Here is a 57,671-nt window from a genome sequence, read left to right on the forward strand (position 1 = left end):
GAAAAAGAGCCATCGCCGGGTGGGGGGGGGGGGGGGGTTGGGAGGGTGTTGCCGGGTGACCCCGCACCCCCGCGGTTCCACGGGGGACCGGCTCTCGTCCCCCCCCCAGTAGTGCCGGTGCCGGAACGCGGTCTTCGGCACCGGCACGAGCGGCCCGGGCGGGATGACGGCGTTCCACTCGACGTCGGCGCCGCGGGTGAACAGCTCGCCCAGCGCGGTGAGCGCGGTGCGCACTTCCGGCCGGTTCCGCCGTGTCAACGCCACGCCGGGGACGCCGAGGGGGCCCAGCAGCCCGGTCAGCACCCCGCCGGGGCCGAGTTCGAGGACCGTGCCGGCGTCCAGCGCGGCGACGGCGTCGGCGAACCGGACGGGCTCGCGCACCTGGTCCACCCAGTACCGCACGGTCTCCGGCAGCGGGCCCCCGGTCATCCCGGAGACCACCGGGAACCGGGCGGGGTGGTAGGTCAGCCCGGCGGTGACCGCGGCGAACTCGGCCAGCATCGGCTCCATCAGCGCGGAATGGAACGCGTGGCTCACTTCGAGGTACTTGGCTTCCGCGCCGAGCAGGCGCACGGCGTCGGCCACGGCGTCCCGTGTTCCGGAGAGCACAATGGACTCCGGGCCGTTCACCGCGGCCACCGACACGTCGGCGAACCCGCGGACCGCTTCTTCGCCCACCGGCACGGAAGCCATGACGCCCTCGCCCGCGGGCAGGGCCTGCATCAGCCGGGCGCGCGCGGCGACCAGGACCGCCGCGTCGGGCAGCGTGAGGACGCCCGCGGCGCACGCGGCGGCGACCTCGCCGATAGAGTGGCCTACCACCGCTCGCGGCCGCAGGCCCCAGGACGTGACCAGCTCGAACATCGCGAGCTCAACGGCGAACAGGGCGGGTTGCGCGCGAACGGTAGCGTCGAGGTCTTCGCCGCCGAGCACGATTTCGCGCACCGAAAAGTCCAGGTGGCGGTCCAGTTCGGCGCACGCCGCGTCGAACGCGTCCCGGAACACCGGGAACGCCTCATGGAGCTCGCGGCCCATCCCCGGCCGCTGCGAGCCCTGCCCGGCGAAGGCGAACGCCACGGACCCGTCGGCGACCTTCCGGGCGCGGGCACCGGCCAGCGCGGCAACGGCCTCGCCAGGGCGCTCGGCGACAACGGCCAAGCGGTGTTCCCACACCGATCGCGTGGCAGCCAAGGACCGCGCGATGGCAACCAACGGCGCACCCGCGAGATGATCGGAGAGCCGAGAAACCTGTTCTGCCAATGCTTCCTCGCTGCGCGCCGAGAGCACGAGCGGAACCAACGCGTCAGGCTCGGTCTGCGGCTCGGCGATATCGGCGGCTTCGAGGATCACGTGCGCGTTGGTGCCGGAGACGCCGAACGAGGACACCCCCGCCCGCCGAGTGGGGCCTGTCCACGGCGCCGGTTCGGTCAGCAGCTCGACAGCGCCGGCGGCCCAGTCCACCTTGCCGCTCGGGTGTTCGGCGTGCAGGGTGCGGGGCAACACGCCGTGCCGCATCGCGAGGAGCACCTTGATCACCCCGGCGACCCCGGCCGCGGCCTGGGTGTGCCCGAGGTTGGACTTCACCGAGCCCAGCAGCAGCGGTCGTTCGCGGTCCTGGCCGTAGGCCGCCAGCAGCGCTGTCGCCTCGATCGGGTCCCCGAGCACGGTTCCGGTGCCGTGCGCCTCCACAGCGTCCACTTCGGACGGTTCCAGCCCGGCGTTCGCCAGCGCCTGCCGGATCACGCGCTGCTGCGCCACGCCGTTGGGCGCGGTGAGGCCGTTGGAGGCACCGTCCTGGTTGACCGCCGAGCCGCGCACGATCGCCAGCACTTCACGGCCCGCGCGCACGGCCTCGGATCGGCGCTGCACGACGAGCACGCCGACGCCCTCGGCCCAGCCGGTCCCGTCGGCCTCGTCGGCGAACGACCGGCACCGGCCGTCCGGGGAAAGCCCGCGCTGCCGGGAAAACTCCACGAAGACGTCCGGGGTGGTCAGCACGGCCGCCCCCGCGACCAGTGCCGTCGCGCACTCCCCCGCCCGCAGGGCCTGCACCGCCAGGTGCAGGGCCACCAGCGAGGACGAGCAGGCCGTGTCGACGGTGACGGCCGGGCCCTGGGCACCGAGCACATAGGACAGCCGCCCGGACAGCACGCTGGAGGCGGTGCCCGTCAGCAGATAACCCTCGGCCTCGGCCGCCCCGGCCCCGTACCGCTGGGCCGAAGCCCCGACGAACACACCCAGGTCGCTGCCGCGCGTCGACACCGGGTCGATTCCGGCGTCTTCCAGGGCTTCCCACGAGGTTTCCAGCAGAAGCCGCTGTTGGGGGTCCATCGCCAGCGCCTCGCGCGGGCTGATGCCGAAGAACTCCGCGTCGAATGCCCCGGCCTCGGCCAGGAACCCGCCGTGCCGCGTGGCGGAGGTGCCCGCCGCACCGGGGGCGAACAGGGCTTCCAGGTCCCAGCCGCGGTCGTCCGGGAACTCCGTGATCGCTTCACGGCCATCGGCCAGCAGCTCCCAGTACCGCTCGGCGCTGGTGATGCCGCCCGGCAGGCGCACGCCGAGCCCGACGATGACGATCGGGTCGTCGTCGGACGCCGCCGCCCGCGCCTCCTCCGGCGGGGTTTCCGCCGAGGTCAGCCGGGTGCGCAGCGCTTCGGCGAGCGCGGCGGCGTCGGGGTGGTCGAAGGCGATGGTGACCGGCAGCGTGACGCCGGTCGTGGCGGCGATCCGGTTGCGCAGTTCGACCGAGGTCAGCGAGTCGAACCCGGCGTCGCGGAACGCGCGGCGCGGGGCGATGTCTTCGGGCGAGTCCAGGCCGAGCACGGCCGCGGCTTCCCGGCGCACCAGCTCGACCAGCAGTTCGCGCTGCCGCACGGCGTCCAGCCCGGTCAGCGTGCGCTCGAGGCCGGTGGCCGGTGCCCCCTCCACCGGCGCGACGGCCAGCCGGTTCAGCAGCGGGCTCGGCCGGGCGGCGGCGAACATCTCCGTGAAACGCGGCCAGTCCATGTTCGTCACGACGGCGGTGGCGCGTCCGCTGCGCAGCACGGCGTCCAGTTCGGCGAGCGCCCGCTCCGGCGCCATGGGCAGGATCGCTCGCCGCCGCAGCTGCTCCGCGGCTTCACCCGCGGTCGCCATGCCGCCGTCGGCCCAGGCGCCCCAGGCGATCGACGTCGCGGTGAGCCCGCGTGAGCGCCGGTTCTCGGCGAGCGCGTCGAGCTGGGCGTTGGCGGCCGAGTAGGCGGCCTGCCGGGCCGATCCCCAGATCCCGGCGATGGAGGAGAAGAGCACGAACGCGTCCAGTGGCCGGTCGCCCAGCACCTCGTCCAGCACGGCCGCGCCGACGGCCTTGCCCGCCAGCACCTCGGCGAACGACTCCCGGTCCTGGTCCAGGAACGGGACCAGGTCTCCGGCCACACCCGCGGCGTGCACGACGGCGTCCGGCGGGTACTGCTCGACCACCGCGGCGACCGCGGCCCGGTCGGCGACGTCGCAGGCCACCGGGAGCAGCCGCGGGTCGTCGCTGGTCCCACCGCTGCGGCTCAACAGCACCGCGCGGTCGGCGCCGCGGTCCACGACCCAGCGCGCCACCCGCAGGCCGAGCGCGCCGGTGCCGCCGGTGACCAGCACGGTGCCGCGCGGGGTCCACCCCGGGCCGTCGTCGACGGCGGTCGAGGGAACCAGGCGCCGGCCGAAGGAACCGGCGGCACGGACCGCCACCTGGTCCTCGTCGCCGCCGAGCACACCGAGCACCGCGTCCACCGGCGTTGCGGGCGGCAGGTCGACCAGGCCGCCCCAGCGGTCCGGGTGCTCCAGTGCGACCACGCGCCCGAGCCCCCACCCGGCCGCCGCGGCCGGTTCGGTGACCGCATCGGACGGGCCGATGGCCACGGCACCCCGGGTCACCACCCAGATCGGACCAGTGCCCGAGCGCAGCGCGTTCTGCACCGCGGTCAGCACGAAGAACGGGTCGTTCGAGACGACCAGCACACCGTCGGCCGGCCCCTCGGTGACGGCGTCGAGTCCGGCGGCGGCCAGGGCGTCGGCGGCCCCGGGTTCGCCCACGACGAGCCAGCGGCCGCCCGCCCGCGGGCCGGGAACCAGGCCCTCCCAGGTGATCTCGTACCGCCACGGGCTCGTCTCCCGCCCGGCGGCGCGCCCGGGTGGCAACCAGTACCGCCGGTGTTCGAACGCCGTGGTCGGCACCGGCACGGTGGCCGTTTCCGGGATCAGGACGGTCCAGTCGACCCGGCCGCCGTGCTCGAAGACCTGCGTGAGCGACCGCCGGAACCGCCGCGGGCCCCCGTCGTCCCGGCGGAGCGAACCGAGCACGGCCGCGTCGGGGTGCCCGGCGTCGTCAAGGGTTTCGCTGATCGCCGAGGCCAGCACGGGGTGCGTGCCGCATTCGAGGAACAGGGCGAACCCGTCGTCGGCGAGCGTGCGGACCGCATCGGCGAAGCGGACGCGCGAGCGCAGGTTCCGTGCCCAGTAACCGGGATCCAGTTCGCGCACCCACTGATTGTCCACTGTGGAGAACCACGGGATCTTCGGGCGGCGGGCGGTGACTCCGTCCAGGGCGGCGGAAATCTCCTCGGCCACGGCGTCGACCTGACTGGTGTGCGAGGCATAGTCCACCGCCACCCGGCGCGCCCGGACACCCTCGGCCGTGTACCGCGCTTCCAGGGCGTCGAGCGCGGCCGGGGCCCCGGCGAGGACGACCGACCGCGGTCCGTTGACCGCCGCGATCTCCACGCCCTCGGGCAGCTCGCCGGGGGCCGCCGAGACCGACAGCATCCCGCCGCGCCCGGCCAGCCCGGTGGCGATCACCTTGCTGCGCAGCGCGACCACCTTCGCCGCGTCCGTCAGCGACAGCACACCCGCGACGCAGGCCGCGGCGATCTCGCCCTGCGAATGCCCGGTCACCGCGTCAGCGTGGAGCCCGTACGACTCCCACAGCGCTGCCAGCGACACCATCACCGCCCACGACACCGGCTGCACCACGTCGACCCGGTCCAGATCGCCACCGAACACGACGTCGCGCAACGACCAGTCCACAACGGACGCAAGCGCTTGCGCGCACTCGTCCATCCGTGCCGCGAACACCGGCTCGGACTCCCACAGCTCCCGGCCCATGCCCACCCACTGGGCACCCTGACCGGGGAAGACCAGCACAGTCTTCCCGTCCCCGGCGCGGGCTCCTTCGACCGTCCGCAGCTCGGCGACAGCGTCCGAAGTGGACTGCGCGAAGACGACGGCCCGGTGCTCCCACAGCGTTCGCGTGGACAGCAGCGAGTGCGCGACGCCGGTCAGGCCGGGCTGTTCGTCGTCGAGGAAGTCGGCCAGGCGCGCGGCCTGCGCGGCCAGGCCTCCGGCGGTGCGCGCGGACACGACGAGCGGCACCGGTCCGGCCGGAGTGGGCGGTTCCGGGCGCTCGGGCGCCGGGGCCTGTTCGAGGATCACGTGCGCGTTGGTGCCGGACACCCCGAAGGAGGACACCCCGGCCCGGCGGACCGCCGCTTTCCACGGCGTCGCCGAGGTGAGCAACTCGATCGCGCCGCTCGTCCAGTCGACCCGGTCGCTGGGCCGGTCGACGTGCAGGGTGCGCGGCAGCACGCCGTGCCGCATCGCCAGGATCATCTTGATCACGCCGACGACCCCCGCCGCGGCCTGGGTGTGGCCGAGGTTGGACTTCACCGAGCCGAGCCGCAACGGCCGTTCACGCTCTTGGCCGTAGGCGGCGAGCAGCGCCGTGGCCTCGATCGGGTCGCCCAGGACGGTTCCGGTGCCGTGCGCCTCGACCGCGTCCACTTCGGACGGTTCGAGCCCGGCGTTGCGCAGCGCCCGGCGGATGACGCGCTCCTGCGCGGGCCCGTTCGGCGCGGTCAGCCCGTTCGACGCGCCGTCCTGGTTCACCGCGCTCCCGCGCAGCACGGCCAGGATCTCCCGGCCCTCGCGCCGGGCGTCGGACAGCCGTTGCAAAACCAGCACTCCCACGCCCTCCGACCAGCCGGTGCCGTCGGCGGCCTGCGCGAACGACTTGCACCGGCCGTCCGCGGAAAGCCCTTGCTGGCGGGAGAACTCCACGAACACGTCCGGGGTGGCGAGCACGGTCGCGCCGCCGGCCAGCACGAGCGAGCACTCCCCCGACCGCAGGGCCTGCGCGCCGAGGTGGAGCGCCACCAGCGACGAGGAGCAGGCCGTGTCGAGGGTGACGGCCGGGCCGTGCAGGCCCAGCAGGTAGGACACACGCCCGCTGGCGACGCTGCCCGCGCTGCCGGTGCCGAGGAAGCCTTCGAGCTCGGCGGGCTGCGGGCCCCCGGCGTAGTCGTGGTACATCAGCCCGGTGAAGACCCCGGCGTCCCGCCCTCGCACCGACGCGGGGTCGATGCCCGCCCGTTCCAGCGCCTCCCACGACGTTTCCAGCAGCAGCCGCTGCTGCGGGTCCATCGCGAGCGCCTCACGCGGGCTGATCCCGAAGAAGCCCGCGTCGAAGTCGCCCGCGTCGTGGAGGAAGCTGCCGCGCCGGGTCAGCGACGTGCCGGTGCCGTCGCCGAACAAGCGGTCCAGGTCCCAGCCGCGGTCGACCGGGAAGTCCGACACCGTCTCCCGTCCTGCGGCCAGCAGGTTCCAGAACGCCTCCGGTGTCGACACCCCGCCGGGCAGGCGCAGGCCCATGCCGACGATCGCGATCGGCTCGCCGGCGCCGTCGGCCGCCTTCTTCAGCCGTTCGTTCTCCTGCAACGAGGCGCGCAGGGCCGCCACGAGCCGTTCGTTCTGCGCCGCGGCATCCATCACAGTTCTCCCAACGCGCGGCGGATCAGGTCTTCCGCGTCCATGTCGGCGAGCGTCGCCGCTTCGTCCACGACCGGCTCTTCGGTCACCGGCTTCCCGAACAGCTCGGCGTGCAGCCGGTCGCCGAGCGCGGCCGCGTTCGGGTGGTCGAACACCGCCGTCACCGGCAGCCGGGCCCCGGTCGCGGCGCCGAGCCGGTTGCGCAGCTCGACCGAGGTCAGGGAGTCGAACCCGAGCTCCCGGAACGCGGTGCCCGGCTCGATCGGACGCGCCCGGCCCAGTACCACCGCGGCCTCGCGCCGGACCAGGTCGGTCACCGCCGCCCGCTGCCGCGGTTCATCCAGTTCGGACAGCCGGTCGAGCAGATCCGCTTCCGGAGAGACGGTTTTGTGCTGCTCGGCCACGAGACCACGCCACAGTGGAGGGAGCGCACCGGATCGCAACGCCACCCGGTCCGGGAGCACCGGGACCACGACCGCGGCGTCCAGCCGCAGTGCGGCGTCGAACATCCGCATGCCGAGTGCGTTCCCGATCGGCGCGACCCCGGCCCGCACCAGGCGTTCCCGCTGGGCGCCGCTGAGGTGCCCGGTCATCGCGCTGGCCTGCTCCCACAGGCCCCAGGCCAGCGACATCCCGGCCCCGCCCGCGGCCCGCCGCCGGGTGATGGCCGCGTCGAGGAACGCGTTCGCGGCGGCGTAGTTCGCCTGCCCGGCGTTGCCGAGCACCCCGGCGGCCGAGGAGAAGACGATCAACGCCGTGTCCGACTCCCGGGTCAGCTCGTCGAGATGCGCGAAGGCGTCGACCTTCGGCTCGAACACCCGGTCCAGCGCGGCCGGGTCCAGCGCGGCGACGAGCCCGTCGGCGAGCACCCCGGCCGCGTGGACGACGACGTCCGGCGTGGTTTCGGCGAGCAACGCGCGGACCTGGTCGCGGTCGGAGACGTCGCAGGTGCGGGTCTCGAAGCGGTCGCTCGTGCCACTGCGGGAGGCCAGCACGATGTCGCGCACGCCGTGTTCGGCGGCGAGGTGCTCGGCGACGAGCGTGCCGAGGGTTCCGGTACCGCCGGTGATCAGCACCTTCGCGCTCGCGCCGATCGGGCTGCGCCCGGCCGCTCCGGCCGGGGCCAGCCGGGGTGCGAAGAACTGCCCGTCCCGGACGCTGATCTGGTTCTCCCCCTGGGCGTGCGCGGCCGCGGCGACGGCAGCGGGGTCCGTGCCCTCGCCGTCCAGCAGGACCAGCCGTCCCGGGTGCTCGACCTGGGCGGCGCGGATGAGCCCCCACACCGCGGCTTCGGAAGGGTCGGTCCGCGCCTGGCGGGTGACGACCACCAGCCGGGCGTCGTCGAGCAGCTCTTGCACGGCTTGGAGCGCACCGGTCACCGCGCGCCGCGCCCGGACGGAGTCGGCCCCCGGTCCGGGATCGACGCGGAAGACCCGCCAGTCACCGGCTTCGCCCGGCGACAGCGCAAGCGGTACCCAGTCGAGCCGGAACAGCTCCACCGGCCGCAGGTTCCCGACGTCGACCGGGCGGCTGGTCAGCTCGGCCAGGGTGAACACCTGACGTCCGTCGAGGTCGACGGCCGTGACCTCGCCCCGGCGGAGCCGCACGCGCAGCTCTCGACCGGCGCCGTGCAGGCTGAGCCCCTGCCAGGCGAAGGGCAGCTCGATCCGGCCGTCCTCCCGGGCGGCGCCCAGCGCGGCCGGGTGCAGGGTGGCGTCGAGCAGCGCGGGGTGGATCGCAAAGCCGGTCGCGTCGATTTCGATGGGCAACGCGACCTCGGCGAACAGCTCGTCTTCGCGGCGCCAGAGCGAACGCACCCCCTGGAACGCCGGTCCGTACTCGTAGCCGAGGCCGGCGAGCGTCGCGTAGAGATCGTCCACCGGTTCGGCGTCCGGCGGCGGCCACGCGAACGTCTCGCCGGTGGCGCCGGACGCGGCGAGCCTGCCGGCGGCATGCCGGGTCCAGCGGCCGTCCGCGTGCTTGGCGTGCACGCTCACCGGACGTCGGCCGTCCTCCTCCGCGCCGACCACGACCTGCACCGGTACCGCGGCCGCGTCCAGCACGAGCGGTGACTCGACCACCAGTTCCTCGAGCACCGGGCATCCGGTGACCCGGCCGCCTTGCAGGGCCAGCTCCGCCCACGCCGCGCCGGGCACCACGACCGCCCCGCCGATCGCGTGGTCGACCAGCCACGACTGCGCTTCGAGGGACAGCCGCCCGGTCAGCGCGCCGCCGCCGGTCTCGGGGTGTTCGGCGAACGCGCCCAGCACGGGGTGCGGCACCGGTTCGAGCCCGGCGCCCGTCACATCTGTCGCGGCCTTGGCCGCGGTGCGCCAGTAGCGTTCCCGCTCGAACGCCGTCACCGGGACGTCGACCAGCGGCGCTTCGGGCACCACGCGGCGCCAGTCGACGGTGCCGCCGTGCACGAACACCTCGGCCAGGGACCGGACGAACCGGCCGGCACCGCCGTCCTCGCGGCGCAGCGATCCGACGGCGACCGCGTCCGGCACGGTCTCCAGCACGGCGGCGGTCAGCACGGGGTGCGAGCTCGCTTCGACGAACAGGTCGAACCCCTGGGCGCCCAGTTCGGCGACGGCCGCTGAGAACCGGACCGGTTCCCGCAGGTTCCGCACCCAGTAGGCGGTATCGACCTCTCCGGCCCACTGGACATCCACAGTGGACATCCACGGGATCTCGGGGACCGCAGCCTTCACCTCGCCGAGCCGGGCCAGAATCTCGTCCGCCACCGTGTCCACCTGCGCGGTGTGCGAGGCGTAGTCGACGTTGATCCGCCGCACTCGGACACCGTCCTCGCGGTACCGCCGCTCGACTTCGTCGAGCACCGCGGAGGCGCCCGCCAGCACCACGGACCGCGGCCCGTTGACGGCCGCGATCTCCACATCTTCGGGCGCTTCGTCCGGCGCGACCGCCACCGACAGCATGCCCCCGCGCCCGGCCAGGCCGGCGGCGATCACCTGGCTGCGCACCGCCACCACCCGCGCCGCGTCCTCAAGCGACAGCGCACCGGCCACGCACGCCGCCGCGATCTCCCCTTGCGAATGCCCGAGCACCGCGTCCGGCGTGATCCCGCACGAACGCCACAACGCGGCCAGCGACACCATCACCGCCCACGACACCGGCTGCACCACGTCGACCCGGTCGAGCGCACCACCGAACACGACGTCCCGCAGCGACCAGTCCACCACGGACGAAAGGGCCTGCTCGCACTCGGCCATCCGCGCGGCGAACACCGGCTCGGACTCCCACAGCTCCCGGCCCATGCCCGCCCACTGCGCGCCCTGGCCCGGGAAGACCAGCACCGGCCGGCGAGGTGCCGCGACGCCGGTGAGCACGTCGGCGGTCGCGCGCCCCGCCACGAAGTCGTGCAGTGCTTCCTCGGACAGCGCGACAGCCCGGTGCGGCCACGACGGCCGTCCGGCGGCCAGGCTGAACGCGGCCGCCTCGGGGTCGTCCAGACCGGCGATCCCGGCCGCCTGGTCGCGCAGTGCGACCGCACTGCGCGCCGAAACGACCAGGGCCGGGGCTTGGGCGGGCGCTGGCCGCTCGCGCGCCGGCGGCTCCTCGATGATGACGTGCGCGTTGGTGCCGGACACCCCGAAGGACGACACCCCGGCCCGCCGGTGCTCGCCGGTCCAGGGCACCGCCGAGGTGAGCAGTTCCACCGAGCCGTCCGTCCAGTCGACCTTCCCGCTGGGCCGGTCGACGTGCAGGGTGCGGGGCAGCACGCCGTGCCGCAGGGATAGGACCATCTTGATCACCCCGGCCACACCCGCGGCCGCCTGGGTGTGCCCGACGTTCGACTTCACCGAACCGAGCCACAGCGGGCGGTCCCGCTCGCGGCCGTAGGTGTTCAGCAGCGCTTGGGCCTCGATCGGGTCGCCCAGCGCAGTGCCGGTGCCGTGCGCCTCGACGACGTCCACTTCGGACGGTGCCAGCCCGGCGTTGGCCAGTGCCTGCCGGATCACCTTTTCCTGCGCCGGGCCGTTCGGCGCGGTCAGCCCGTTCGACGCGCCGTCCTGGTTCACCGCGCTCCCCCGCACCACCGCCAGGATCTCCCGACCTTCGCGTCGGGCGTCGGAAAGCCTCTGCAGGACCAGCACTCCCACGCCCTCGGCCCACGCGGTGCCGTCGGCCGAGTCGGCGAACGCCTTGCACCGGCCGTCCGGGGACAGCCCGCGCTGACGGGAGAACTCCACGAAGACGTCCGGCGCCGCCATCACCGTGACGCCACCGGCCACGGCCATCGAGCATTCGCCCGACCGCAGCGACTGCGCCGCCAGGTGCAGCGCCACCAGCGACGACGAACACGCCGTGTCGACGGTGACCGCCGGGCCCTGGGTGCCCAGCACGTACGACAATCGTCCGGAAAGGACACTCGACGCGGTGCCGAGCAGCTGGTAGCCGTCGGACTCCGCATTGGTCCCGTAGGCCTGTGTCGCGGCGCCGAGGAACACGCCGACGTCCTTCGTGCGCAGGCTCGTCGGGTCCACTCCGGACCGTTCCAGCGCCTCCCACGAGGTTTCCAGCACCAGCCGCTGCTGCGGGTCCATCGACACCGCCTCGCGGGGCGAGATGCCGAACAGCTCGGCGTCGAACCACGCCGCTTCGTGCAGGAAACCGCCGTGTCGCGGGGTGCACCCGTCCGCGCCGAACAGCCGGTCCAGGTCCCAGCCGCGATCGGCCGGGAACTCCGACACTGCGTCGACGCCATCGGCCAGCAGCGTCCAGTAGTCCTCCGGTGTCGCGACCCCGCCCGGCAGCCGGACCGCCAAGCCGACGATCACCACCGGGTCGTCGTCCACTGTGGATGTCCGCACCGCGGCGACCTCGGCCGCGCCGGTGAGCCTCGTGTGCAGGAATTCGGCCAGCAGCACCGGGTTCGGGTAGTCGAACACCAGGGTCGCGGGCAACGTCAGCCCGGTCCGGGCGGCGAGTCGGTTGCGCAGTTCAAGGGCGGTCAACGAGTCGAACCCGGCGTCGCGGAACGCCCGGGTCTCGTCGACGGCCGGGGTCGAAAGGACCGCGGCCGCCGCTTCGCACACCGCGCGCCGCAGGGAAGGCAGGTCACGCGGGCCGTCGGCACGCTCCTCCTCCGGCGCGCCCAGCGCGGGCAGGCCGTTCCCTGCCGGTTTCACGGCGACCAGGGCAGCGTGCTCCGAGGTCACCGCGAGATCGAGCAGCCGCAGCCCTTCCTCGGCCGACAGCTTGCCCACGCCCGCGCGTTCCAGCCGCCCGGTGTCGGCGGCGTCGAGGCGTCCGGTCATGGCGCTCTCCGGGGCCCACTGCCCCCAGGCCAGCGACACGGCGTGGCGGCCCGTCGCCCGGCGGCGCGCGGCGAGTGCGTCGAGGTAGGCGTTCGCGGCGGCGTAGTTGGCCTGCCCGGCCGAACCGAGCACACCGGCCGCGGACGAGAACAACACGAACGCGTCGAGATCGCCGGCCAGCTCGTCGAGGTGCGCGGCCGCGTCGGCCTTGGGCCGGAGCACGGTGTCGAAGGCGTCGTCGTCCAGGGCGGTGATCGTGCCGTCGTCGGTGACGCCGGCGGCGTGCACGACGGCGGTGACGGGCACCTTCGCGAGCAGCGCCCGCACCTGCTCGCGGTCGGCGACGTCGCAGGACACCATCGTCACCGTCGCCCCGGCCGCCTCCAGCTCGGTGCGCAGCGCGCCGTCCTCACCACGCCGGGACGCCAGGACGACGTGCCCGACGCCGTGGGTGGTGACCAGGTGGCGGGCGACCAGCGAGCCGAGGGTGCCGGTGCCCCCGGTGATCAGCACGGTGCTGTCGCGCCGCCACGGCGTGCCGCCGGTCGCGGCGACCTCCCGCAGGTGGGGCACCAGCACCTCGCCGTCGCGGATCCGGAGCTGCTCGGCGCCCCCGCCCAGCGCCCGCCGGAGGACGTCGGGATCGGTGCCGGGTTCCAGGTCGGCGAGCACGAACCGGCCTGGGTGCTCGGTCTGCGCGCTGCGGACCAGGCCCCACACGGCCGCGGCGACCGGGTCGACGTCGGCGTGCTCGGTCACGACGACCAGCCGTGCGGCGTGCGCGTCGGAGAGAACCCCGCGGACGGCGCCCAGCACCTCGGCCAGCACCGCACGGAGGTCACCGGAGGGCGCGTGCCAGGTCACCCCTTCCGAAACGGCGGGCCCCGGGCGGCCGGGTTCCCATCGCACGGCGTGCAGCGGCGGTTCCGGCCGGGCGCGGCCGTCGGTCAGCCAGTAGTGCTGCCGGTCGAACACCGTCTTCGGCACCGGGACGAGCGTGCGCGGCAGGACGGCGGTCCAGTCGACGTGGTGCCCGCGCGCGAACGCGGTCGCGGCGGCGGTCAGCGCGCTCGCCACCTCGGGCCGCCCGCGGCGAGTCAGCGGCACGGCGACGACGTTGGCCAGCACCCCGGACAGGGCGCCGCCGGGCCCGAGTTCCAGCACCGTCGTCACCGGGCTCGCGGGGTCGCAGGTCATGGTCGCCATCGCGTCGGCGAAGCGCACGGTGCGCCGCACCTGCTCGACCCAGTAGTCCGGGGCGCACGCCTGCTCGTCGGTCAACCGCTCGCCGGTCACTGTGGACACTACGGCGACGCCGGGAGCGCGGTAGGTGAGCGACGCGGCGACCTCGCGGAACCCGGCGAGCATCGGTTCCATCAGCTCGGAGTGGAAGGCGTGGCTGACCCGCAGCCGTCGCCCGTCGACGCCGAGCTGCTCCACGGCTCGGACCACGGCCGCCTCCGGACCGGACAACACCACGGAAGCGGCGTCGTTGACCGCGGCGACGGACACCCCGGCCAGGTCGGGAACGGCGCTTTCGGGCACCGGCACGGAAACCATCGCGCCCCCGGCGGGCAACGCCTGCATCAGCGCACCGCGCGCGGCGACCAGCCGGGCCGCGTCGGGCAGCGACCACACCCCGGCCACGAACGCCGCGGTGAGCTCCCCCAGCGAGTGCCCGGCCAGCGCCCGCGGCCGGATGCCCCAGGAGGCCACCAGCGCGGCCATCGCCACCTCGACGGCGAAGAGCCCGGCCTGCGCACCCAACGTCCCGTCGAGCCGGTCGCCGTCGAAGACGGCTTCGCGCACGGAGAAGCCCACGTGCCGGTCCAGCTCGGCGCAGACCTCGTCGAACGCCTCGGCGTACACCGGGAACCGGTCGTAGAGCTCCCGGCCCATCCCGGCCCGCTGGGTGCCCTGGCCGGGGAAGACGAACCCGATGCCGCCGTCACCGGCCCGGCCGGTGACCACGTTCGCGCGCTCGAAGTCGCGCAATCCCGCGATCGCGTCGGGTACGTCCGCGGCGAGCACCACCGCGCGGTGCTCCCAGCGGCTCCGCGTGGTGACGAGCGCGCCCGCGGTCGCGGTCAGGTCACCCCGATCGGCCAGGTGACCGGCGACTGCGGCGGCCTGCGCCCGCACCGCGCGTTCGGACCGGCCGGTGACCACGACCGGCACCAGGTCCAGTTCCGGCACGGTGGGTGCGGTCCACCGAGGCGGCTGTTCGAGGAGGACGTGGGCGTTCGTCCCGGAGACGCCGAACGACGACACGCCCGCCCGGCGGGTCTCCGCCGCCCAGGGCACCGCCGAGGTCAGCAGCTCGACCGAACCGCCCGTCCAGTCGACCACCTCGCTCGGCCGCTCGGCGTGCAGCGTGCGCGGCAGCACGCCGTGCCGCATCGCCAGGACCATCTTGATCACGCCGACGACCCCGGCCGCGGCCTGGGTGTGCCCGACGTTCGACTTGGCCGAGCCGAGGAACAGCGGCCGGTCCCGCTCGCGGCCGTAGGTCGCCAGCAGCGCCTGGGCCTCGATCGGGTCCCCCAGCACGGTTCCGGTGCCGTGCGCCTCGACGACGTCCACTTCGGACGGTTCCAGCCTCGCGTCGGCGAGGGCCTGTCGGATCACCTTCTCCTGCGCCGGGCCGTTCGGCGCGGTCAGCCCGTTCGACGCGCCGTCCTGGTTCACCGCGCTCCCCCGCACCACCGCCAGGATCTCCCGGCCGTCGCGCTCCGCGTCGGAAAGCCGTTGCAGCACCAGCACTCCGGCGCCTTCGGACCACCCCGTGCCGTCGGCGTCCGCGCTGAACGACTTGCACCGGCCGTCGGGCGCGAGGCCGCGTTGCCGCGAGAACTCGACGAAGACCTCGGGCCCGGCCATGACCGTCACCCCGCCGACGACGGCCAGCGACGTCTCCCCGGAACGCAGCGACTGAGCTGCCAAGTGCACCGCCACCAGCGAAGACGAGCACGCCGTGTCGACGGTGAGCGCGGGGCCCTGCGTACCCAGCACGTAGGCGAGACGGCCCGAGATCACCGCGGGCAGTCCGCCGGTCAGCAGGTAGCCTTCGGCGTCGCCCGGCGTCATCGCGCTGGGTCCGTAGGGCTGCGGTGTCGCGCCGACGAACACGCCGGTGTCGCTGTCGCGCAGCGAAGCCGGGTCGAACCCCGCGTCCTCCAGCGCTTCCCACGCCGTCTCCAGCACCAGCCGCTGCTGCGGGTCCATCGCCAGCGCCTCGCGCGGGCTGATGCCGAAGAACCCGGCGTCGAACGCGCCGGCGTCGGTCAGGAACCCGCCGCGCCGGGTGTAGGTGGTGCCGGTCGTGTCGGGGTCGGCGTCGTAGAGCGCGGCCAGGTCCCAGCCGCGGTCGGCCGGGAAGTCCGACACCGCGTCGCCGCCGTCGGCCAGCAGCCGCCAGAAGTCCTCCGGTGAGGTGATCCCGCCGGGCAGGCGGACGCCCATGCCGACCACGACGATCGGGTCGTCGTCGCGCCTGGCCCGCGCGGTCGCGGTGGCCCGTTCTCCGCCGGACAGCCGATCGCCCAGGTGCTCGGCCAGCCGCCGAGGGGTCGGGAAGTCGAAGGCGACGGCCGGTGGCAGGGCCAGGCCGGTCGCGGCACTCAGCCGGGCGCGCAGGTCGACCGAGGTGAGCGAGTCGAACCCGAGATCCCGGAACGCCCGGTCCGCGCCGATGCCGTCCGGCTCGCCCAGCACCGCGGCGGCGTGGGCACGGACCAGCTCCAGCAGCTGGTCGGCGTCGTCGAACCCGGCGAACTCGGCGAGCCGGGCCAGCGGCGCCGAGCCGAGCGGCACGCCGTCCGGGCCGAGCCAGTAGCGGCGGCGCTCGAACACCGAGGTGGGCAGCGGCACCGGCGGCGCGGCCGGGACGACGGTCGTCCAGTCGACCCGGCCGCCGCGGACGAAGTGCTCGGCGAGCGAGGTGCGGAACCGGCGGCTCCCGCCGTCGCCGCGGCGCAGGGTTCCGCACACGGCCGCGCTGACAACGTTGTCGGCCACGGCGTCGGTGAGCACCGGGTGCGAACTGACTTCCACGAACAGGCCGAACCCTTGCTCGGCCAGCGCGGTCACGGCGTCGGCGAACCGCACCCGGGCCCGAAGGTTGCGATACCAGTAGTCCGCCGCCACCGGCTCTTCGACCCACGCCGCGTCCACAGTGGACATCCACGGCACGGCGGGCGTCCTGGCCGTCACTCCGGTGGCGGCGAGCACGTCCGCCCGGGCACTGTCCACTTCGGAACTGTGCGAGGCGTAGTCCACGGAGACACGCCGGACCCGCACGCCGCGTTCGCGGTAGTCCCGCTCCCAGCCGTCCAACTGCGCGGGCGTTCCGGCCAGGACGAGCGCGCGTGGCCCGTTGACAGCGGCGATCTCCGCGCCCTCGGGCACCTCGTCCGGCGCGACCGCGACCGACAGCAGCCCGCCACGACCGGCCAGCCCGGCGGCGATCACCTGACTGCGCCGGGCCACCACCCGGGCCGCGTCCGCCAACGACACCGCACCGGCCACGCACGCCGCGGCGATCTCCCCTTGCGAATGCCCGACCACGGCGTCCGGCCGCACGCCGTGGGCGTCCCACAACGCCGCCAGCGACACCATCACCGCCCACGACACCGGCTGCACCACGTCGACCCGGTCCAGGTCACCACCGAAGACGACGTCCCGCAGCGACCAGTCCACGAAAGGCGCCAGCGCCCGTTCGCAGTCGGCCATCCGGGCCGCGAACACCGGCTCCGCGTCCCACAGCTCTCGGCCCATGCCCACCCACTGGGCGCCTTGGCCGGGGAAGACGAACACGGTCTTCGCCCCCGTCAGCGCTTCTCCGCTGAGCGCGGCCGGATCGCGCAACGCCGTGGCCGCCTCGGCGGTGTCCCCGGCGAGCACCACGGTGCGGTGCCGGTGCAGCGTCCGGGTGGTCAGCAAGGACCAGGCCACCGGCGCGAGGTCACCGTCCAGCTCCGGCGCGAGCCGCAGCGCCTGCGCCCGGACGGCGGTGCGGGTGCGCCCGGACACGACCAGCGGCAGCACGCCGTGCTCGGCCGGGGCGGGCGGAGGCTCCGGCGCGGCCGACTCGATGATCACGTGGGCGTTGGTGCCCGAGATGCCGAACGACGAGATCCCGGCCCGCAGCGGCCGGTCGTCCGATTCCCAGGGCTCGGCGGCGGTGAGGAGCCGGACCCGCCCGGACGTCCAGGCGACGCGGTCCGAAGCGGTTTCCGCGTGCAGGGTGGCCGGCAGGGTCCGGTGCCGCATGGCCAGGATCATCTTGATCAGCCCGGCGACACCCGCTGCCGCCTGCGCGTGCCCGAGGTTCGACTTGACCGAGCCGAGCCGCAGCGGTGTCTCGCGTTGCTGCCCGTACGTGGCCAGCAAGGCCTCGGCCTCGATCGGGTCACCCAGCACGGTCCCCGTGCCGTGCGCCTCGACTGCGTCCACTTCGGACGGTTCCAGACCGGCGTCGCGCAACGCGCGGCGGATCACCCGCTCCTGCGCCAGGCCATTCGGCGCGGACAGCCCGTTGGACGCCCCGTCCTGGTTGACCGCGCTGCCGCGCAGCACCGCCAGCACCGGGCGGCCGGCTTCCCGCGCGGCCGAAAGCCGTTGCAGCACCACGACTCCGGCGCCTTCGGACCAGCCCGTGCCGTCCGCGTCCGCGGCGAAGGAGCGGCAGCGCCCGTCACCGGAGAGACCGCCCTGGCGCGCGAACTCGACGAACACGCCGGGGCCGGCCATCACCGTGGCACCTCCGGCGAGCGCCAGCGTGCACTCCCCGGACCGCAGCGACTGCGCGGCCAGGTGCAGCGCGACCAGCGACGAGGAGCACGCGGTGTCGACCGTGACCGCGGGTCCCTCGGTGCCCAGCACGTAGGCGACCCGCCCGGAGGCCACGCTCGGCGCGACCCCGGTCAGCACGTGGCCTCCGGTCTCCTCGCCGCTTTCGTGCATGCGGCTGCCGTACTCCGGCGGCATCAGGCCGAAGAAGACGCCCGTTTCGGAGCCGTGCAGGGAGGCCGGATCGAGGCCCGCTCGTTCGAGTGCCTCCCACGACGTCTCCAGCAGCAGCCGCTGCTGCGGGTCCATGGCCAGCGCCTCGCGCGGGCTGATGCCGAAGAACCCCGCGTCGAACGCCCCCGCGTCGGCCAGGAACCCGCCGCGGAACCCGGTGTCCGGCCAGCCCCGGTCCGCCGGTGCGCCGGTCACGAGGTCGGCGCCGCCGGCCAGCGCGGCCCAGAACGACTCCGGCGAGTCGATCCCGCCCGGGAACCGGCACCCCAGGCCGACGATCACCACCGGGTCATCGTCCGTGGGAACCGGTTCGGCCGTGATTTCCGCCGGTGCGTCCGCGCCGAGGAACTCGATCAGCCGCGCGGGCGTGGGGTGGTTGTACAAGGTGGTGCTGGTCAGCCGCCGGTCCAGGGTGGTGTCGAGCCGCGCGGCCAGCTCCACCAGCATTGACGAGTCGAACCCGAGCTCCCGGAACGGCGCGTCGAGCTCGAGCCGCGCGGGATCGCGCACCCCCAGCACCGCGGCGATCTCGCGCCGGGCCGTCTCCGCCGGATCGGTGGTCACCGGGGTTTCCGCGACGGTTTTGTCGTCGAGCCAGTGCCGTTCCCGTTGGAACGCATAGTGCGGCAGGGCGATCCGGCGTCCACTGTGGACCGGCCAGCGTACCGGAACGCCGTTCGCGTGCAGCTCGCCGAGTGAGAGCAGCAGCCGGTCCGGACCGCCTTCGCCGCGTCGCAGCGTCGGCACGGTCACGGCGGTGCCGCCCTGTTCCAGCGCGCAGTCCCGGATCCCGGCCAGCAGCATCGGGTGCGGGCTGACTTCGACGAACACGTCGCGGTCGGCACCGAGCAACGTCCCGACCGCGGCGCGCAGGTCCACCGGCTGCCGCAGGTTCTGGTACCAGTAGTCGGCGTCGAGCAGGCCGATCGGTTCGTCACCGGTCACCGTCGAGTAGAACGGGACCGCCGGGGACACCGGGCGCAGCCCGGCCAGTGCGGTCTTCAGCTCGTGCTCGATCGGCTCGACCGCGGCCGAGTGCGAGGCGTAGTCCGCCATGATGCGGCGGGCCCGCGCTTCCGGTTCGCTGGCCGCGACGAGTTCGTCCAGCGCGTCGAGGTCCCCGGCGACCACGACGGACGCCGGTCCGGAGATCACCGCGACCGACAGCCGCCCGCCCCAGCGCTCGAGGCGCGTGCGGACGTCGTCGACCGGGAGCCCGAGCCAGGCCATTCCGCCGCGGCCGGTCAGCGCCCGCGCGGTGATCCGGGAGCGGGCCTCGATCAGCCGCGCGCCGTCTTCGAGCGTCAGCGCTCCGGCGACGCAGGCCGCCGCGACCTCACCCTGGGACTGCCCGACCACCGCGGCGGGCTCGATCCCCCGCGAGCGCCAGAGCGCGGCGAGCGCCACCATCACCGCCCACATCACGGGCTGGTTGACCTCGGTCAGCTCCATCGACGGCGCGCCCTCGACGTCGCGAAGCACGTCGAGCAGCGACCACCCGGCCAAAGGGCGCAGGGCGTCGTCGCAGCGGCGCAGCTCGTCGGCGAACACAGGCGAGGTGTCGAGCAGCTCCGTCGCCATGCCCGGCCACTGGGGGCCCTGACCAGGGAAGACGAAGACGATCCCGCCGGTGCGCTCGCGCGCGGTGCCGCGGACGATCGCCGGCGAGGAAAGCCCCGCGGCCAAATCTTCGAGCGCGGTTACCAGGTCGTCCCGGTCGTCGCCGACGACGACGGCTCGCCGCGGCAGCATGGCCCGGGAGGCCAGCGAGCCCGCGATCTCGTGGCGACCGGTTCCGGGGTGCTCTCGCAGGTGCCCGGCCAGGCGGGCGGCCTGGTCGAGCAGCGCGCGTTCGGTGTGCGCGGACAGCACCCACGCCGCCGGGCCGTCCGGTTCGGGCTCCGGGCCGGGGGCAGCCGGCCCGGGCGCGACGACGACGTGCGCGTTCGTGCCGCCGATCCCGAACGAGGAGACGCCGGCGTACCCGGGCGACGGCCACGGCGTGGTCTCCGTGACCACCCGGAGCCGCCAGTCGCCGAACCCGATCGCCGGGTTCGGGTGCGCGAAGTTCAGGCTCGCGGGCAGGCTGCGGTGGTGCAGGGCGAGCAGCGTCTTGAGCAGGCCCGCGATCCCGGCCGCGCCCTCCAGGTGCCCGATGTTCGTCTTCACCGAGCCGACGAGCAGTGCGGTGCTGCGGTGCGCGGCGTGCGCGGCCCCGAGCGCGGCGGCCTCCACCGGATCGCCCGCGGCGGTGCCCGTGCCGTGCAGCTCGACGTACTCGATCTCGGCGGGCGCCACCTCCGCCCGCTGGTAGGCGGCCCGCAGCACACGTTCTTGCGCGGCGGGGCTCGGCGCGGTCAGGCCGGGCGCCGGTCCGTCGTTGTTGACCGCGGTGCCGCGCAGCACACCGTAGATCCGGTCCCCGTCGGCCTCGGCCTGGGCGAGTGGCTTGAGCAGGACGAGGCCACCGCCCTCGCCGCGGGCGAAGCCGTTGGCGCGGGCGTCGAAGGTGTGGCACCGGCCGTCCGGCGACAGCGCGCCGAGGCGGGTGAGCGCTTCGGTGGACTCGTCGGCCAGATTCAGGTGCACCCCGCCCGCAACCGCCAGGGTGGACTCACCGCTGCGCAGGCTTTCGGCGGCCAGGTGCACGGCGACCAGCGCGGACGACTGGCCGGTGTCCACGGCCAGGCTCGGCCCGGCGAGGCCGAAGAAGTGCGACAGCCGGTTGGCCAGCAGGGCACGGCTCGTGCCGGTCAGCCGGTGGTGCCCGACCTCGGCGCCGAGCCGGGCGGCGAGCAGCGCGTAGTCGTCGGCGGTGGCGCCGACGAACACGCCCGTGCCGCTCCCCCGCACCGCGTCCGGCGCGATCCCGGCGTCTTCGAACACCTCCCAGCCCAGCTCCAGCAGCAGGCGCTGCTGCGGGTCGAGCTCGCGGGCCTCCCGCGGGGAGACGCCGAACAGGGCCGCGTCGAAGCCGGCGACGTCGTCGAGGTAACCGGCGCGCGACGCGGTGGCCGGACGCCCGTGCGGCGCCGCGCCGAGCACGTCGATCCCGCCGGCCAGCACCCGCCAGAACGCCGCCGGGTCCGCGGCGCCGGGGAACCGGCAGGACAGGCCGACCACCGCGATGGGGAACACGGCAACTCCTCACGATCGGGACCGGGGCGCGGCGGGACTAGTCCTGGGCGTCGAGCCCCGCAGCCTCCAGCGGGGCCGCATAGGGCGCGATCACCCGCATCAGCTCCGCCTCCCACGCGGTCGGGTGGATCGCCGTGGTGGCCCGGGCCGGCGTTCGCCGGGCCTTCTCGATACCGGTGAGCAGGGCTTCGGTGGTCGCCTTGCCGTTGTAGCGGTCCACCAGCCATTGGCGGCCTTCGGCGCGGATCCGGTCCGTGTCCGGCCGGTGCACCAGCTCGAGAGCGGTGTCGGCCAGCTCCACGGTGCGCAGGCTCGGCACCGGCCACGCGGACGGCGCTTCGAACAGCTCGTCACCGCCGCCGAGGCCGTACCCGGTGACGAGGCAGCCGCTGGCCAGCGCCTCGGCGACCGGCAGGCCGAACCCCTCGCCCTCGGGGGCGCCGAGCGCGACGAACACCGACGTGTCGGCGAGCACCCGGGCGACCTCCTCGTGCGAAAGGCCCCGGATGTCCCGCAGCTCGACCCCGGCGCTGCGCGGGTCGTTGCGCAGGATCTGCTTGAGCAGGGCGCTTTCCGACGGCCGCTTGCGCGACATCCACGCGATGCTGGGCTTCTTCTCCACCGGCCGGAACAGCTGCGCGTCGATCGGGTTCGGCACCAGCACGGGCGGCGGCAGGTCGGGCACCGCGCGGCTGATCACCTCGACGCCGTCGCGGGAGATCGTCCACAGCGTGGGCGGCACGCTCCAGCCCGGGTACGGGTTCAGCTCGGGGCAGGTCAGGAACATCATGAAGTGGCCCTGGACGAAGATGACCGTGCGGCCGCCGGGGGCCGGGTCGTGGCCGGGCAGGATGGTCAGCTCCGGCACCACGAGCAGGTCGTCGGCCGCCAGCTCCAGCTCCTTGCCGGACAGCGTCGGCACGGTGTCGTCGAACCAGTTGTACCGGAAGCCGGGGGTCGGCGACCAGCGGTAGGCGTCCACGCCCGCCGCCGCCAGCAACGCCACGTGCTCGGTCAGCAAGCGGTTTCCGCCGACGGGGTACTGGACCTCGAACCCGGCGTAGACGACGCGACCAGCCAACTCCTGCTCCGTTTCCGGGCCCCGGAGCGCATCCGGCCACGGCCCAGCTCGTGACGAGGGCACGCCGAAAACGCCGGCGACACTGCCGGCTGCGAAACGGCGGCCGACCGGGCTCCCGCACACCGCGGCGGGCGGCTCCCGATCATCCGGACACTAACCCGCGACGCCGAGCGAAAGCAATGGTCTAGTCCAGACAGGCATCCGGCCCGGCTTCGAATCCCGTCGCCACCTGCCCGGCACCGCAGCGCGCGAAAGCTCTACCACACAACGAATCACGACCAGCCGAACACCGGGACGAATCATGATCACCCGATCAGCGGCTTGGCGGGACCGAGTCGAGAATGACGATGTTGCACAGAGTTGCCCGAGGAGTCGGAGATTGGACCAACAGCTCCGCATTGTCGCCCGGATCGCCGCAAGTCTCACCTCGAGCGTCACTGAGAGTGCAGCAGCCTGGTCAATCGACAGGAAATCGGACAACCCGCAGCCGGGTACCCGCCGACGCCACGATGCGACACCGGTTCCAGTCGACAATACGTCCACATTGGACACTCAGACGATGTCGGCCCGTAAATCCACCGGCACCGGCTCCCGAGCCTTCGGTGGCTGTCCGCGGCGCGCGCCGTCCGCTCTTCTCCCTTACTGCGATCTTCCGGTGACGCCGTTGATTTCCCTTGCGCGGAAAAGAGACGGTGACGCCATGACGCTGCTCGAACTCGACGAACCCGCCGCCCGGCTCCGCTCCGCACGCTCGGTGCTGCGCGTCCAGCTCACCCTCGCCGCGGCGGTCTGGGCCGGCTGGCTCGCACTTGGCGGGACCCAGGCGTTCGACGCGCTGCGACGGCAGTGGGCCGTCGCCGTCACGATGGTGTTCGGCTCGCTCGTCGGCGGCGGCACCAGCGAAGGCGGCGGCGCCGTCGCGTTCCCGGTGTTCACCAAGATCCTGCACATCCCCGCCACCGACGCCCGGATCTTCACCTACGCCGTCCAGAGCGTCGGCATGACCGCCGCCAGCCTCGTGATCCTGTGGATGCGCGTCCCCGTCGAACGCCGGGTGTTGCGCCTCGGTGTCCCCGCGGGCGTCACCGGCGTCGTGCTCGCGAGCACCGTGCTCGCACCGCTGCTGTCCTTGCCCCAGATCCGCACCTACTTCACCGTCCTGCTCACCAGCCTCGCGCTGGCCCTGCTCGTGATGCAACGACGCGGGGGCCACGCCCGCAACCCGTTCATCCCCGTCACCGGCCGGCTCGAAACGAGCGTGGTCGTGGCGGCCGGGTTCACCGGCGGGATCGTGAGCGGCCTCGTCGGGGTCGGTGAGAACACCGTCATGTTCATCGTGCTCGTGCTGCTGTTCCGGGTGTCGGAGAAGGTCGCCACCCCGACGACGGTGATCCTGATGACCACGGTCTCGCTGGCCGCGTTCGGCTCCCACGTGGTCCTCGTCGGTGACTTCACCGGCCCGGTCGTCGACTACTGGCTCGCCGCGACGCCGATCGTGGTCATCGGGGCGCCGGTCGGCGCGGTGATCTGCGCCCGGCTGACCCGCACGACCATCCGGCGGATCCTGCTCGCCCTCATCGCCGTCGAGTTCGTCAGCACGCTGCTGCTGGTCCCGATGACCACGGCGACCAGGCTCACGGCCGCCGCGGTGCTGGTGCTCGTCACGATCGCCTGCTGCCTGCTCACGAGCGTGCGGCGCTATTCGCCGCCACGGCAGAGCCAGCCGGCGGGTTCACCGGGCTGAGCGATCGGCCGGGGCCGCGCCTCCGGCTAGCATCATCGGCATGGCTGCCTTCGACATCGGCGACACCGTCCGGATCACCGGTAAGACGATGACCGGGAACGTCGGCACGGTCGTCCACTTCGACACCAAGCAGGAGAAGTACCTGGTACGCGTCGGCGGGACCGCACAGGACTTCTTCTCCGCCGAGGAACTGGAAGAGTTTTCCGGCTGACCGGGCGCGACGATCTCGTCAGCGTGCCGACATCGTCGGGGCCCAGGGCACCAAGCCAAGCAAGGCCGCGCCGGTGGCCGGGTCGAACGGGTAGGGCGCCGATCCGAGGCGGGCCGGTGCCTTGAGCTCCCGCATCGGCGGGGCGGCGAGCACCTCCGGCCCTCTTCGGTGATCCGCACCGGCCCGCGGCTCCGGCAGCAAACGGGGCGTCGCCGTAGCGGGAGGTCAGCGGTGCACCTGCCACTGGTCGTTGGCGTGCACCACGGTGCGGGACAGGCTCGGGCACAGGAAGTTCGCCGTCGACGAGTTGGACATCACCGAGGTGTTGCCGGCGCCCGCGGCCTGCCAGGAGCCGTTCAGCTTGATCTTGTAGCTGCTGCTTTCGATGGTCCGGCTGCCGAGCGCGGTGCAGTAGGCCGCGGTGGTGCTGCCGCTGGCGTAGACCTCGAAGATGTTCCAGCTGCGGTTGTCCCGCGACTGGTCGGTGCCCCTCTGGGAGTAGAGGGTGTCCCACCGGTTGGCGCGGTAGTTGAACAGCGACGCGGTCCACGTGTTCGTGCCCGCGTCGGTCTGCTCCACCTTGCCGCGGTAGGAGTCGTGCCCGTTGACCGAGGTCACGTAGGTGGTGCGGAAAGTGGTGTCGATGTCGACCGACTTGGCGACGTTCACGCCGACGCACCAGTCCCAGGCCCAGACCTGCCTGGCCCCGTTGTTGTAGGCGGTCACCAGTTCCACGCACGACTTCGGGGCTTTCATCGTCGGAGCGTAAAGGGTGTCGCCGGAGACGGTCAGGTCGTTGTAGGCCGACTGGATCGCGTCCTGCCCGGTGACCGCGCTGCCCCCGGTGTAGACACCCCAGTCGTCGTGGATGCTGGCGGCCGGGGCGCGGCGGGCGGCCTGGCCGGTCCGGATCTCCCGGAACCGGTCGGCGGCGGCGACCTGGGTGGTGCCATCGACCGCGCCGACCACGGAGGTGCCTTCCGCTGCTGGGGAGACGGACGCGGCCACCGACGTGGCCGACGCGCCGAACAGCACTGCGGTGGCGAGCACGATAAAGGTCTTTCGCATCGGAACTCCTTGCCTCGAAACGCATCGAATGGCACCGGATCCGGTCCCGGGACCGGCTCGGAACGCAGGAAAAGAGGGCGCACAGGACCACCCGGATCAAAGGGGCCGGCTTCAGCGGATCTTTTTCGACCGGCTGGGCGCGGAAGTCCGCACCGTGGAGTTTCGGCTACTTCTCGCGGGAGAACGCGGAGATCATCGCGTCCGCGCCGGGCGGGTTGAACGGCTTTCCCAGGGTGCGCATGATCGAGTTTTCGCTGGGCCGGTACATTCCGGACGCGCAGTACCTGGCTCCCGCGTAAGCCCCGACCACGCCGCCGTCGGGCGACGGTTTCCCCAGCCACGCGTACCACTTCACCGCCTGCGCCTTCATCTGCGCCGCGGTGTACGTGGAAGCGTTCGGTTCGCGCGGTTCCCGGGGATCACAGGTGCCGTAGTCGTATTCGTCGGCCAGACCACCGATGGAGTGACCGAGTTCGTGGGCCACGATCTGGTTCGACTGGGCGTTACCGCCGGAAGCCGTCGCCACCTCGCCCCCCGCACCGCCGTACTTCGTGGTGTTGGCCAGCACGACGACCTGGTCCGCATCGGGAGCCGCGGCGGCGTACTGCTCGGCCTTGGTTTCGTTGACGCACAGGAGCCGTTCGACGTTTCCGCACCAGAAGTACGCTCCCAAAGCGGTGTTGCGACGCACACCCTTCGGATCGTTGGTGACCCCGCTCTCCGGTGAGACGACGTCCACTCGCCAGATGTTGAACCGGCCACGGTAGGACTTGTAAGGCTCGATGGCGAACAACGCGGCAACGCTGGTCCGGACGTGCTGCGCATAGGTCGTCAGCTGGTTCGCGGTGTAGCCGTCACCGACGAAAACGAGATCCAGCGTGCTCGCGCTGGGACCGTGGGTCTCGACCGGCGTCACGGCACTGCCGTCGACGCCGAAGGGGGCGGCCGCACGATCCGACGAAGGTCTCGTGACCGGCACGCGGTGAATGCCACCGCCGGGATCGAACACTTCCATCGAGGTCGTGAAGTTCGCCGGCGTGGTCGCGCCGGCCACGCCGGGCAGGAGGGCGGAAAGGAGGACGGCGGCTGCCGCCGGCCGCGGAACCCGGTGTCGCATGCGTGCTCCCTGGGGACGGGGGAAGTACGTCCGACGGTGCCGACTTTCGTCGCTGCCGGGACCTCCCAGTTGTCCATAACGTCCAGGTGATGGAGATCGAGCTGCGGCACCTGCGCGCGCTGTGTGCGGTGGCCGATGCCGGCAGCATCACCCGCGCGGCGGCGGTGACCGGCACCAGCCAGCCCGCGCTCACCGCGACGGTCCAGCGGATCGAACGCGCCTTCGGCGGTGTCCTGTTCCTGCGAGGCCGAAACGGCGTGACACCGACCGCACTCGGCGACCGCGTGCTGGAGCACGCGCGGGCGATCACCGCGTCCGCCGGCACGATGATGACCGACGTCGGGCAGTGGGTGGCGCGTGGTTCGGCCCGGCGCGCGGCCGTAGGCGGCTTCGCCGGGTCGATGGTGATCGACTTGGCGGAACGTCTCGGCCGGGGCGAGGAGGAAGTCTCGGTGATGACGGAGTTCTCCCCCCGCCGGCTGCTGGACCTGCTGGCGGCCGGGCAGCTCGATGTGGTGGTGGTGGCCGACTACCCGGGGTACCACCTCGCCGCGCCACCGGGGGTGTTCCTGCGCAAGCTCGCCCTGGAGCCGGTGTTCATCGCGCTGGCCGCCGACCACCCGCTGGCCACCAGCGCGCGGCTGACGTTGCCGGACCTGGCGGCCGAGCGGTGGGTCCTCGGCCCGTCCGACGGTGCAGGCTGGCCGGAGTCGTTCGAAAAAGCCTGCCGACGAGCCGGGTTCCGGCCGAACGTGGCGCATCGCAGCGCGGACGTCACGCCGCTTCGGCGCCTGATCGTGACCAACCGGGTGTTGTCCCCGTGCCTGCCGACCTTCCCGGAGTCCGCCGAGATCACGGTCAGGTGGCTCGAGCGGGATCCGCTCTGGATCCGGTACCTGATCGGCTGGCGAGACGACGGGATCTTCGGTGAGCGACCGGACGAGCTGTTCGCCGAAGCCGTCGCCGCGCACCGGGCCGGGATCGGCGGCAGTGCGGTGTACCGGCGGTGGTCGGCATGCCGTGGCCGATGAGAATGGAGGGAGGTGCCGAGCAATCCGGCGCGCCTACGCGCTTTTTACGGTGAGCTCCCGACCGTGTGCGTCGACGCGGCAGCCCGCCCTCCCCCGAGATCTCCGGACCGAGCAGCTTCGGCGACCCGCGACCGTACTCCTCGATGTGGTGCCCACGACCATGTCCGAGGCGACCGGGATGTTGCCGGCGCACATTGCTCCGGCTCGCCCCATGGCCGATAGTTGCGGAGTTCCCCCGGTGTCGTGAGGAGCCCGTCGTGCGCCTGCTCAGCCTGGTGGCCGCTGCCGCCATCGTCTTCGGTGTGGAGATCGCCGTACCGGCACCTCCGGCCGCCGCGGCCGCTCCCGCCTACCTGACCGGCGAGGCGACGTTCAGCACCGTCGCCAACGGGTGGGCCAAGGTCGAGCGCTACCGCGACACCACACCGGGATTCGCCGACGAGCAGTACCCGCCGGACGGGCGGGGCAACCAGGACGGGCAGCGGCTGACCTTCTTCGGCGGGGTGGCGCAGCCGTCCTCGTCGCGGTTCCTGCTCTACTCCGCACCCGGCTGGTCGACCGGCGCGAAGGCCACGCCGGTGCTGCTGGTCCACGGGGCCAACGACAACCCCGACCGGGCCTGGGCCAATCCGAACGAGTCCGGCGGCTTCGGGTGCGGCTCGGCGACCTGCCCGTCGACCGGGCTGATGCAGTACCTCAGCTCGCGCGGGTACCGGGTGTTCGCCATCGGCTTCGCGCACAAGCAGGGCGAGAACCGCCAGCAGGCGCAGCAGGTCGGCGACGCGATCGCGCTGATCAAGTCACGGCTGGGCGTCAGCCAGGTCGACCTGGTCGGCTGGAGCAAGGGCGAGCTGTCCACCCGGATGTACGTCTCCTCGGTGAAGCCCCCGTGGGGACGGGCCTACGCCGGCGACGTGCGCAAGCTGATCACCCTCGGCGGACCGAACGGTGGCTACGACTACCCGTTCGCGCACGGCTACGCGCACGACCTGTCGATCTGGCCGGAATGCGGTGTCAACATCAACGCGCCGAGCCCGCACACCAGGATGACGTGTTACGGCAGGTACACCTACCACCCGGAACTGTCGATCACCCCCACCGCCGGCTGGGACACCTACCCCGGGCAGCGGCAGATGCTGGCCCGCTTCGACAGCGCGTTCGGCGTGGACGGCTCGCAACAGGACTGGTACACGACCTACTACGGCGGCCAGGGTTTCTACACCGACGGGACGGGCATCCAGGCCGCGATCGACGCCGGGTCGATGATCTCCACCATCCAGTCCGCCGGCACCCCGGCCAGTGTCTCGGTGTACCTGCTGGCCGGTGGCTCGCCCACCATCGTCGGCGTGTTCAACGAGAACCGCGGCCCGAGCGACGGCATCGTGTTCGTAGCCAGCGCGTTGGACAGCACCGGCATCGGCCACCTCGCCGCGACGGCGCTGGTCGGTTCGGTGAACCACTTGCAGCTGGGCTGGGCGTCGGCGTCGATGTCCCAGGTGACGAGCTGGCTGGCGTGAAAGGGACGATAGTGACCACACTTCTCGACGGAATCACCTCGGCGAAGGTGCCGACCGACCGGCTGACCGCGCACGTGCTGGAGGTGGCGGGCCGCGAGCACGGCGAGCCGGTCGTGTTCGTCCACGGCAACATCTCGTCTTCCGCCTTCTGGCAGGAGGCGATGCTCGACCTGCCGGGGCGGTACCGGCCGATCGCGGTGGACCTGCGCGGCTTCGGCGGAACCGACCCGTTGCCGGTGGACGCGACGCGGGGGGTGCGCGACTACGCCGACGACGTGGCCGCCACGCTGGCCGCGCTGGGCATCGACGCCGTGCACCTGGTCGGCTGGAGCCTGGGCGGCGGCGTGGTGCTGCAGCTGCTGCGCGAGCACCACGGGCTCGCGCGGACCGTGACACTGGTCAACCCGGTCTCGCCCTACGGCTTCGGCGGCACCAAGGGCGCGGACGGCGAGCTGGTCGACGCGGCGGGCACGGGCTCGGGCGGCGGTGGCGCCAACGCCGACTTCGTCGCCCGGCTCAAGGACGGCGACACCTCGGACGAGTCGCCGTTCTCCCCGCGACAGGTGCTGCTGGCCTTCTACGTCAAACCGCCGTTCCACCCCGCCCGCCTCGACGACCTCGTCGAGTCGATGCTCACCACCCGGGTCGGCGACGACCACTACCCCGGCGACTCCACCACGACCGACGCGTGGCCGGGCGTCGCGCCGGGCACCCGCGGCGTGCTCAACACCCTGGCGCCCGGTAACTTCCGCCTCGACGACCTCGACACGATCGAGCGCAAGCCGCCGATCCTCTGGGTGCGGGGAGCCGACGACCAGATCGTGTCCGACACCTCCCTGTTCGATCTCGCCCACCTCGGCCGGCTCGGCGCGGTGCCCGGCTGGCCGGGCGAGGCCACCCATCCCGCGCAGCCGATGGTCACCCAGACCAGAGCCGTCCTCGACCGCTACGCCGCGGCAGGCGGCTACTACCGCGAAGTGGTCATCGCCGACACCGGGCACAGCCCGCACATCGAGAAGCCGAAGGAGTTCTCGTCGGCGCTGCTCGAGGTGTTGGCTCAAGGCTGACAAGCATCCGACGCCGTCGTCCGCCGCCTCGCCGCATAGGTCGTTATACGGCCAGCACGCTTCCGATCCGCCGTGTGCGCCGAGGGCAGCAGGTGCGTCTCGGCTACTGGCGTCGACGCGAGCAATGGCACGACTCAAAAGATCGATTCGAGCTGAGCGACGACCGCTCAGCTCCAAGATTGCGTCTCGCGATCCGTGGGTTAATACCGCGTCCGAGACCGAGTTGCCCCTCGCGCCGAGTGGCCAACGGCTTTTCACCCGATGAGGGCACGCGTGCCGCTTCCTCGCGGTGGCACCATGGTTAATGCTGCTGACCGGGTGATCCGAGGAGGGGAAAACCGCGACGAGAAACGGAAGTCTGGGGTCCACGCGAGAAATGGCAGGGGGAAATGAGAATGGAGCCGATCAGGCTCGACGTCAACGCTTCCGACGTGCACGCCGAAGGCGCCCGCCTGCGGGAACGGGGGCCGGTCACCCGGGTCGAACTGCCCGGTGGCGTTCCGGCCTGGGCCGCTACCGGGAACGATGTCCTACGCCGGCTGCTGGCCGACCCTCGGGTGTCCAAGGACGCGGTGCAGCACTGGCCCGCGTTCACCAACGGGGAAATCGCCGACGACTGGCCGCTGCGAATCTGGGTTTCGATCCGGAACATGTTCACCGCCTACGGAGCCGACCACCGGCGGCTGCGTTCCCTGATGGCCGCCGCCTTCACCGCCCGCCGCACCGAGGCGCTTCGCCCGAAAGTCGAAGAAATCACCCGGGACCTGCTTGACGCGATCGAGGCGAATTCCGGTGACGCGCCCGTCGACCTGCGGGCGCGGTACGCCTACCCGCTGCCGATCGAGGTCATCTGCCGGCTGTTCGGCATCCCGGAGGGCAAATGGGCCGGGATCCGCGAAGTAGTGGACGCCTTCTTCGACAGCGCGATCAGCGCGGAACAGGCACAGGCGAACGTGGCGGCGGCGTACGCCCTGTTCACCGAACTGATCGCGCAGAAGCGCGCGGCGCCCGCCGACGACCTGACCAGTGCCCTGATCGCCGCGCGCGACGACCGGGACGGCGCGCTGACCGAAACCGAGCTCGTCGACACGATGATGCTGATGATGACCGCCGGCCACGAGACCACGGTGAACCTGCTCGACCACGCCGTGACCGCGCTGCTGACCCACCCCGACCAGCTCGCCCTGGTCCGGTCCGGGCAACGCTCGTGGACCGACGTGGTGGAGGAGACGCTGCGCTGGCAGGCGCCGATCCCGTACACGCCGCTGCGGTACGCGGTCGAGGACATCGAGGTGGACGGCACGGTGATCCGTCGCGGCGACGCGATCCTGGTCGGCTTCGGCGCCGCCGGGCGCGACCCCGCCCAGCACGGCGACACCGCCGACGAGTTCGACATCACCCGTGCGGCCGCACCGCACCTCACCTTTGGCTACGGCGTGCACCACTGCCCTGGCGCACCGCTGGCCCGGCTCGAAGCCGAGGTGGCGCTCCCGGCGCTGTTCGACCGCTTTCCGGAGCTGACCCTCGCCGTGCCGCCGGAGGAACTGACCACCTTGCCCACGTTCCTTTCCAACGGGCACACCAGCCTGCCCGTCCACCTCCGACCCGCACCTCGCTGACACCGGAACCGTGAACCCGGACGCCTGACAGTTACAGAAAGCATCGAGCCGTACTTGTCCGCGACAAGCGATTCACGGACGGCATCAGGGTACTCGGGGTCTGGCCGGGATACCCGATATCCATCGGGTCGGCCTGCTCCAGGCAGTCCAGCAAGATCGCCGTGGTCGTCTGTGCCGGTTCTCGGCTGAGCTTCGCCCGCAGGATCAAATGGCAACATAGGCCTGCGGGCGTAGCTCCGCATCAATCTGCGAAGTGCCGACGACACCGATGCCACGAACCGGCGTTTTTACTGCCGTCCTTTCCGATGTGTGTACACGGCTAGGATGGCCGAGCCGGTGACGACATACGCTCGGGCGCGGATCGGCCTGGCGTTGCGTTCGTCGCTGGTCATTATCTGTTGCTTCCTCGTTCGCTCGGTCAGAACAGGCTCTTTACGGCTCGCGCTCCCCTGCCGATGAGACCAGAGCCGAGAAGTCCGCTGGTCACACCGCCAAGGCCGTCTGCGGCCACGTCGCTCGTGCTGCCGCCGCCGAGTTTCGATCCCAATGCGGCTCCCGCGCCGCCCACCAAACCGCCGAAAACCGCCGCGCCAGCCGCGCAACCGAGGCCGGCAGTGACCGGACAGCTAGAGCCTGTTTCAATGGCGTAGCCACTCGTTGATCGCCGCGACGTGCACGGTCGCCTCGTAGCGAACCGCGAGTTTGTCGAACCGTGTGGCCACGCCTCGGTTGCGTTTGAGCCGGTTGATGCCGCACTCCACCGCGTGCCGTTGCTTGTAGATCTCCGGGTCGAACGCTGGTGGCCGGCCACCAGCCCGGCCCCGGTTGCGGCGATGCCGGACCTGATCAGCAGGCTGGGGAATCGTGCACGCGATCCCGCGCCGCCGCAGATAAGCCCGGTTAGCACGGGAACTGTAAGCCTTGTCCGCCAAGACACGATCCGGCCTGCTCCGGGCACGCCCACCACCAGCCCGGGCGACCCGGACCCTGGCCAGCACCGCCTCGAACTGCGGCGAATCACCCCGCTGCCCGGCGGTCACCAGCAACGACAACGGCTTCTGACCTTGCTCGGTGGCCAGATGCAGCTTGGTCGTGAAGCCTCCCCGCGACCGGCCCAACGCGTGGTCGGCCGGTTCCGGCTCGCCGACACCGCCGGGCGGTTCTTTCTGCAGCTCGCCCTCGATGCGGGCGCCTGCGGCGTGCTGGTGCGCCCGGTTGATCGTGGAATCCACGCTCACCTCCCAGGTGATCAGCCCGGCGGCGTCGGCCCGGGTCTGCAACCCGGCCAGGATCAGTGCCCATACACCGGCGCGCTGCCAGCGCCGGAACAAGCCATAGACCGTTTGCCAGCAGCCATACGCGGGTGGGATGTCACGCCACGGCGAACCGACACGAACTCGCCAGCGGATGCCGTCGAGGAGCTGGCGTTTACTCCACAAGGGTGGGCGGCCGGGTTTCTTGCCGACGGGCAGCAGTGGTTCCAGGATCGCCCACTGCGCGTCGGTCAGGTCGGCTCGCCCCGTCGCCGCTAGGCTGGGCACGAGGTCTCCGGTGTTCTTGATCAGCTTGGTCGTTGATCGGTCTACCGGAGACCTCGTCTATTTGATCCAGGACACGCCGCACCTACAACGCCAGCCAGACACGCCGCTGGTCAGCGCATCGAAACAGGCTCTAGCAGCGACGAAAGCCGCAGCGGCTGTTCCTGCCGCATAACCGACGATCGTCGAAAGCTGAGTAGAAAGAATGGAACTACCCGTCGGATCGCTATGGTTGACCGGATCCCCTGTCCGTAGGCGTAGGTGTCGGCTTCCTGACCGGTGGGGTCCGGCTGGGTGAACCGCGCATAGGCCGGATTGTAGTGCCGGTAGCCGGTCAGGTACTCGCTGCCGGCCAGCTGGTAGCTGCCCAGCCACCGCAGCCGGTTGGCCGCCGCGGCCGGGCCGGTGACGCTGGTGTTGAACCCGTATGGCGTGTAGGTGTAGCTCGCGGTCACCGCGCCGGAGTCGTCGACCAGGGCCAGGACACTCCCCTGGTAGTCGGTGACGGCGTTGTGGTGCTTGCCCGCCGCGTCGAGCAACGAGGTGAGGTTGCCGTCGACGTCGTGGGCGTAGCTGGTGCAGGCGCCGTTGTCCACGGTCCGGGAGATGCCCAGCGCGGTGCGGGTGAAACCGTGGGTGAAGTTGCTCGAGCCGGACCGCTCGGTGACCGACGCGGGCTGAGTCTGGTCCAGCGTGTCGTAGGAGGCGCTGAATAGCGTGCTGGTCCCCGAGGTGACCGAGGTGCGGCCGTCGCCGGCGGTGATGTTCCCGGCGTTGTCGTAGCTGTAGGTGCGGGAACCGGCTTTGGTGAGGCGGCCGAACCCGTCGTAGGTGTTGTCCGCGGTGCCGGAGGCGTCGGTGCGGGACTGGATCTGCCCGGTGTCGGTGCCGTCGGCCTTGGTGTAGCGGTAGGTCGTCGACAGCAGCGTGCTGCCGGCGGAGTTCTTGACCGTGAGCGCGGTCTGCCGGCCGGCCTTGTCGAGGCCGATGGTCTGCGTGGTGCCGCCGGGCAAGGTCGCGGAGGTGCGGTGGTCGGCGTTGTCGTAGCCGTGAACTCGCGGGCCCCCGGAGAGGATCACGCAGGTCTACCGCGACCTGGGCCTACAGGTGGTCTACGACAACAAAAAGAGGCAGTCGCTGTGAGTGCCTGTCCCCGTGCGGGTACGTGTATATCCGAGGACTGAGCTGATCTACAACCCCACGTACCCTTTGAGCCGCGAGACCCGGGTGCAACGGCCCCTGATCAAGCGTTCTGAGCGCACAGCGATCCCGCGACGTACTGTATGGCCTCGACGCGTCCCAGGCTGCCTTGAACCGGGACGCAGCCGCCCCGGCCGACCACGTAGCGGGCGCGCGGACACCGCGCTCCGGGTTTTGCCGGACCACTCACTTGCCGGTGTGCGCTTTTGGGCGGTAGTACAGCAGCACGTTGCCGGACTGGAACGGGCGCACCCGCGTCAGTTCCAGCGGCACGGTTTCAGCGTCGGCGAACACCCTCAGGCCGCCGCCGAGGATGACCGGATTGACCATCAGGCGTACCTCGTCGACGAGGTGCGCACGCAGCAGCGCGACGGTGAGGGTGGAACTGCCGAGGATCGCGATGTCCTTCCCCGGGCTGTCCTTGAACCGCGCCAGTTCGTCGGTCGTGGTCAGCTCGATCGGCGACGTCGCCCAGGCGACGGTGTCCAGCTGCCGCGAGACGACCAGTTTGGCCAGGGTGTTCATCCGGCCGGCGATGCGCTGGTCGAAGTTCGCGCCGAGGTCGCCCGTCCAGTAGGCGGCGAGCTCGGCGTACGTCGTACGGCCGAGCACCAGCGTGTCGACCTCGTCGAGCTGCTCCACCGAGTAGTCGGCGAACTCCTGCCCGAAGGTCTGCCAGGCAAGGCCACGACCGGGGTCGGCGTGGTAGCCGTCGGCGCTGACCGCCATGAAGGAGAACATCTTGCGCACGGGTTCGCTCCCTTTCGGACTGCGATGATGACCTGAAACCACGGTGCCGGATCGCCGGACCCAGGGGAATGCCGCGTTCCGCAAGAACGTGATGCAGAATCCGCACGTGACCGACGAACGAATCCGCGCCGACGCACCGGACGGCCTGGAGCTGAGGCACCTGCGTGCCTTCGTGGCGGTGGCCGAAGACCTCAACTTCGGCCGCGCGGCGACCCGCCTGTTCGTGTCGCAGTCCACGCTCAGCCGCCAGATCACCGCGCTCGAACGGGCACTGGGCTGCGTGCTGCTGCGGCGCTCCACCCAGAACGTCGCCCTCACGCTCGCCGGGCAGACCCTGCTCAACCGGGTGCCGGACGTGCTGCGCGACATCGACGACGCCGTGACCGCCACGCGCTCGGTCGGCGGGGAGCTGGCCGCGCGCGTCCGGCGCCTCGGCGAGCCGTTCGCCGACCTGACCTACGCCGACGTCGACGCGCTGCGGACGGCGGCCGAGCGGCACTACGCGCTGCTGCCCCTCGCGCCGGACATCACCTTCACCCCGGTCAACGCCGGCGGCGTGCCGGGCCTGGTGGCCGGCCCGGCCACCCCGGGCACCACCTGGACCGTGCTCCTGCACGGCGGCACCTACACCACCGGTTCGGCGTTCGGCTTCCGCTCCCTGGCCGGCGCGCTCGCGGAGGCCTCCGGCGGCAGGGTGCTCACCCCCGACTACCGGCTGGCCCCCGAACACCCGTTCCCGGCGGCCGTCGACGACGCCGAAGCCGCCTACACCTGGCTGACCGGCCAGGGTGCGTCACCGCAGGACGTCGTGCTCGCCGGGGACACCTCCGGCGCCGGACTCGCCCTTTCGCTGTTGCTACGCCTCAAGGAACGAGGCCGGCCGCTACCCGCGCGGAGTGTGCTGTTCACGCCGTATGTCGACGTGAGCGCCGCGGGCTCGTTGCCGGTCCGCCCCGCGCCCAGCGCCACCCGGCAGGGCGCCGCCCTCGGGATGGCCCGCTACCTCGACGGCCATCCCGTCGACGACCCCCTGGTCGATCCGCTGCACGCCGACCTGAGCGGTCTGCCGCCGCTGTTCATCCAGGCCGCCGCCGACGACGAGGGACTGCCCGACGCGGAACGGCTGGCCGGGCACGCGCGGGCCCACGGCGTCGACGTCCGGTTGGAGATCTACCCGGTGACCGCCCAAGTTTCCAGCTGTACTGGTCGTTCCTGCCCGAAGCCGCTGACGCGCTCGCTCGAATCGGCGCCTACGTCCGCAGCGCATCCCCGAGATCCACCCGCTGCTCGGACCCCACGCGCCGGACGGTGTGACCGCGCCGCCGTCCACCACTGCCGCGAGGTTGCCCCGCCGGCTCGATCGCGACAGCCCGGCGTGCCGGGTGGCCGCGTCGATTCCGTGCGTCTCAGGGCAGGTCGAGTTCGGTGTGCCGCGTGGCGAGGGTATGGGCGAGTTCGGCCAGTTTGACGTTCAGCTGCTGGGAGGTGCGGCGGAGCAGGTCGAACGCCTCGTCGGCGTTGATGCCGCGACGCTGCATCAGGATCCCCTTGGCCTGCCCGATGACGTCACGGCTTTCGATCGCGCGCCTGAGGTTTTCCGCCTGCAGTTCGGCCTGCGTCCTGGCCGACACGCCGGCCAAAGCCAGCGATGCGCAAGACGCCAGCAGGAGTGCCGTGTCCCGCGCACGCTCGTCCAGCACCTCGGGCAGGCGCGAGTAGATGTTCAAGGCGCCGCCGTTGCCGGCTGGGGCGTCGAAGGGCAGCAACGTGGTCGACAGGACGGCCGTGAACCCGCGATCGGCGGCACGCGGGCCGAACCGGGGCCACGCCGGCTCCGCTGCCAGATCGTCGCACCGGATGTGGCCTGGGCCGTCCCTGCGGGACGCTTCCACGCAAGGGCCTTCGCCCGTGTCGTACTGGACCTGGTCCAGCTCGGAGGCCACCGGATCGGTTTCGACGGGTGTGAAGTACTTGCCCTCCGGTGAGCGGAGGGTCACCGACACCAGGTCGGCACCGGGCACGACGCCGTGAGCGGCCGCCACGACCTGTTCGAGCACCTCGCCGACCGTCGACGCCGTCAGCAGCCGCCCGGTCAGCGTCGCGAACTCCCGCGCCAGCGGTCCCGCCAAGCCGTCACCGCCACCGTCACCGCCACTCGCGGCGAACGCGGCTCGTTCATCTCGCAGATCCTGCTGCCGGACGTCGTTTCCCTCGGTCATCCCGCACCACCTCGTTCCGATCGGCCCGGGCGTCGCCACGTGACCGGCTGAACCAGGCACCCCACCCGTCCTGGGTGGCGTACCCCCGTCGCGTGTCCGCCAACCCGGTGCCGCAGCGCGAGTTTGGACGCGCGGGCCGGATGGTATTCAGCGCGCATGTCGTCGCAGAACAGGTCGGCAACCATGCCGTTGGACCACGAACTCGCCGCGGTGGCCGCCCGGGCGGCCGGATTGCTGCTGCCGCGGAAGAAGTTCTGGCGAAGATCGCGTACGCGCGGACCTGTTCCGGGAGAACTTTCGGACGCTGCGCGCGGCCCACGAGCGGGAGCCACCGGATGACGTTCGTGTCCGCCGTGAACGAGCGTCTCGACGAGCTGACGGGGCCACCCCGAGGCGGCGATGCCATGCAGGCCCGCCGCCGCCTCACGTCTCTCGCGCGGGGGTCCGGGATGCGTCAGAATCGGTGTGGCAGCTCGGGCAAAGCCCGCAGGTGAGCGTGGAGGTCGCGGCAGGGTGGACGGGAAACGCCACGATCGGCTCCGGCGAGCGCTGGCCGAGCACGACCTGTCCGCCGGAGCGGCCGTGGCAGTCTGCGCGATCGCGGTGCGCGATCTCGACATCGACGGAGCCGCCGTGACCCTGCACCTCGACAAGCGGTCGAAGGCGCTGGCCGCCGCGAGCGACGACTGGGCCGCGTCGCTCGAAGAACTGCAGGTGACCACTGGCGAAGGCCCCGGCCCCACCGCGTTCGCCACCGGCGGCCCCGTCCTCGTCAGCGACCTCATCGAAGCCGAAGAGCGCTGGCCCGGCTTTGTCGGCGACGCCACCGCCGCCGGAGTGGCCGCCACGTTCACCTTTCCCTTGCAAGCGGGAGCCATCCGCATGGGCGTGCTCTCCCTCTACCGGCGCCGCCCCGGCCCGCTCGGCCCTCCCCTGCTGGCCGACGCCGCCACGCTCGCCGAGCTGGCGACCACCGCGGTGCTGTTCGACAACGACGCCTCGGCCAGGGAGGTGCCCGACTTCTACGAGAGCGTGCACATCGCCACCGGCATGATCGCGGTCGACCTGCGAGTCAGCCTGGAGGACGCACTGCTCCGGCTGCGCGCCCACGCGTTCTCCCACCACCTCCCGCTGCACGAAGTCGCCGACGCGGTTCTCCAGCGTCAGCTGCGCTTCGACGCCCGCTGAGCCCACGTTGCGCACCACCAAGAGGACCGCATGCCGACCGCTGTGAGCACCTCGCCGTCCGCGGCCCCCTTCGAGGGCAGCGTCGTGGCGCTCACCACTCTCCTCGCCGCCTCGCACGTCACTGGCAGCACCGACCTCGCCGAACCGAACGGCCGGTGGCCGGACTTCGCCGCGGCCGCCACCACAGCGGGCTTCCGCGCGATCCACGCGTTCCCCCTGCGCTGGACGAGCGGCAGCTGAAGCAAGGCCAGGCTTTTGCCGACCTCGCCACGCTGGGCCTGTCCCAGGAACACGACCAACGGCGGCCGGAACGGTTCGCCGAGCGCACCTTGACGACGTTGAACGACCGGATCAGCGTCGGACAGGCCATCGGGATCGTGGCCGCGTCCCTGGCCGTCGACCCGGAGTCGGCTCACAGCGCGCGGACCGGTACCCCCTTGCGGCGGATCACCCACTCCCTGACCGACGGCAGCCTCACCGCGGCGGAGTTGCGCGCGATCGCCTGAGGCTCAGTCCCAGCGGCCGTCCGGGTCGGCCTGGCCGTCCGCGGCCGCATCGACCGCCGCGATCACGCGGCGGGCTTCGGCGCCCTGCGTCGAAACGCCGTGCCGGCACAGGTCGTCGCGAGCCTGCTGCACGCCGCACACCTGCCGGGACTGCAGGATCCCGACGGCCTCGTTCACGGCCGCCCGCAACCGCAGTCGCTCCAGCAGCTCCCGCGCCGCCGTCTCCCCCTCGCCGGGAGCACCGTGCCGATGCGTCACGGCAACCGGACCGCGCCGGGGTCGGCGACGATCATCGCGGCGAGGTCACGCACCTTGCGGTTCGTCCGCTGCGAGACGTCGGTCAGCCACGCGAACGCGGCTTCCTGGTCGACGTCGAGGCGGGCCATGATGATGCCCTTCGCCGAGGCGATGACGTCACGGCTTTCCAGCGCGGCCAGCAGGCCCCGGACCTGCGCCTCGGCGGCTCGCCACCGCGCGGCGGTCAGGATGACGGCGGCCGCGGCCGAGGTGAACATCGCGACCACGGCCGCGCTGACCGGGTCGAACGCGCCGACGCGCCGGCTCCAGACGTTCATCGCCCCAGCCAGGCCGAGCTCCCTGGCCCGGCGGCGCGCAGCCGGGCCGTCCTCGGCGACGAACAACGGGCACGACAACGAGGTGCGAACCCCGTGCTCGGAGGCGGTTTCCAGCAGGTTCGGCCAGCGGAGCGGGTCCTGGTCGAGCTCGGTCCGCACCACCGACTCGCTTCGGACGGCCTGCAGGCACGGCCCGTCCTCGGCGCGGTACTGGGCGTCGTCCAGAGCCTCCAGCGACGGTTCGGTCGCCGCGACCGTCGCCGGGACATCGCGGTCGTACAGCGTCACGGTCACCCCGTCGGCGTCGGGCACGACCTCCACCATCCGGCTCGCCACGCGGCCCAGCAGGTGCTCCCGGGGTTCGTCGGGCTCCAGGGAGTTCGTGAAATCCAGCAGAGCCGCGCCCACGTCGTGCACCGGATCCACGATCGCTCCTCCCGTGCAGACCGATGAAATGACCAGCCTACGCGCCATGGCCCCAGGCCACCGGACGGCCGGTCGCGGTGCGGTGACCGCCGACGACCTTCCACCGCGGGCGTTTATCCAGCGGGTTCCGGGAAACAACCAGATCATGCCGACCCGGAGCACGAACTGCTCGAGTCGCTCGCCGGAGCACGACGAGATCGCACGGCGCCGCACTCACCGGCTGGAACGCACCCGAACACGCCCTGAAAAGTCACGGGCTGGACGCCTTCTTGAACTCGTGGGGCCGGCTCACCGAGCCGGTCCGCTGACCGAAGGGATCCACCCACGGTGAAGATCGCCATGGTTTCGGAACACGCCAGCCCATTGGCCGCGTTGGGCGGAACGGACGCCGGCGGGCAGAACGTGCACGTCGCCGAACTCTCCGCCGCACTGGGCCGCGCCGGCCACGAGGTGACGGTCTACACCCGGCGAGACAGCCCCGACCAGGCCCACGAGGTGAGCACCCGGCGGGGGTTCCGGGTGGTGCACGTGCCCGCGGGACCGGCGCGACCGGAGCCGAAGGACAGCCTGCTGCCGTACATGGGCGAGTTCGGGGCGTTCCTGCGTGACCGCTGGGCCCACGAGCGGCCCGACGTGGCGCACGCGCATTTCTGGATGTCCGGCATCGCGACGGCTCTGGCAGCGAGTGCCACCGGGACCCCGTTCGCCCAGACCTTCCGCGCGCTCGGTGCGGTGAAGAAGCGCTACCAAGGTGACGCTGACACCAGCCCGGCCGAGCGGACCCGACTGGAGCGGATGGTCGGCAGGCAGGCCGGCCGGGTGATCGCCACGTGCTCCGACGAGGTACTCGAGCTGTCCCGGATCGGGGTACCGCGTGGCCGCACCTCGATCGTGCCCGGCGGCGTCGACCTGCGGCGGTTCACCCCGGACGGTCCGGCCGCGCGACGGCACGCGCCCCACCGCCTGGTCGCCGTCGGCAGGCTGGTCCCGCGAAAGGGTTTCGACGTCGCCATCACCGCTCTGGTGCGGGTGCCGGACACCGAACTGGTGATCGCGGGCGGGCCCGAGCGGGGCCGGCTGGGCGAGGACCCCGAGGCCCGCAGGCTTCGTGCGCTCGCCGACCGGCTGGGAGTGGGCGACCGGGTGCGCTGGGCCGGGCAGGTCGTCCGGGAACGCATGCCGGCCTTGCTGCGCTCGGCCGACGCCGTCGTGTGCACCCCGTGGTACGAACCGTTCGGGATCGTGCCCCTGGAAGCGATGGCGTGCGGGGTGCCGGTCGTCGCGACCGCGGTCGGCGGCCTCACCGACTCCGTCGTGGACGGCGTCACCGGCCTTCTGGTGCGGCCGAGGAAGCCGGCCGAGCTGGCGGTACGGCTGCGGCTCCTGCTCGGCAACCTCGGTCTACGGCACGCATACGGGGCCGCGGGCCGCGACCGGGCCGAGGTTCGCTACTCCTGGGACCACGTCGCCGTGCAGACGCTTCGGGCCTACCAGCACCTGGTGCCCGGAACCGTCGTCACCGGCAGCCGGACGCAGGTCGGCTGACCGGGTGCCGGGGCGCGCTCGCTCAGCCGATGTACTGCCGCGCGCCCCTCGTAGTCGCCATCGTGTCCCGGGGCAGCGGCTCAATGTCCCCGGTCAGCCCGGGTGGTTCCTGCTGCGGGGCGGGCGCACTCGAATCCCGGGAGCCGGTCACTCCGGCGCGTGGCGCCCACGTCCCCCAGCCAACTCTCCGGCGGCCGCTTCAGCCTGCGTCCGCGGCGGTGAGTCGAACGAACCGGTCTCGTTTACCGCCGAGCACCACGGGTAGCCGCTGGACTCCCGGATTCTCGGAGGTCCTCATGGTGCAAGTTCATTCGCGGCGGAGCGCGGCCCGGACCGGCGCTCTGCTGTTCGGTGTGGTTTTCCTCGTGGTCGGCGTGCTGGGGTTCGTCCCCGGGATCACCACCGCGTACGCCGATCTGCGGTTCGCCGGGCCGCATTCCGGCGCGAGCCTGTTCGGCGTGTTCACCGTTTCGGTGTTGCACAACCTGGTGCACCTGCTGTTCGGCGCGCTCGGTGTGCTGGCCGCGCGACGCAACGGCGTGTCGCGGGCCTTCCTGATGATCGGCGGCGGTGTCTACGTGCTGCTGTTCGTCTTCGGCTTGGCGATGAACCACGACACCCCGGCCAACTTCATCCCGGTGGACAACGCGGATGACTGGCTGCACCTCGGTCTCGGCCTCGCAATGATCGCAGCGGGCGTGGCGACAACGGCCCGCGATCGCGCCGAGGGCCGTTATCCGGAGCCCGAGATCCAGGGCCACTGACCGGCCGGAGCTGGGCGACGGCCGCCCGAATCGACCACCACGCACTCTTACTGCTCCCCGCGCAGGGCCGCCACCGCGAAACGAGCGGCCAGTCCGTCAGAAAGTCCGGTGATGGCGTGCCGGTCGTCCCGAACCGCGATGCGATCGGCTGTGGCGTGCACGAACACCACCGGGCGGCCGGCCGCGTCGAGGTCGCCGTTCTGCGGGTGGACCACGGTGCCAGCGCGACGACGCTGCGGCAGCTGCTCGCGGATTTGGCCCAAGGCCCAGCGGACGTCGTCGCCCTCGCTGTGCAGGACAATGACCGCTGCCACGGGAGACCGCGGAGTCCAGGTGGCGATGAAACGCGTAATCCGCTTTCGGACGAGGCCGACGTGGTCACTTCCCGAGCGCGGTGCGGATGACGTCGCGCGCCCGGTCCATAATCGCCGCCGGTGGGCCCAGCAGCAGATTGGCCTTCGCGCTCTCCACACCCGGGTGCGGTCGCGTCGGCGCCACCGCCTCGGCCAGCCGCACCGTCACCGCCATCGCCTTCAACCGCTCCGTCGTGTGGTGCGCGCGCAGGAACGGGAACTCTTCGCGCTCTTCGTGTTCCGCGTGCGCGAGCACGTCCTCGCGCAGCTGGACGAGCAGCGTGTCGAACCCGTCGGCGTCGGGCCCCATCTTCTGCAACGTGGTCAGCAGCTCCTTGGCCCGGCGCTCTTCGCCCAGCCGAGCCTCGACGACGGTCTCCGCCGCCGGTTCGATGTCACGGATCTCGGGGTGCACGACCTCTTCTTCCGCGGTTTCGTGCACGGCCAGCAGGCGCACGAGACCGCGGAAGACCTCTTTCCGCCGGTCGCCGGGCGCAGTTTCAAGCTCGGCGAACATCGCCCGGATCTCCCGGTGCTGCCGCTGCAGCAATGCGATGACGTCTTCGTCGTGGTCCGCCATGGGAACTCCTTGTCGGAACGGGGTTGATGCCGCGAGCACAGCAGAAATTCGGGTTGCCGCCTGTTCGTCCGGTACCCGCGCGCGTTCCCGGCAAACGAACAGCGCCTTCGTCGAGTGAGCTTGCGCACGACCGAAGCCGGCCGGCGGCGGAGCCGGTGCACGGCCGTCCGCCGCCGGTACGGGTCTGTCGTTCAGGAAAGCTTCTTCTTCGTCGCCTTGGCCTTGCCTTTCGCGGTGCCCTTGGCGTTCTGCAGCGGCGCGTAGGTGCCGTAGAGCGCAGGATCGGGCTTCGGCGCGGTGCCCGGACCACCGAGCGGTTCGGGCTCCATGAGGTACTCGATACCCGCGTCGGTGGTCCAGCCGCCTTTGGCGCCGTCCGGGCCGTCCGAGAGGTGCCAGATGGTGTTGTTGTGCGTCTGGTCTTCTTCGTCGAGCAGAGCGTCGGGCACGATCTCGTCCTCGAGGCCGTCGGCCTTCAGCTCTTCGATCGCGGCCAGCCACTGCCTCTGGTGCACGGTGTCGCGGGCGAGGTTGAACTGCAGCATCGCCTTCACTCCGGGGTCGTCGGTCATGTTGTAGAGCCGGGCGGTCTGCAACCGGCCCTGGGCTTCGGCGGCGACGTTGGCGCGGAAGTCGGCCAGCAGGTTGCCGGACGCGACGATGTACCGGCCGTTCCAGGGATAGCCGTTGCTGTCGGCCGGGAGCGCCCCACCCCCGCCGACGATGGCCTGCTGGACGTCCATGCCCCCGAGCGTGGCGGCCATGACCGGGTCCTTGACGGCGTCGGCGGTCATGGTCGCCGGAGCACCTTCGAGGAGGCGCGCGACCATCGTGGCGAGCATTTCGACGTGCCCGATCTCCTCGGTGGCGGTGTCCATGAGGAGGTCTTTGTACTTGCCTTCGATGCGGCAGTTCCAGCCCTGGAACAGGTACTGCATCGTCACGCTCATCTCGCCGAACGCGCCGCCGATCAACTCCTGGAGCTTGTGGGCGTAGACGGGGTCGGGCTTTTCGGGCTTGGCTTCGAACTGCAGCAGCTTCGTATGACGGAACACGGTTTTCCTCCCTTGGGCAAGTGGCTCCGCTGGGGCCAGCGGCTGCGGAGACGTTCCCGGTCGGCGATCGGTTAACCGCGCGAAGACGACTTGATTTGCGCGCCGCGCCACGAATTCTTTCCCGTAGTGGCGGGCGCTTATCGGTCACCTGTCCGGGTATGCCGACCGTATGGGTTCCACCGCCGAACGGACCGCTCCCGGTCTGCCGGACACGTCGACACGGAAGGGGAAAACCATGCCAACAGCTTCACCCGCACGCACGCGGACGCCCGTGCAGGTCGCCGCGGGTGGTGTCGCAGTGGTCTTCCTGCTGGTCGGTGTGCTCGGTTTCGTCCCGGGCATCTCTACCTGGTGCTCTGGTTGTACGGGCTGCTCGTCGACCACAGCAGTGACGCCAACTTCGTCCCGGTGAACACCGCAGACAACTGGCTGCACCTCGGCCTGGGTGTCGGCATGATCGCTGTCGGTCTGCTCACCGCCCGCGCGGCCCGTACTCCGCGGCGACAGGCGGCTCGCGGTCCCGGGCTCGGCTAGCCACCACGCAGAGCGTGGTCACCAGGGACGTCGGCGGTCGCCCCCCCCAGAGCCTGCCGACGTCCCGCCCCGCGTGTCGAACCGGATCGCGCGGCGCCTCGCGCGTACGCCGACGAGTTCGGCGACTTCGACCACCCTCTCCCGCTGGATCCGCGGAACGCCATGCCCGAAAGGTGCTCCCGCGCTTCGTCGGGCTCCAGGGAATTCGTCAGCTCGGCAGAGCCGCGGCGATGCCGTGCACCGAGTCCACGAGCGCCACTCCCCCTGGCGTGCGCGCGAGGTGCCGGTGTCAGGTGGCGTAACCGCGACGGTGCCCGGCCGCGTCCCGGCGCAGTTGGACCGTCTCGTCACCGACGTCACCGAGCCGGTCGGCACTCTCACGGCCCGCCACATCCAGGTCGTCCAAGGCGCTGATCTACCCCGCCGGCTGCCGCAAGGTCGACGCATCACGCCAGGCCCAGTCCGCAATCTCCCGCGCGCCGATCGCGCTCGGCGTCGACCCTCGCTTCCCCCCGTCGCCTCGCTGCCTGTCGGCTCGCCACCCCCAACACCGGCGCCAGAACGGCCCAGCTCGTCGTCTGACGTCCGCCACGCGCGCAAGGGTGGACGAATGCCCCATCGACGTCGTGACCGCCACGATCGGTGCGCTCGGCCTGCATCGGCGTGGCGACACGGCTAGCTTCGGGTCGTGCTCAGATTCTGTGCGGTCGGCGTGCTCACCCTGCTCGCGCTCGGCGCCGTCGCGCTCGCCGTGTTCACCGGCCCGTGGTGGTGGTTGCTCGCCGTGCCCCTGCTGGTGCTCGCCGGTATCGGGTGCTGGGACCTCTTGCAGCGCAAGCACTCGGTCCTGCGCAACTACCCCGTGCTCGGGCACCTGCGATTCCTGCTCGAAGCCCTGCGACCCGAACTGCAGCAGTACTTCATCGAGCGCAACTTCGACGGCCGCCCCTACGACCGCGACATCCGCAGCATCGTCTACCAGCGGGCGAAGGGCACCGACGCCGAAGAGCCGTTCGGCACCGAACGCGACGTCTACGCCGATGGCTACGAATCCCTCGTCCATTCCATGGCGCCGGTCGAGGCCCCGGACGACCCGCCCCGGATCCGGATCGGCGGCCCGGACTGCACCAAGCCCTACGACATGGCCCTGCTGAACGTCTCGGCGATGAGCTTCGGGTCCCTGTCCGCCAACGCGATCCTGGCCCTCAACAAAGGCGCCGCACTCGGTGGGTTCGCCCACGACACCGGCGAAGGCGGCCTGTCCGAGTACCACCTGCGCCACGGCGGCGACATCGTCTGGGAGATCGGCACCGGCTACTTCGGCTGCCGGACCTCCGACGGCGACTTCGACAGGACCGAGTTCGCCGACAAAGCCGCCCACGACGCCGTCAAGTGCGTGTCGCTGAAGCTGTCCCAAGGCGCCAAACCCGGCATCGGCGGTGTGTTGCCCGGCAGCAAGGTGAACGCGGAGATCGCCCGCGTCCGCGATGTTCCGCAAGGACAGACCGTCATTTCCCCGCCGTACCACCGGGTCTTCTCGTCACCACGCGAGCTGGTCCGGTTCGTCGCCGAGATGCGGCAGCTGGCCGGCGGCAAACCGGCCGGGTTCAAGCTCTGCCTCGGCTCGCGACAGCAGTTCCTCGCGGTCTGCAAGGCCATGCTCGCCGAGGGCGTCACGCCGGACTTCATCATCATCGACGGCGCCGAGGGCGGCACCGGCGCCGCACCGCTGGAGTTCGCCGACCACATCGGGACCCCGCTGACCGAAGGGCTCATCACCGTCCACAACGCACTGGTCGGCACCGGGCTGCGCGAGAAGATCAAGCTCGGCGCCAGCGGCAAGGTCGCCACCGGCGCCGACATCGTCAAACGACTGCTGCAGGGCGCGGACTACACCAACGCGGCGCGGGCGATGATGTTCGCCGTCGGCTGCATCCAGGCCCAGCGCTGCCACACCAACACCTGCCCGGTCGGGGTCACCACCCAGGACCCCCGCCGTGCCCGCGCGCTGGACGTCGCGGACAAGTCCCTGCGCGTCGAGCGGTTCCAGCGGTCCACCGTTGCGGGCGCCCAGCAGATCATGGCGTCGATGGGTGTCCGGTTCCCCGCCGAGCTGCGGCCGCACATGCTGCGCCGCCGCGTCGACCCGCACCAGGTCCTCTCCTACACCGAGCTCTATGACTGGCTCAAGCCCGAGCAGCTGCTGTCCGAACCGCCCGAGACGTGGGCGAGCGACTGGGCCGCGGCCGACCCCGACCACTTCACCGTCTGACCCACCAGGAGAATCCCATGGCCCGCACCGTCGCCCAAGTCATCGTCGACAGCCTCGGCCGGCTCGGCGTCACGCACGTGTTCGGCGTCGTCGGTGACGCCCTCAACCCGCTGACCGACGCGATCCGCCGTGCCGAAGACGTCGAATGGGTCGGCTGCCGGCACGAGGAGGCCGCCGCGTTCGCCGCCGGGGCACAGGCGCAGCTCGGCGACACGATCGGCGTCTGCATGGGCACGGTCGGGCCCGGATCGGTGCACCTGCTCAACGGCCTGTACGACGCCGCGAAGTCTCACGCGCCGGTGCTGGCCATCGCCGGGCAGGTCCCGCAAGCCGACATCGGCACCGACATGTTCCAAGAGGTCGACAACGACCTGCTGTTCAAGGACGTCGCGGTCTTCCGCGCCACCGTGACCTCGCCCGAACAGATCCCCGGCCTGCTCGAGATCGCGGTCCGCACCGCGATCAGCCGCGGCGGCCCCGCCGTCCTCACCGTCCCGGGCGACCTCGGCGACAAGAAGGTCGACGCCGACCGGGAACCGCGGTTCTCCCTCGCCGAACGCAGCACCCGCCCCGACGACCCCGCCCTCGACGCCGCCGCCCAGCTGCTCAACGCCGCCGAGAAGGTCACGCTGCTGGTCGGACGCGGAGCCCGGCAGGCCCGCGAGGACGTGTTGGCGCTGGCGGACCGGCTGGCCGCGCCGATGGTGCTCACCCTCAAAGCCAAAGAAGGCTTCGAAGCCGACAACCCGTTCGAGGTCGGCCAGACCGGCTTGATCGGCAACCCCGCCGCCGCCCAAGCGCTGGACGACGCCGACCTGCTGCTCCTGCTGGGCACCGACTTCCCCTACCGGGCCTGGTATCCGACGGGCAAGAAGGTCATCCAGGTCGACGCCGTGGCCGAGCACATCGGCCGCCGCGTCCCGGTCGAACTCGGCCTCGTCGGCGACGTCGCCCCCACCGTCGCGGCCCTGCTGCCGCGGCTGTCCCCGCGCGCGTCCCGCAGCCACCTCGACGACGCCCGCGCGCACTTCGACCGCTGGCACGCCGGGCAGCGGCGGCTGGCCTCCCCCGAGCACGACAAGGGCGTCGTGGGCAAGGTCCGCTCGGTGTTCGACAACCGCGACCACGAGATCCGGCCCGAGGCCCTCGCCGCGCTGATCGACGAGCACGCCGCTCCGGACGCGGTGTTCACCTCCGACACCGGGATGGCGACGGTGTGGTTGTCACGCTTCGTGCGGATGACGGGGACCCGGCGGCTGCTCGGTTCCTACAACCTCGGGTCGATGGCCAACGCGATGCCGCAGGCGATCGGCGCCCAGCTGCGCGACCGCGACCGCCAGGTGATCGCGTTCTGCGGCGACGGCGGCCTGAGCATGCTGCTGGGCGACCTGATGACCATCCACACCTACCGGCTGCCGGTGAAACTGGTCGTCTTCGACAACCGGCGCCTGGGCATGGTGAAGCTGGAGCAGGAACAGGCCGGGCTGCCGGAGTTCGGCACCGAACTGGACAACCCGGACTTCGCCGCCGTCGCCACCGCGCTCGGGCTGACCGGCATCCGCGTCACCGACCCCGGCGACCTCGCCGAGGCCGTCCAGCGCGCACTGGCCACGGACGGCCCGGTCCTGCTGGACGTGCTGACCAACCCCGAGGAGATGTCCGTGCCGCCGAAGCCGACGGTGGACCAGGGCTGGGGCTTCGCGATCGCCAAAGTGAAGGAGCATCTCCGCAGCACCGGCGACAAAAGCTGACAGTCACCTCGGACGACGTTCCAGCGCGGCTTTCCGACGGGCCGACGCGACTACGAGACCGGCATCGCCATGATCACCGAGGGACAGCGCCGGCTCAACAATCCTCGGCGACAACCGCGGGAGAAGGCGTGTGCGCGGTTCCTCAGCCGTGCGGGACCGACCAGGTCCGTCCGGCCGGGAGCATGCGGGCTCAGCTCCGTTCGGTTTCCGCGGCCACATCCGCGACCTCGTCCTCGTCCATCGCCCTGGTGTCGCGCGGCGGGAGGAACGGCTCTTCCTGGTCCTCATCACGCCCGGCCTCGATCGAACGCGCGCGGGCCACCTCGGCGTCCAGCTCCGCCCCCAGCAGCACGGCGATGTTCGAGATCCACAACCACACGAGGAACACGATCACCCCGGCCAGCGAGCCGTAGGTCTTGTTGTACGAGCCGAAGTTCGCAACGTACAACGCGAACCCCGCCGACGCCAGCACCCACAGCACCACGGCCAGCAGGCCGCCCGGCGTCAGCCATTTGAACCCCGGCTGCCGCACGTTCGGTCCGGCCCAGTACAGCAACGCGAAGGCCAGGCTGACGAGCAGTGCGATCACCGGCCACTTCGCGATCTCCCACACGAGCACCCCGGTCGAGCCGAGCCCGATCAGGTCGCCGATCCGGCGGGCGACCGCGCCCGTCGCGACCACGCCCAGCGCGCATGCCGCCAAGAGCGCGACGATGCCGACCGTCAGCGCGATACGCAGCGGAACCGTCTTCCAGATCGGGCGCCCTTCGGGCATGCCGTAGATGGCGTTCGACGCGCGCATGAACGCCCCGACGTAACCGGACGCCGACCAGAGCGCGCCGAGCAGGCCGATGATCGCGAGCGGCCCGGCCAGGCTCCGCGATCCGGCCAGCTCTTTGATCGCACCGACGAGAATGTCCCTGCCCTGTCCTGGAACGACCTGGTTCACGTTGTCGATCACGGTCTGGATCGCGTTCGGGCCCAGCAACCCCAGGATCGCCGTGAGCACGATGATGCCCGGGAACAGCGACAGCACGGCGTAGTAGGTCAGCGCGGCCGCCCAGTCGGTCACGTTGTCGCGGTTGAACTGCCTGACGGTGCGTTTGAGCACCCCGCCCCACGTCCTCTTGGACAGCTCGCCCGGACCGTCGGGGGTGTTTCTTCGTTCGGCCACCATCGCCACCTCCTGCTTCGTCGGCGCGGCATACCCCGTCCACGACCGGGTACTCCTCATCCGTTCCGAGAAGCAGGAGGAAGCCCTGACCCAGGTCAAGGGCGAGCCCGGCTGCTAGCTGGTCCACCAGGGCTTCGACGGCGAGCACCACCTGGCCGAGCTGGGCGCGCACACCGACCGCGACGCGGAAACTTCGCCGCGGCCGACGCCGCCACCATGGTCGCGATCCTCACCGCCGAAGACCAGGGCACCCCCATGACGCCGGCGCGTTCTTCGCCACGGCTCGCGCACCGCCAGAACGCCGCGCTGGCCGGCTACACCGAAGCCGAAATGGCCTTCGTCGAGACGGTCGTCGACCGGTTGACCGGAGTCGTGGAAGACTTCGTGGACCATCCACCGGCAGCCCTCGAGGGATACGGGTTACACGGCTCCAGAGCGGCTCGACGTCGGAAAGTCCCTGCTGCCGAAGGAAATCCCGCAGCTTTCGTCGACACGTCCTCGCCGCCGGTGGCCACCACGAGCGTCACCGCGGTGCCCGCGGGTGCTGCAGCAAGCCGCTAGCGCCCAGGGTCTCGTCGCCCGGGTGGGCGGCGACGACCAGCGCGGGTGAACGGGTCGTCCGGCCACGCGGGAAACGCCGGCTCGGGCGTCACCCGGCCTCTCCGGCGGCCAGCACCTGCCGGCCCAGCGCGGCGAGATCACGCTCGGCGTGGTGCTGGCGGACATAGACGCCCAGGTCGGCCAGCCGCTGGGCGAACCGGCGGTCGCGGCCCAGTGGTGCCGGACCGGTCAGCCGGGGTGCGTGATCGAGGATCACGCGCACGGCCTGCTCGACACCGGCCCGGCACGTGCTGGCGACGTGCCACGGGTCGGCGGCCTGCTCGATGGTTTCGGCGGCGTTCAGCAGCAGGACCTCGGCCGAGCGCAGGGCCGCGTGCATCGTGCCCAGGTGGGCCACCTGGTGCTCGTCGGCGGCGCCGGTTTCGCGCAGGTGGCTCAGGACGCCGTCGAGCACTCCGGCCGCCCCGCCGAGCCAGACGGCGGCGACCCCGCCCCCGCCCAGCGCGAAGCCGGGTCGGCCGACGTACCAGTCCGGCGGGCCGATGTGCGCGTCGGCCGGGATCAGGATGCCGTCGAAAACGACGTCGCCGCTGTCGGAGGCGTCCATGCCGACCGCCTGCCAGGTGTCCGGGTGCCGCTGCACACCCGGGTCGGTGAGATCGACGTCGACCAGCCGGTCGCCGGCCGCCACCAGGGCGCGGTCCAGGAGGGACAGTCCCGAGCAGAACCGCACCGTGCCGCTGAGCCTGCCGTTTTCGAGAACAGCGCCGGTGCCGCCGGACTTCGCCGCCCAGACGCCGTAGAGCGCGCCGGGCAGCGGGGCCAGGCCGGCCTCGCCGAGAATCGCGACGGCGTCGGCGTGTCCCTCGGCCAGCCGCGCGAGAGCGAGGTCGATCCGGCCGAGGGCGGCCAGCGCGGCCCAGCGCCCCACGAGCCCGCCGGTGCCGGGCTGCGGCAGTTCGAGCGCGCCGGCCGCGTACAGCGTGCGGAGGTCGGACCCGATCGAGGCGGTGGATCGCGGCAGCGGCAGCGGTTTCGGCGGAGCGGGCTCCAGCAGACCGTGCGCCGGTCTGGCCTCCCAGGTGATCATGGTCACCGGTTACCCGAAGCCCCTGCCGATCATGCGTCACTCACCGCTCAGGCAAGCGGGGTCTCGGCAAGTGCCTCCACCAAGTCACCGGGGGTGTCGAAGAGGGCGACGGCGCCCGCCTCGCGCAGCTCGTCGTCGCCGAACCCGCCGGACCGGACCACGATGGCGGGCATCCCGGCCCGCTTCGCCGCCTCGACGTCCCACACCGAATCGCCCACCACCACGCTCCGGGCGTCCGAAGCGGCGCCGACCTTCTTCAACGCGACCTGAAGCAGGTCGGGCGCGGGCTTCGACGCCTCGACGTCGGCACTGGTCGTCCACGCATCGACGAGATCGCGGGCGGCCAGCTTGTCCAGAAACACGTCCACATGCCGCTCCTGAGCGGAGGAGGCCAGCACGAGCCGGTGCCCGCGCTCCTTGATGGCCACCAGAAGCTCACGAGCGCCGGGCAGCACCGCCATCTCCTCGAGCAGCAGGTCGGCCTCCTCCGTCTGCCGCTGCCGGACCTGGTCACCGATCCGGCGTTCGAGGTCCTCGCCCCCGATCTTGGTGGGGATCTGGTCCCCGCCCATGCCGATCAGCCGGTGCAGCCGCCACACCGGGACGGTCTCCCCCAGCGAGCGCAACGCCCGGTACCACGCCAAGGCGTGCTGGTAGTTGGAGTCGACGAGCGTCCCGTCGATGTCGAGGACGGCGATCACGGAGTCAGTCACCCCTGCCGACTACCCGGTGGCCCGGACCTTCAAGCGCGGTCGAGGCGGGGGTAGGCGACCTCGCGCAGGACGAGCAGGAGCGCGGCGGCGACCGGGATCGCGACCAGCGCGCCGACCACCCCGAGCAACACCCCGCCGAGCAGGACCGCCACCACCGTGACCAGCGCCGGGACCTCGACCGCTTTCCCGATGATCCTGGGCACCAGCAGGTAGTCCTCCAGCAGCCGGTAGACCAGGAAGAACCCGCCCGTGGCCAGCGCGACCGGCCACGACACCGTCAGCGCCACCAGCGACACCCCGACCCCGGCGATGGCCGTCCCGAGCACCGGCACCAGGTCCAGCAACGCGACCAGGATCGCGAGCAGCAGCGCGTAGGGGACGCCGAAGACCAGCAACCACACGAACGCGGCGGCGCCGGCGATGAGCGAAATCAGCGCGTTGCCGAGCACGTAACCGCCGACCTTGGCGAAGATCTCGTCGCCGATGAGGATGGTCCGGGGTCGGCGGGTGTGCGGGACGAGCCGGTACAGGCCCGCGCGGATGCGGGGCAGGTCGGCCAGGAAGTAGATCGTCAGCACGGCCACGACCAGCAGGTCGCCCACGGTCCCGAGCACGGCTTTGCCGGCGTTGAGCGCGCCTTCGAAGCTGCCGCCGCTGAGCAGCTGCTGCAGGTTCTGCTGGATGCCGAACCGGTCGTTGAGCTGCCCCAGCGGGGAGTTGTGGTTCTTGAGGTCCTGCAGGTACTGCGGGACCTGGTGGGCGAACGCGGTGGCCTGCTCGACGAGGACGGGGATGGCCGCGGCGAGGAACCCGCCGCCGATCAGCACCAGGGCCAGCAGCACCGTGAGCACCGCCGCCCAGCGCGGGAACCGGTGCCGGGCCAGCCACGACACGGCAGGTTCCAGACCGATCGCGATGAACAGCGACAGCCCGATCAGGACCAGGGTGTCCTGGGCCGTCACGATCAGCTGGGCCACCAGGTACGTCACCGCGACCCCGGCGGCGCCGAGCATTCCGACGAAGAACGGCGACTTCCGATTCAGCTTCCGCCCCGGTTCACCCAGCGGGGCCGTCTCGGTGCTCAGCTCGGCCGCCTCGGCTTCCGCTTTGGCGACCGATCCCTCTTCGTCGGTGTGCGGCTGGGCGACGAGGTCGTGGTGCCCCTCCTGCGCTTCTTCACGCTCTTTGCGGCTTTCCGCGGGTTCCGGCATGCCCCAGCCTTCCGTTCGGACCGAGTCCCGGCTACCCCGGCCGCACGGAGGCAAACTCCGGGGTCCGAGCCCGAAACTCGCGGCGAAAAGCGGACCACTCCCGTCGCGCGGTCAGTCGGCCTTCAGCTCGCGGATCCAGGCGCGGGCGCGGTCCACGGTCGGGTGCAGGCTGAGCGTCTCGTCGAGCCGGGAAACCTGCAGCACCCTCCGCACCGCGTACTGGTCCGTGACCACCGCGAACGGCAGGCTCCGGACGGCGGAGGCGGAGCCGAGCTCGGCGATCACCTGCAGGCCCGCCGAACCGCAGAAGGAGATCCCGCCGAAGTCGGCGATGAGCGCCGGGGGGGGTTCGCCGCCAACGCGGCCCGGGCGCCATCGCGCAGCAGCGGGACCGTCGCGGCGTCCAGGTCGCCGGACGCGGCGACGATGGCGGCTTCGGGCACCGTGGCGCGGTGAACGGTCAACGCGGGTACCTCGTCTTCGCAGGTCATCGGGCCTCCCTCGATCGCCGGCGACGCAGACGCGCTTGCATCGTTTTGTCATCGAATCTCAGGGTAACCGGGTCTCGGAACGATCTCGACCCGAAAGGATGCACTCGCCATGAGCACCGTCACCGAGTCCGTTGACGTCGAGACCGACGTCACCACCGCCTACAACCAGTGGACCCAGTTCGAATCCTTCCCGCACTTCATGGAAGGCGTGGATGAAGTCCGGCAGCTCGACGAAACGCACACCCGCTGGAAGGTCAGCGTGGGTGGTCAGCACCGCGAGTTCGACGCCACGATCACCGAGCAGCACCCCGACGAACGGGTCGCCTGGAAGTCGGACTCCGGGCCCAGCCACGCCGGGGTGGTGACCTTCCACCGCCTGGGCGACCACCGCACCAGGGTGACCGCGCAGATGGACATCGACCCCGAGGGCTTCGTCGAGAACGTCGCCGACAAGCTCGGTCTCCTCGACCGGCGGGTCAAGGGCGACATGAGCAGGTTCAAGACGTTCATCGAAGAGCGGGGCGGTCAGGAGACCGGTTCGTGGCGCGGCGACGTCGAACGGCCCGGTAGCTGAGCGTCCGGCGGCCTCCGGGTCCACACTGGTGCGATGAACCAGCCCGCCGCCCCCGCCGTCACCTGGCCGGCGGGGGCGGTCGCCCGGATGCTCGGGCTTCCGGCTTCCACTCTTCGCGCCTGGCACCGGCGCTACGACCTTCCGCTGGTCGCCCCGCAGCACGGTAGCCACCGCCGCTACACCCGCGCCGACGTCGATGCCCTCCTGCGCATGAAGCACCTCATCGCGCAAGGCCTCAGCACCGAAGGCGCGGCCGCACGGGCGTTCCACCCGCTCGGCGAAACGTACGACGTCGGCACGCTCCTTTCCGCGGTCCACGGTCTGGAGATCGACACCGCGACCGCACTGCTGAACGCGCACCTGGACCGCAACGACGTCGTCGACACCTGGGACAACCTGTGCCGGCCCGCCTTGGCGGCCTTGAGCGACGACGGCGACCGCTGCATCGACCTCGTCCACGCCCTCTCCTGGGCCATTGCCGCCGCCCTGCACCGCATCACCACGCCCGCCGGCTCAACACCGGCGGTCCTGCTGGCCTGCGCCGACGGCGACCGGCACACCTTGCCTCTCGAGGCGCTCCGCGCCGCGCTGGCCGAGCGCGGCCGCACGGCCCTGTTCCTGGGCGCGTCGTTGCCGGACTCCGCGCTGCGGGACGCCGTCGACCGGGTCGAGACTTCGTCGATCGTGGTGTGGAGCAGCTTCCCGGCCACGCCCCCGGACGTTCCCGGCGCCCGGCTCGTCCTGACCGGCCCCGGGTGGCCCGCCGATGCCGCGCCCGGCGCTCGCCCGGCAACTTTCCGTGAAGCCGTGGCCCTGCTGGTGGCCGACGGTTGAGTGTTCCTCGGGTTGCTGATGAAGTCGGATCACCAGGGGAAGAGTTCACCCTGCTTGATTCGGCGACAGCTCGGACGCCCGGCGGTCACGCACAGGAGCTCGCTTCCGAGACCACGGTGTGCGGCCCCAAGGCTTGGCCACCGAAAGCCAGGTCATGAACAAGAACGCCACGATGTTCAGGGCCGCACCGTAGGCCAACGGTCCCGCCACCGGGCTTTCGACCCCGCCGGCGGCCGCCGCCATGGCTTCCTCCACCCACACACCGAGCCCGAACGTGCTGTAGACGATCACCGCGGCCGTCAGCACCAGCTTGGCCAGCCCCCACTTCGTGAACAGGCCCAGCACGATCCCGCCGACCAGTGCGGCGAACGCGGCCGGGATCACGACGAAGTCGTCAATCCGATCGATCATCAGATAGGACACCCGCCGTACCGCGCGGTCGCCGGTGTACCCGGCGGTCATGGCCGGCACCACGTTGGCTGCCCCCGCGCCCAGCCAACCCACCGACACCGCCACGCGCGTGAACACCAGCACCCGGCAGGTTTACCTCCGCGCGAAACGGCTACAGACAGACGTCCGCCTAATCACGCGAGGGGTCAGGGTGCAGGTTCCGCAAAGGATCAGTGAAGCCGAGCCGGCGCGTGTTCGTGTTGCCGGCGATCTCGAGGTGGCCACACGGCCCGGCCAGTGGGCGGCGGGCGAGGCGCACTACCTCTACCACGAAATCTTCACCCACGACGACTACCTCCGGGACCTGCCGCCGTTGCGTCCGGACGCCGTGGTCGTCGACGCGGGCGCCAACATCGGCTTGTTCGCGCTGCGGATCGCCCGGCTGTGCCCGGACGCGCGGCTCATCGTCGTGGAACCGATCCCCGCGACCTGCGCTCTGCTGCGCGCCAACGTGGCCGACGTCGACGGCGGATCCGTGCACGTCGTCGAAGCCGCTCTCGGAGACCGCGCCGGGCGTGTGGTTTTGACCGCTTACCACCACCTGTCGGCCAATTCGACGAGCCGTCCGAGCGAGAAGCCCGCGTCCTGGACGGCGGCGATGCGCGAGACCCAGCCGGACCCGCGGTCGGCCGACGAGATGCTCGGCACCGACCTCGTGGAAGCCGACGTCGTGCGCCTTTCCAGTGTCCTGCCGTCGCCGCCCGCGCGGATCGACCTCGTCAAGGTGGACGTCGAAGGCGCGGAGCTGGAGGTGCTCCTCGGCATCGACGACCAGGACTGGCCACGCATCGCCGCGCTGGTCATCGAGGTGCACGATGTCGACGACCGCCTGGCCGAGGTCGAACGCCTGCTCACCCGGCACGGCTTCGAGTGCGGTCGGCGCGTGCCGGCGATGATGTCGCCGGAACTGCGGCACCACATCGTGACCGCGGCGCGGCCGTGAGCCACCTCAGCCCCACCGGGCGAAGAAGCCCTCCAACGTCTTGGCCCGCTCGCCCTCCTCTTCGAGCGCGAGTGAGCGTCGGCCGAAAGCGCGGTCGACGACGTCGTCGACCGCGAAATGCGCGGACCAGCGCCGGGCCCGTCCGAGGGCACGGGTAGACCACGCGACCCCCAGCAGCTCGCCGTCGCGGACGAGGTCGACCCGGCCGGCGTCGGACTTCGCGATCAGCGCCACCGCACGCTCGACCGCCGAGCCGGGCAGGGGCTGGTGAACTTCGACGCGGACCCGGGCCCTGCGGAGCTGGTCCCCGGTCCACGGTTGCAGGCGTATGACCGTCGCGTAGGTCTCCAGCAGGCGCTCGTCCTGGACCGGCAACCGGAGCGCCAAATCGCGATGCGTCTGACGCAGCACCGAATGCACGGTCCGCACCGTGTGCTCGAAAGAGCCGCCGGCGTGGACGTCGACGAGCACGTCAGGAATCGTCCCGGGCATCGGCGCACCCCGGGTGGACGGCTCGGGGATCACCGCGGCCAAGCGTGCGCTCTGGTGGTCCATGATCTCAGCCCGCTCCCCACGGCCCGCCCAGTCGGGCCCGTCGTGCCACGCGACGGCCTCCCGTTCGTGCACCAGCACCGCGCCCGCGTTCCACGCTCGGTATGCGAAGTCCCAGTCCTCGCCGCCGT

The 57,671-nt window shown here is 71.9% G+C and carries 40 protein-coding genes (1 of these 40 only partly in view); 19 read left to right on the forward strand and 21 right to left on the reverse strand.

The genetic code is table 11. The features are described 5' to 3' along the window. The 3 genes from ACZ61C_RS28460 to ACZ61C_RS28470 form a co-directional block, all read right to left on the reverse strand. Positions 1-6,792, reverse strand: a 6,792-nt coding sequence (locus ACZ61C_RS28460) for a type I polyketide synthase (protein WP_465310906.1), incomplete at its 3' end; no start/stop codon positions are given. Next, on the reverse strand, positions 6,789-21,236 hold the full coding sequence (locus tag ACZ61C_RS28465; RefSeq protein WP_465310907.1) for a type I polyketide synthase: 14,448 nt from the start codon (positions 21,234-21,236) through the stop codon (positions 6,789-6,791). The genes ACZ61C_RS28465 and ACZ61C_RS28460, both read right to left, overlap by 4 nt. Positions 21,237-21,273: 37 nt before the next feature. Next, positions 21,274-22,317 (reverse strand): glycosyltransferase, encoded by a 1,044-nt coding sequence (locus ACZ61C_RS28470; protein WP_465310908.1) that lies wholly within the window; start codon positions 22,315-22,317, stop codon positions 21,274-21,276. 700 nt (positions 22,318-23,017) lie between these two features. On the opposite strand from ACZ61C_RS28470, the gene ACZ61C_RS28475 reads away from it, so the two are divergent. Together ACZ61C_RS28475 and ACZ61C_RS28480 are read left to right on the forward strand one after the other, a co-directional pair. Continuing rightward, the gene (locus tag ACZ61C_RS28475; RefSeq protein ID WP_465310909.1) at positions 23,018-24,061 is read left to right on the forward strand and encodes a TSUP family transporter; all 1,044 of its coding nucleotides are present in this window, start codon (positions 23,018-23,020) and stop codon (positions 24,059-24,061) included. A 40-nt stretch (positions 24,062-24,101) separates the two neighbouring features. After that, on the forward strand, positions 24,102-24,272 hold the full coding sequence (locus tag ACZ61C_RS28480; RefSeq protein WP_465310910.1) for a hypothetical protein: 171 nt from the start codon (positions 24,102-24,104) through the stop codon (positions 24,270-24,272). 225 nt (positions 24,273-24,497) lie between these two features. On the opposite strand, the gene ACZ61C_RS28485 is transcribed toward ACZ61C_RS28480, so the two are convergent. Together ACZ61C_RS28485 and ACZ61C_RS28490 are read right to left on the reverse strand one after the other, a co-directional pair. Further along, positions 24,498-25,340, reverse strand: coding sequence for a hypothetical protein (locus ACZ61C_RS28485; protein ID WP_465310911.1), 843 nt, complete (start codon positions 25,338-25,340; stop codon positions 24,498-24,500). Positions 25,341-25,506: 166 nt separating this feature from the next. After that, complete coding sequence (locus ACZ61C_RS28490; RefSeq protein ID WP_465310912.1) at positions 25,507-26,457, reverse strand: M64 family metallopeptidase; 951 nt, start codon at positions 26,455-26,457, stop codon at positions 25,507-25,509. Positions 26,458-26,546: 89 nt separating this feature from the next. Here ACZ61C_RS28490 and ACZ61C_RS28495 point away from each other — a divergent pair, with 89 nt between their 5' ends. The 4 genes from ACZ61C_RS28495 to ACZ61C_RS28510 all read left to right on the forward strand — a co-directional run bounded on the left by ACZ61C_RS28495 (position 26,547) and on the right by ACZ61C_RS28510 (position 31,691). Further along, the gene (locus ACZ61C_RS28495; RefSeq protein WP_465310913.1) at positions 26,547-27,488 is read left to right on the forward strand and encodes a LysR family transcriptional regulator; all 942 of its coding nucleotides are present in this window, start codon (positions 26,547-26,549) and stop codon (positions 27,486-27,488) included. A 257-nt stretch (positions 27,489-27,745) separates the two neighbouring features. Then, a complete protein-coding gene (locus tag ACZ61C_RS28500; protein ID WP_465310914.1) occupies positions 27,746-29,005 on the forward strand; it encodes an esterase/lipase family protein in 1,260 nt (419 codons plus the stop codon). An 11-nt stretch (positions 29,006-29,016) separates the two neighbouring features. Further along, positions 29,017-30,072: an alpha/beta fold hydrolase gene (locus ACZ61C_RS28505; protein WP_465310915.1), complete on the forward strand. Its 1,056-nt coding sequence runs from the start codon at positions 29,017-29,019 to the stop codon at positions 30,070-30,072. Positions 30,073-30,467: 395 nt separating this feature from the next. After that, positions 30,468-31,691: a cytochrome P450 family protein gene (locus ACZ61C_RS28510; RefSeq protein WP_465310916.1), complete on the forward strand. Its 1,224-nt coding sequence runs from the start codon at positions 30,468-30,470 to the stop codon at positions 31,689-31,691. A 638-nt stretch (positions 31,692-32,329) separates the two neighbouring features. On the opposite strand, the gene ACZ61C_RS28515 is transcribed toward ACZ61C_RS28510, so the two are convergent. The 3 genes from ACZ61C_RS28515 to ACZ61C_RS28525 form a co-directional block, all read right to left on the reverse strand. Further along, entirely contained in the window at positions 32,330-33,232 is a 903-nt protein-coding gene (locus tag ACZ61C_RS28515; protein ID WP_465310917.1) for an IS5 family transposase, read from the reverse strand. 110 nt (positions 33,233-33,342) lie between these two features. Further along, positions 33,343-34,308: an RHS repeat-associated core domain-containing protein gene (locus ACZ61C_RS28520; protein ID WP_465310918.1), complete on the reverse strand. Its 966-nt coding sequence runs from the start codon at positions 34,306-34,308 to the stop codon at positions 33,343-33,345. Positions 34,309-34,615: 307 nt separating this feature from the next. Continuing rightward, positions 34,616-35,170: a dihydrofolate reductase family protein gene (locus tag ACZ61C_RS28525; RefSeq protein ID WP_465311147.1), complete on the reverse strand. Its 555-nt coding sequence runs from the start codon at positions 35,168-35,170 to the stop codon at positions 34,616-34,618. Positions 35,171-35,285: 115 nt separating this feature from the next. Here ACZ61C_RS28525 and ACZ61C_RS28530 point away from each other — a divergent pair, with 115 nt between their 5' ends. Next, a complete protein-coding gene (locus tag ACZ61C_RS28530; RefSeq protein ID WP_465310919.1) occupies positions 35,286-36,647 on the forward strand; it encodes an alpha/beta hydrolase fold domain-containing protein in 1,362 nt (453 codons plus the stop codon). On the opposite strand, the gene ACZ61C_RS28535 is transcribed toward ACZ61C_RS28530, so the two are convergent. Further along, on the reverse strand, positions 36,586-37,398 hold the full coding sequence (locus ACZ61C_RS28535) for an ANTAR domain-containing protein (protein ID WP_465310920.1): 813 nt from the start codon (positions 37,396-37,398) through the stop codon (positions 36,586-36,588). The two genes, ACZ61C_RS28530 and ACZ61C_RS28535, sit on opposite strands and share 62 nt — an antisense overlap. A gap of 513 nt (positions 37,399-37,911) precedes the next feature. Here ACZ61C_RS28535 and ACZ61C_RS28540 point away from each other — a divergent pair. From ACZ61C_RS28540 to ACZ61C_RS28550, 3 genes are all read left to right on the forward strand, one after another. Then, on the forward strand, positions 37,912-38,586 hold the full coding sequence (locus ACZ61C_RS28540; RefSeq protein WP_465310921.1) for a GAF and ANTAR domain-containing protein: 675 nt from the start codon (positions 37,912-37,914) through the stop codon (positions 38,584-38,586). A gap of 30 nt (positions 38,587-38,616) precedes the next feature. Next, on the forward strand, positions 38,617-38,826 hold the full coding sequence (locus tag ACZ61C_RS28545; RefSeq protein WP_465310922.1) for a hypothetical protein: 210 nt from the start codon (positions 38,617-38,619) through the stop codon (positions 38,824-38,826). Between the two features lie 98 nt (positions 38,827-38,924). Next, the gene (locus tag ACZ61C_RS28550; RefSeq protein ID WP_465310923.1) at positions 38,925-39,092 is read left to right on the forward strand and encodes a hypothetical protein; all 168 of its coding nucleotides are present in this window, start codon (positions 38,925-38,927) and stop codon (positions 39,090-39,092) included. A 3-nt stretch (positions 39,093-39,095) separates the two neighbouring features. On the opposite strand, the gene ACZ61C_RS28555 is transcribed toward ACZ61C_RS28550, so the two are convergent. Further along, positions 39,096-39,350 carry a hypothetical protein gene (locus tag ACZ61C_RS28555; protein WP_465310924.1) on the reverse strand — a complete coding sequence of 85 codons (255 nt, stop codon included), beginning with the start codon at positions 39,348-39,350 and terminating at the stop codon, positions 39,096-39,098. Next, positions 39,347-40,093, reverse strand: coding sequence for an ANTAR domain-containing protein (locus ACZ61C_RS28560; protein ID WP_465310925.1), 747 nt, complete (start codon positions 40,091-40,093; stop codon positions 39,347-39,349). Before ACZ61C_RS28560 ends, ACZ61C_RS28555 begins: the two co-directional genes overlap by 4 nt. 327 nt (positions 40,094-40,420) lie before the next feature. Here ACZ61C_RS28560 and ACZ61C_RS28565 point away from each other — a divergent pair, with 327 nt between their 5' ends. Beyond that, a complete protein-coding gene (locus tag ACZ61C_RS28565) occupies positions 40,421-41,638 on the forward strand; it encodes a glycosyltransferase (RefSeq protein WP_465310926.1) in 1,218 nt (405 codons plus the stop codon). A gap of 296 nt (positions 41,639-41,934) precedes the next feature. Beyond that, complete coding sequence (locus ACZ61C_RS28570) at positions 41,935-42,402, forward strand: DUF4383 domain-containing protein (protein ID WP_465310927.1); 468 nt, start codon at positions 41,935-41,937, stop codon at positions 42,400-42,402. A 47-nt stretch (positions 42,403-42,449) separates the two neighbouring features. Here the strand turns inward: ACZ61C_RS28570 and ACZ61C_RS28575 are convergent, their stop codons facing one another. From ACZ61C_RS28575 to ACZ61C_RS28585, 3 genes are all read right to left on the reverse strand, one after another. Then, complete coding sequence (locus ACZ61C_RS28575; protein WP_465310928.1) at positions 42,450-42,716, reverse strand: hypothetical protein; 267 nt, start codon at positions 42,714-42,716, stop codon at positions 42,450-42,452. A gap of 64 nt (positions 42,717-42,780) precedes the next feature. Then, on the reverse strand, positions 42,781-43,335 hold the full coding sequence (locus ACZ61C_RS28580) for a hemerythrin domain-containing protein (protein ID WP_465310929.1): 555 nt from the start codon (positions 43,333-43,335) through the stop codon (positions 42,781-42,783). Between the two features lie 191 nt (positions 43,336-43,526). Further along, on the reverse strand, positions 43,527-44,390 hold the full coding sequence (locus tag ACZ61C_RS28585) for a manganese catalase (RefSeq protein WP_465310930.1): 864 nt from the start codon (positions 44,388-44,390) through the stop codon (positions 43,527-43,529). Between the two features lie 351 nt (positions 44,391-44,741). On the opposite strand from ACZ61C_RS28585, the gene ACZ61C_RS28590 reads away from it, so the two are divergent. From ACZ61C_RS28590 to ACZ61C_RS28600, 3 genes are all read left to right on the forward strand, one after another. After that, a complete protein-coding gene (locus tag ACZ61C_RS28590; protein ID WP_465310931.1) occupies positions 44,742-44,924 on the forward strand; it encodes a DUF4383 domain-containing protein in 183 nt (60 codons plus the stop codon). A gap of 688 nt (positions 44,925-45,612) precedes the next feature. Next, the gene (locus ACZ61C_RS28595; RefSeq protein WP_465310932.1) at positions 45,613-47,196 is read left to right on the forward strand and encodes an FMN-binding glutamate synthase family protein; all 1,584 of its coding nucleotides are present in this window, start codon (positions 45,613-45,615) and stop codon (positions 47,194-47,196) included. Positions 47,197-47,213: 17 nt separating this feature from the next. After that, a complete protein-coding gene (locus ACZ61C_RS28600) occupies positions 47,214-48,947 on the forward strand; it encodes a thiamine pyrophosphate-dependent enzyme (RefSeq protein ID WP_465310933.1) in 1,734 nt (577 codons plus the stop codon). A gap of 190 nt (positions 48,948-49,137) precedes the next feature. Here the strand turns inward: ACZ61C_RS28600 and ACZ61C_RS28605 are convergent, their stop codons facing one another. Further along, on the reverse strand, positions 49,138-50,124 hold the full coding sequence (locus ACZ61C_RS28605; RefSeq protein WP_465310934.1) for a YihY/virulence factor BrkB family protein: 987 nt from the start codon (positions 50,122-50,124) through the stop codon (positions 49,138-49,140). Between the two features lie 213 nt (positions 50,125-50,337). On the opposite strand from ACZ61C_RS28605, the gene ACZ61C_RS28610 reads away from it, so the two are divergent. Continuing rightward, positions 50,338-50,682: a hypothetical protein gene (locus ACZ61C_RS28610; RefSeq protein WP_465310935.1), complete on the forward strand. Its 345-nt coding sequence runs from the start codon at positions 50,338-50,340 to the stop codon at positions 50,680-50,682. 88 nt (positions 50,683-50,770) lie between these two features. Here the strand turns inward: ACZ61C_RS28610 and ACZ61C_RS28615 are convergent, their stop codons facing one another. The 4 genes from ACZ61C_RS28615 to ACZ61C_RS28630 all read right to left on the reverse strand — a co-directional run bounded on the left by ACZ61C_RS28615 (position 50,771) and on the right by ACZ61C_RS28630 (position 53,981). Further along, positions 50,771-51,772: an acyl-CoA dehydrogenase family protein gene (locus ACZ61C_RS28615; protein WP_465310936.1), complete on the reverse strand. Its 1,002-nt coding sequence runs from the start codon at positions 51,770-51,772 to the stop codon at positions 50,771-50,773. Positions 51,773-51,819: 47 nt separating this feature from the next. Next, positions 51,820-52,485 carry an HAD family hydrolase gene (locus tag ACZ61C_RS28620; RefSeq protein WP_465310937.1) on the reverse strand — a complete coding sequence of 222 codons (666 nt, stop codon included), beginning with the start codon at positions 52,483-52,485 and terminating at the stop codon, positions 51,820-51,822. 29 nt (positions 52,486-52,514) lie between these two features. Beyond that, a complete protein-coding gene (locus tag ACZ61C_RS28625) occupies positions 52,515-53,696 on the reverse strand; it encodes an AI-2E family transporter (protein ID WP_465310938.1) in 1,182 nt (393 codons plus the stop codon). 111 nt (positions 53,697-53,807) lie between these two features. Then, a complete protein-coding gene (locus ACZ61C_RS28630) occupies positions 53,808-53,981 on the reverse strand; it encodes a hypothetical protein (protein WP_465310939.1) in 174 nt (57 codons plus the stop codon). 315 nt (positions 53,982-54,296) lie between these two features. Between ACZ61C_RS28630 and ACZ61C_RS28635 the strand changes: the two genes are divergently transcribed. Then, a complete protein-coding gene (locus ACZ61C_RS28635) occupies positions 54,297-54,761 on the forward strand; it encodes an SRPBCC family protein (protein ID WP_465310940.1) in 465 nt (154 codons plus the stop codon). Positions 54,762-54,794: 33 nt separating this feature from the next. Beyond that, the gene (locus ACZ61C_RS28640) at positions 54,795-55,595 is read left to right on the forward strand and encodes a MerR family transcriptional regulator (protein WP_465310941.1); all 801 of its coding nucleotides are present in this window, start codon (positions 54,795-54,797) and stop codon (positions 55,593-55,595) included. Between the two features lie 45 nt (positions 55,596-55,640). Here the strand turns inward: ACZ61C_RS28640 and ACZ61C_RS28645 are convergent, their stop codons facing one another. Then, complete coding sequence (locus ACZ61C_RS28645; RefSeq protein ID WP_465310942.1) at positions 55,641-56,129, reverse strand: hypothetical protein; 489 nt, start codon at positions 56,127-56,129, stop codon at positions 55,641-55,643. A 133-nt stretch (positions 56,130-56,262) separates the two neighbouring features. On the opposite strand from ACZ61C_RS28645, the gene ACZ61C_RS28650 reads away from it, so the two are divergent. Continuing rightward, positions 56,263-56,988: an FkbM family methyltransferase gene (locus ACZ61C_RS28650; RefSeq protein ID WP_465310943.1), complete on the forward strand. Its 726-nt coding sequence runs from the start codon at positions 56,263-56,265 to the stop codon at positions 56,986-56,988. Positions 56,989-56,994: 6 nt separating this feature from the next. Here the strand turns inward: ACZ61C_RS28650 and ACZ61C_RS28655 are convergent, their stop codons facing one another. Continuing rightward, positions 56,995-57,671, reverse strand: the 3' portion of a protein-coding gene (locus tag ACZ61C_RS28655; RefSeq protein ID WP_465310944.1) for a glycosyltransferase family 2 protein. The gene runs 622 nt beyond the window's last position; the window shows 677 of its 1,299 coding nt (coding positions 623-1,299); the start codon falls outside the window, past its right edge; its stop codon occupies positions 56,995-56,997.

This window comes from Amycolatopsis sp. NPDC104587, from assembly GCF_055583645.1.

Excerpts from the sequence above, each read along its gene's own strand:
- ACZ61C_RS28475 (WP_465310909.1), top strand. The coding sequence starts at position 23,018 with ATGACGCTGCTCGAACTCGACGAACCCGCCGCCCGGCTCCGCTCCGCA.
- ACZ61C_RS28480 (WP_465310910.1), top strand. The coding sequence starts at position 24,102 with ATGGCTGCCTTCGACATCGGCGACACCGTCCGGATCACCGGTAAGACG.
- ACZ61C_RS28485 (WP_465310911.1), bottom strand. The coding sequence starts at position 25,340 with ATGCGAAAGACCTTTATCGTGCTCGCCACCGCAGTGCTGTTCGGCGCG.
- ACZ61C_RS28490 (WP_465310912.1), bottom strand. The coding sequence starts at position 26,457 with ATGCGACACCGGGTTCCGCGGCCGGCGGCAGCCGCCGTCCTCCTTTCC.
- ACZ61C_RS28495 (WP_465310913.1), top strand. The coding sequence starts at position 26,547 with ATGGAGATCGAGCTGCGGCACCTGCGCGCGCTGTGTGCGGTGGCCGAT.
- ACZ61C_RS28510 (WP_465310916.1), top strand. The coding sequence starts at position 30,468 with ATGGAGCCGATCAGGCTCGACGTCAACGCTTCCGACGTGCACGCCGAA.
- ACZ61C_RS28525 (WP_465311147.1), bottom strand. The coding sequence starts at position 35,170 with ATGTTCTCCTTCATGGCGGTCAGCGCCGACGGCTACCACGCCGACCCC.
- ACZ61C_RS28535 (WP_465310920.1), bottom strand. The coding sequence starts at position 37,398 with ATGACCGAGGGAAACGACGTCCGGCAGCAGGATCTGCGAGATGAACGA.
- ACZ61C_RS28545 (WP_465310922.1), top strand. The coding sequence starts at position 38,617 with ATGCCGACCGCTGTGAGCACCTCGCCGTCCGCGGCCCCCTTCGAGGGC.
- ACZ61C_RS28570 (WP_465310927.1), top strand. The coding sequence starts at position 41,935 with ATGGTGCAAGTTCATTCGCGGCGGAGCGCGGCCCGGACCGGCGCTCTG.
- ACZ61C_RS28580 (WP_465310929.1), bottom strand. The coding sequence starts at position 43,335 with ATGGCGGACCACGACGAAGACGTCATCGCATTGCTGCAGCGGCAGCAC.
- ACZ61C_RS28600 (WP_465310933.1), top strand. The coding sequence starts at position 47,214 with ATGGCCCGCACCGTCGCCCAAGTCATCGTCGACAGCCTCGGCCGGCTC.
- ACZ61C_RS28605 (WP_465310934.1), bottom strand. The coding sequence starts at position 50,124 with ATGGTGGCCGAACGAAGAAACACCCCCGACGGTCCGGGCGAGCTGTCC.
- ACZ61C_RS28610 (WP_465310935.1), top strand. The coding sequence starts at position 50,338 with ATGGTCGCGATCCTCACCGCCGAAGACCAGGGCACCCCCATGACGCCG.
- ACZ61C_RS28615 (WP_465310936.1), bottom strand. The coding sequence starts at position 51,772 with ATGATCACCTGGGAGGCCAGACCGGCGCACGGTCTGCTGGAGCCCGCT.
- ACZ61C_RS28625 (WP_465310938.1), bottom strand. The coding sequence starts at position 53,696 with ATGCCGGAACCCGCGGAAAGCCGCAAAGAGCGTGAAGAAGCGCAGGAG.
- ACZ61C_RS28635 (WP_465310940.1), top strand. The coding sequence starts at position 54,297 with ATGAGCACCGTCACCGAGTCCGTTGACGTCGAGACCGACGTCACCACC.
- ACZ61C_RS28640 (WP_465310941.1), top strand. The coding sequence starts at position 54,795 with ATGAACCAGCCCGCCGCCCCCGCCGTCACCTGGCCGGCGGGGGCGGTC.